The organism is Ruegeria sp. SAZD011 (assembly GCF_059612545.1).
Window position 1 is genome coordinate 108,653 of record NZ_JBXWQU010000014.1, and the last position, 57,671, is coordinate 166,323.

The window sequence follows — 57,671 nt, forward strand, 5'->3', positions numbered from 1 at the left end:
CGCTCAAGGGCTTCAACGAGGAAGAACTGCCGCGCATCACCGAATGGTGCGCCGAACGCGGCATGGACCTGACCTGGATCGAGGTCATGCCGATGGGCGATATCGGCAACGAGAACCGGCTGGGCCAGTTCTGGTCGCTCAAGGACGTGCGCGCGGAGTATGAAAACCACTACCGTGTCACCGACCTGTCCGAACGCACCGGTGGCCCGGCGCGCTATGTGCGGCTGGAGGAGACCGGGCAAAAGATCGGCTTCATCACCCCGCTCAGCCATAATTTCTGCGAAAGCTGCAACCGGGTGCGCCTGACCTGCACCGGCGAGCTGTATATGTGCCTCGGCCAAGAGGACATGGCCGACCTGCGCAAGCCCCTTCGCGACCATCCGGGCAGCGAGGAACCGCTGGAACAGGCGATCCGTGCCGCTATCGGGCTGAAACCCAAGGGCCATGATTTCGACTATTCCCGCCAGCAGGTCGACGGCAGGATGACCCGGCACATGAGCCACACGGGCGGCTGACCGTGTCCGGCCCAGGCCTGTCGCCGACCCCGCTCTATCACCTGTATCGCGCGGCCTCGTCGGTGCTGGTTCCGTTTGCGTGGCGCGCGGTCCGCAAGAAACTGAGCCGCGCCGAAGTGCCCTTGGAGCGTCAACACGAGCGGCTGGGCCATGCCAGCCTGCCAAGCCCCCCAGGTCGGCTCGTTTGGTTCCATGCCGCCAGCGTCGGCGAGAGCCTGTCGGTGTTGCGCCTGATCACCCGCATGGGCGAGCGGCTGCCGAACCTCGAGTTCCTGATCACCTCGGGTACGCCCACCTCGGCGGATCTGATCGCGCGGCGGATGCCGCCGCGCTGCCGCCACCAATTCGCGCCACTCGACGGGCCCGGCCCGGTGGCGCGCTTCTATCGCCACTGGCGCCCCGACGCGGCGGTGTTTGTCGAAAGCGAGCTTTGGCCGCGCATAATCGTCGAGGGCGCCCGCGCCGGAGTGCCGCTGGCCCTCTTGAATGCCCGCCTGTCCGAGAAATCGGTGCGCGGCTGGCAACGGTTCCCGTCGACTGCGCGCTTTCTCCTCGATCGCTTTCGCCTGTTCCTGACCCAGAACCGGCAGACCGCCGACAACCTGATCGCCATGGGCGCCGACCCGGCGCGGGTCACGCCCGGCTCCAACCTCAAGGCTATGGCCGGACCGCTGCCGGTCGATGCCGCCCTGCTGGCAGAGATGCGTGCAGCCATCGGCCCCCGCCCGATCTGGGTCGCCAGTTCCACCCATCCGGGCGAAGAGGAGGTGGTTCTGGAAGCACATCGCCAATTGCTGGCCGACCACCCTGACCTGTTGCTCTTGCTGATCCCGCGCCACCCCGAGCGCGGCACTGAAGTGTCGACGCTGGTCACGGCTGCCGGACTCACCTCCGCCCGCCGCAGCATCGGCGAGAGCATCACCCCCGGCACGCAGGTCTATCTGGCCGACACGCTGGGCGAGACCGGCACCTGGTACGCGCTTTGCCCGCTGGTCTTCCTCGGCGGCTCGCTGCGCGAGATCGGCGGCCACAACCCGTTCGAACCGGCCCAGGCGGGCGCGGCGGTGATTACCGGGCCGGGCTATTTCAACTTTGCCGAAACCTTTCAGCCATTGATTGCGAGCGGTGGCGCCATGGAGGTGACGGGCGCCACGCCGCTGGCCCGCGCCGTCCGCCGCTGGCTGGACGATGCAGAGGCGTTTGACACCGCCCGCACTCAGGCCCGCGCATTGGTCGCCGCGCAGGAAACCGCGCTGGAGGGAGTCATCGACACGCTGATAACCCGGCTGGAGCTGGATTGATGCCAGATCTCTTCGTCACCAATTTCAACCGTAACTTCACCGGCGTCTCGGCCACGGCGGCAAATGTGATCCGCCAGCAGGTCCAAAGCCATGATTTGGCACTGGTGGGCCACGCCCTGCCCGGCTGCCCCACACCGATCAGCACCCGCGCCGCCCGCGCGCTGTCACGCACACCACCGCCGGGCAAGCCCTTTGCCATCTGGCATGTGCGTCGCAACCTCGAGATGCAGACCGCGATCTGGGCGCGCGATGTGCTGCGCCTGCCGATCCGCATCGTCTTTACCTCGGCCGCGATCCGGCGGCATTCGGCCTTTCCGCGCTGGCTGATCAGCCGGATGGACGCGGTGGTGGCCACATCCGACGCGGCGGCGGGCTTTGTCCCGCATGTGCGCGCCGTGGTGCCCCATGGCGTCGATACCGACCGCTTTACCCCTGCCCCCGACCGCCCCGCCGCCTGGGCGGCGCAGGGCTATGGCGGCAGCTTTGGTATTGCCACCATCGGCCGGGTGCGCCCGGAAAAGGGCACCGATCTCTTTGTCGAGGCGATGCTGCGCCTCTTGCCCGATTTGCCGGGCGCGCTGGCGCTGGTGGTGGGCCGCGCCACCAAGGAACACCAGAAATTCGCCCTGACCCTCAAGGACAAGGTGCAGCGCGCCGGCATGATCGACCGCATTCGTTTCATCGACGAGGTGCCGCCCGACCGCCTGCCGGACCTGATGCGCGCCCTGTCGCTGGTGGTGCAACTGCCCCGCTACGAGGGCTATGGCATGGTCCCGCTCGAGGCGATGGCCTCGGGCGTGCCCTTTGTCGGCTCGGACACCGGATTCTTTCGCGAATTCTCGGCCCAGGGCCGCACCGGGCGGGTGGTGCCGCTGGAAAATCCGAGCCAAGGGGCCGAGGTTGCCCGTGCGCTGCTGGTTGACGAGGATATCCACGGTGCCGCCGCCCTTGCCGCCCGTGAGATCGCGGTGGAGAGTTTCAGCGCCGCGCGCGAGGCCGCGGGGATCGAGGAAGTCTATCAACAGCTCTGGTCGCAGGCTGCCCCCAAGGCCTGACCCGGCCAAATGCGCAAAGCGGAGGCAGGACGGCCGAATTCAAGCCCCGTTTACACACGCGCCTGCGTGAAAAAATTGACTAATCGGTAAAATAATGCTCCGCTTCCTGAAAAAAGCAGGAGAGGATCATGAAGAATACATCAATCACGCGCAGGGTCATGCTTGCTGCGGCCGTCGCGGCCTCGGCCCTGATGACGGCGGGGGCTGCCGCCGCCGAGAAGGTCAAGGTCGCGGCCATCTACACATTGCCGGTCGAACAGCAATGGATCAGCCGCATTCACAAGGCCCTGAACACCGCCGCCGACCGCGGCGATATCGACTATACCTTCTCGGAGAATGTCGCAAATACCGATTATGAAAGGGTAATGCGCGAATATGCCGAACAGGGTGCACAACTGATCGTGGGCGAGGTGTTCGGTCTGGAACGCGCCGCACGCAAGGTGGCCAAGGACTATCCCGACACCGCCTTTCTGATGGGATCGTCCTTCGGGCCGGTGGCGCCGAATTTCTCGGTCTTCGACAACTGGATCCACGAACCCAGCTATCTGACCGGCATGGTGGCCGGTGCCGCCACCGAATCGAACGTGATCGGCATGGTCGGCGGTTATGCCATCCCCGAGGTGAACCGGCTGATGCATGCGTTCATGGACGGCGCGCGCTCGGTCAACCCCGATGTCAAGTTCATCGTCAATTTCATCGACAGCTGGTATGACCCGCCCAAGGCCAAGGAAAGCGCCTTTGCGATGATGGATGCGGGCGCGGACGTGATGTATGCTGAACGCTTTGGCGTCTCCGACGCCGCGGTCGAGCGCGGCGTCAAGGCGGTCGGCAACGTGATCGACACCTCGAGCGACTATCCCGGCACCATCGTCGCCTCGGCGCTGTGGCACATGGAGGCCACCATCGACAAGGCGATCGAGAATGTCGCGGGTGGCAGCTTCGAGGCCGCCGATTATGGCCAGTACAGTTTCATGGCCTATGGCGGCGGTTCGCTGGTGATGGACGAGACCCTGGTCGCACCGGAAACGGTCACGGCGGTCAAGGCCAAGGAAGCCGAGATTCTGGACGGTCTGTTCCGTGTCAACGTGAACGACGACCGCCCGGTCTCGGACAACTGATGAAAGCAGGGCTGGCGGGGTGACCGCCAGCCTGTTTCCCCATGACAGATAGAACGGTTCTCAGGCTGAACGGGCTCAGCAAGCGCTTTGGCCCGGTGGTGGCCAATGACGATGTCAGCCTGTCGCTGGCGCGCGGCGAGGTGCTGGCGCTGCTGGGCGAAAACGGCGCGGGCAAGACCACGCTGATGAACATGCTGTTCGGGCATTACCTGCCCGACGCGGGAACGGTCGAGGTGGCGGACGAGGCCGGGCATCTTGCGCCCCTGCCGCTGGGCCATCCGCAGGCGGCGCTGGCCGCCGGCGTGGGCATGGTGCACCAGCATTTCACCCTGGCCGAGAACCTGAATGCGCTGGACAATATCACGCTGGGCGCGGAACCGCTGCGCGCGATCCGCCGCGACCGGCGCGGCGCGCGGACACGGATCGAGGCGATCATGGCCCATAGCGGGCTCAAGGCGCCGCTGAACGTGCCGGTGGGCCGCCTTTCCGTGGGCGAGCGGCAGCGGGTCGAGATCCTCAAGGCGCTCTACCGCGACGCCCGCATCCTGGTGCTGGACGAACCCACCGCGGTGCTGACCCCGCAAGAGGCCGATACGCTGTTTGCCAGCATCAAGGCGATGACCGCCGAGGGGCTGTCGGTGATCTTCATCTCGCACAAGCTGCGCGAGGTGCTGGCCTTTTCCGACCGGATCGCGGTGCTGCGCCATGGGCGCAAGGTGGGCGAGATGGCCACATCCGAGGCCGACGAAGCGGCGATTGCCCGGATGATGGTAGGCGCCGACACGCCGCGCATCGCGCGCAGCGCGATGGCGCCGGGTGCCCCGGTTCTGCATTTGCAGGGGGTTTCGGTTGCGGGCCGGTCCCAGCGCGACAGCCTGAAACAGGCCGATCTGACGGTACATGCCCATGAGATCCTTGGCGTTGCGGGTATCTCGGGCAACGGGCAAAGCGCGCTGGCCAACGTGATCTCGGGCCTTTCCGTCCCCATCGCCGGGCATATCCGGGTGGATGGGAGCGAGATCCCCCGTCCCTCTCCCGCCAGGATGGTGCGCGCCGGTGTCGGGCGCATCCCCGAGGACCGCCATCACGAGGGCATCGTCGGCGCCATGAGCGTGGCCGAGAACATGGTGATCGAGAGGCTGGACGACCCGCAGGTGCAATCGCGCGGGCTGCTCCGTCGCGAGGCGATCGCGACCCATGCCGAGGAACTGGCCCGTGCCTATGACGTGCGTGGTCCGGGCGTGACGGCACCTGCGCGGCTGCTTTCGGGCGGCAATATCCAGAAACTGATCCTGGCGCGGGTGTTCGAACGCGCGCCCCGCCTGATCCTGGCCAACCAGCCGACACGCGGTCTGGACATGGGGGCGGCGGCCGAGGTCGGGCGGCGCCTGCTCGAGGCACGCGAACGCGGCGCCGGGATCGTGCTGATTTCCGAGGATCTGGACGAGATCCTGGGCCTGGCCGACCGGGTCGTGGTGATCCGCGACGGCCAGATTGTCGAGACCGGCAGCCATGACCGCGAGCGGATTGGATTGATGATGGCAGGAGAGGCGGCATGATCCGGATTGAACCGCGCCAACACAGGTCGCGCACCATGGACCTGGGCATTCCGGTGCTTTCAGCCGTGATCGCGCTGGCCTTTGCCGCCATTCCGCTGATGGCGGCGGGCGCCAACCCGATCACCGCCTATGGCGAGATGGTCAAGGGTGTCTTTGGCTCGGTCTTTGCCCTGTCCGAGATGCTGACCCGCGCGACACCGCTGATCTTTACCGGGCTGGCGGCCGCGCTGGCCTTTCGCGCCAAGCTCTGGAACATCGGGGCCGAGGGGCAGCTTTACCTTGGCGCCATGGCGGCGGTGGCGGTCGGCGCCGGCTGGCTCGACCTGCCGGGGCTGGTGCTGGTGCCGCTGATCGTGATCCTTGGTGCTGCGGCCGGGGCGGCGGGCATGGCGGTGCCGACCTACCTGAAATCGCGCTTTGGCGCCGACGAGGTGGTGACCACGCTTCTGTTGAACTTCATCATCCTGATTTTCCTGCAAATGATGCTCGAAGGACCGCTCAAGGATCCGATGGGGCTGGGCTGGCCGCAATCGGCACCGATCCTCGACCAGGGCATGCTGCCGCCACTGATGGACCGGATGCGGGTGCATTCCGGGCTGATCCTGGCGCTGGTTCTGGCCGCGGTGGCGCAATTCATGCTGGCGCGCTCGGTCTGGGGGTTCCGGCTGCGCGCGGTGGGCGAGAACGCCGCCGCCGCCCGCCATGCCGGGATCAACGTCAACCGTTCGCTGTTTGGCGTGGCGATCATCTCGGGCGGGCTGGCCGGGCTGGCGGGTGTCAGCGAGGTCGCGGGCCTCAAGGGCTACTTGACCGCCGACCTGTCGCCCGGTTTCGGCTATACCGGCATCGTGGTGGCCATGCTGGCGGGCCTGTCGCCGGTGGGGGTGGTCATCGCCGCGCTGTTCATCGCCTCGGTCTTTGTCGGAGCAGACAGCATGAGCCGGGCGATGGGAGTATCGTCCTTTCTGGCCGATCTGGTGGTGTCGATGTCGCTGCTCTGCGTTCTGGTGGGCGGCTTCATCGCCCGCTACCGGATCATCCGCTCGGGCACGGGAAGGGCCGCGTCATGATGGACATCTTGAACATCCTGCTCAGCGACAGCTTCTGGGCCGCAAGCCTGCGGATTGCGACCCCGCTGATATTCGGCGTGCTGGGCGCACTGATCTGCGAACGCGCGGGCGTGCTGAACCTTGGTATCGAGGGGATATTCGTGGTCGGCGCCATGTGCGGCTGGATGGCGGTCTGGCTGGGCGCGGGCCTGTGGGGGGGCGTGTTGGTGGCGGCGCTGGCCGGGGCCTTCTTTGGCCTGCTGCACGCGATCCTGACCGTGCCGCTGGGCCTGTCGCAACATGTCTCGGGCCTTGGCATCACCCTGTTTGCCACCTCGGTCAGCTATTTCACCTATCGCACCGCGCTGCCCAATGTCTCGTCGCCGCCCCGGATCGAGCCGTTTCAGCCGCTGGACCTGCCGGTGCTGTCCGATCTGCCCTTCCTCGGGCCGGTCCTGTTTCAGCAGACGGCGCTGACCTGGCTGGCACTGATGATGGTTGGGCTGGTCTGGTACGTGCTGAACCGCACCGCGCTGGGGGTGGCCATTCAGGCGGTGGGCGACAATCCCGACAGTGTCGATGCGCAGGGCCTGTCGGTCTATGGGCTGCGGATCGGTGCCATCGTGGCGGGGTCGGCGCTGATGGCGCTTGGCGGCGCCTTCCTCACGATGAGCGCGTTCGACGCCTTCTTTTTCGGCATGGTCAACGGGCGCGGCTGGGTCTGTATCGCGCTGGTGATCTTTGCCAGCTGGCGACCGGGCAAGGCGCTGTTCGGGGCGCTGTTGTTTGGCGCCTTCGATGCGCTTCAGGTCCGTTTGCAGACCGAGATGGGTGCGCTGGTGCCGGGACAGGTGTTCCTGATGGCGCCCTATATCCTGTCCATCATCGCCCTTGTCATCGCCGCGCGCTCTGCCGACTATCCGCGCGCATTGCTGCAACCCTGGTTCAAGGGCCAACGATAGGAGCCTGCCATGTTCGACCTGATCGTCAAGAACGCCAATCTGCCCGACGGGCAGAGCGGCGTCGATATCGCCTGTAAGGATGGCCTGATCGCCGCCGTCGAACCCGGCATCACCGCCGAGGCGGGCACGGTGATCGAGGCGGGCGGCAACCTGGTCTCGCCGCCCTTTGTCGATCCGCATTTCCACATGGACGCAACCCTGTCGCTGGGCACGCCGCGCATGAACGTCTCGGGCACGCTGCTGGAGGGGATCGCGCTGTGGGGCGAGCTGAAGCCGATCCAATCGATCGATGACATCATTGCCCGCGCGCTGCGCTATTGCAATCTGGCGGTGGCCAAGGGGATCGGCGCGATCCGCAGCCATGTGGACACCTGCGACGACGAATTGAAAGGCGTGCAGGCCCTTCTGGAGGTGCGCGAGCGGGTCAAGGACCGGCTCGACCTGCAACTGGTGGCCTTTCCCCAGGACGGGGTGCTGCGCGACCCGACCGCGATGGCCAACACCGTGCGGGCGCTGGACATGGGCGTCGATGTGGTGGGCGGCATCCCGCATTTCGAGCGCACCATGGCCGATGGCGCCGAAAGCGTGCGCCTCTTGTGCGAGATGGCAGCCGAGCGCGGGTTGATGGTCGACATGCATTGCGACGAGAGCGACGATCCCCTGAGCCGCCATATCGAGACGCTGGCCTATGAGACCCGGCGCCTGGGCCTTCAGGGCCGGGTGGCGGGTTCGCACCTGACCTCGATGCACTCGATGGACAACTACTATGTCTCGAAACTGATCCCGCTGATGGTCGAGGCCGGGGTTCATGCCATTCCCAATCCGCTGATCAACATCATGTTGCAGGGCCGGCACGACAGCTATCCCAAACGGCGCGGCCAGACGCGCGTGCGCGAGCTGCGCGATGCGGGCATCACCGTGGGCTTCGGCTCGGATTGCGTGATGGATCCGTGGTATTCGCTGGGCCGCGCCTGCATGCTCGACGTGGCCTTCATGGGACTGCATGTGGGTCAACTGTCCAGCCGCGCCGACATGGACTGGTGCTTTGACGCTGTCACCGAGAATTCGGCCCGGATCATGGGGCTCGACGGTTATGGTCTGGCCAAGGGCTGCGCCGCGAATTTCGTGCTGTTGCAGGCGCGCGACCGAATCGAGGCGATCCGCCTGCGCGCCCATCGCCTGGCCACCATCCGCAAGGGCGCGGTGATCTGCCGCTCGGCTCCGGTAATCCACGAACTGGCTGGCGCGGATGGCTGGTCGGAACTGGACGAGACAGCATTCGCGCCACCACAGACCGGGTAACGATCTGGGTGACACGCGCCTTGCGAGGCTATGGGAGAGGCGGCGCCTCTCCCTGTTTCTTGCTCAGGCAGCAGGCATCCGCTGTTCGACGATCTCGGCCCACCAGCTGCATCCTGCCGGAATGGCCTCGTCGTTGAAGTTGTATTCGGGGTGATGCACCATCGCGGTGTCGCCATTGCCGACCAGGATATAGGCGCCGGGGCGTTCCTCCAGCATATAGGCGAAATCCTCGCCCCCCATGACCAGCGCCGCCTCGTCACAGCCGCCCGAGACATCGCGGGCCACCTTGGCGGCGAACTCGGTCTGCTCGTCCGAGTTCACCATCACCGGATAGCCCCGGATATAGCGGATATCGGCGGTACCGCCGAATGTGGCCGCGATGCCCGAACAGATTTCGTTGATGCGCTTTTCGGCCAGATCGCGCATCTCCCTGGACATGGTGCGCACGGTGCCCTTGATCTGCACCCGCTGCGGGATGACGTTGAACGCCTTGGACGAGGTCTCGAACGAGGTGACCGAAACCACCACCTGATCGATCGGGTCGGCGTTGCGGCTGGCGATGGTTTGCAGCGCCAGCACCGCCTGTGCGGTCATCACCGTGGTGTCGATCGTGTCATGCGGCTTGGCCGCATGGCCGCCGCGTCCCTCGAAGGTGATGTCGAACTGGTCGGTGGCGGCAAAGAAGGCACCGGGCCGGATCGCGAAACTGCCCACGGGCGCGCCGGGCCAGTTGTGCATGCCGTAAACCTCCTGAATGTTCCAGCGGTCCATCATGCCATCCTCGCACATCTCGCGGCCGCCACCGCCGCCCTCTTCGGCGGGCTGGAAGATCACCACCACGGTACCGTCGAAATTGCGGGTCTCGGCCAGGTATTTGGCCGCGCCCAACAGCATCGCGGTATGGCCGTCATGGCCGCAGGCATGCATGGCGTTGGGCGTCTTCGAGGCATAGTCGAGCCCGGTCTGTTCGTGGATCGGCAGCGCGTCCATGTCGGCGCGCAGTCCGATCACCTTGCCCTTGCTGTCGCTCTTGCCCTTGATGACACCGACAACGCCGGTGCGGCCGATGCCGGTGACCACCTCGTCACAGCCGAACTCTTGCAGTTTTTCGGCCACCAGCGCGCTGGTCCGGTGGGTTTCGAACAGGATTTCCGGGTTTTCATGGATATCCCGGCGCCATTCGGTGATCTCGGATTGCAATTCTGCAAAGCGGTTCTTGACGGGCATAGTGTGTTTCCTCTTGCGTCATATCAGGGATTAAGCGGCATTCGCTGCTCGGCCAGCGTGGCGAACCAGCTGCATCCGGCGGGGATGGCCGCGTCGTTGAAATCATAGGCGGGGTGGTGAAGATCGGCGCTGTCGCCATTGCCCAGAAAGATGAAGGCGCCGGGGCGTTCGGCCAGCATGTCGGCAAAATCCTCGCCCCCCATAACCGGGTCGATCTCCAGCGGCGCCTGGCCGGTCACAGCCCGGGCCGCCTCGGCGGCATGGGCCGCACCGGGGGCCGGATTGCTGGTGACCGGCACCAGCTGCATGTAGTTCAGCTCGGCCGTTGCGCCATGCGCCTCTGCTGTGGCACGGGCCACCTCGGCGATGCGTGCACGGATCAGCGCCTGCACCTCGGGGTGCAGGTGGCGCACCGTTCCCTTGATCAGAGCGCTGTCGGCGATGACGTTATGAGCGTCGCTGTCGGTGCGCAGCGAACAGACCGACAGCACCGCCGGTTTCAGCGGATCGACATTGCGCGCCACCACCTGTTGCAGGGCCACGGTCAGTTGCGCGGCGGCAAGCGTGGCATCGGCGGTCAGATGCGGCATGGCCCCGTGCCCGCCACGGCCCTGCACCCGGATTTCAAAGAAATCCGTGGCCGCCATCATCGGCCCTTCGCGTAAGCCGAACTGGCCCGCCGGCAGGCCGGGCCAGTTGTGCAGGCCATAAACCTCGGTCACGCCGTGGCGGTCCATCACGCCGTCGGCAAGCATCGCCTTGGCGCCGCCGCCGCCTTCTTCGGCGGGCTGGAACAACAGCACGACAGTGCCGTCGAAATTGCGGGTCTCGGCCAGGTATTGCGCCGCGCCCAGCAGCATCGCGGTATGGCCGTCATGACCGCAGGCATGCATCTTGCCCGGATGGGTCGAGGCATGCCGCAACCCGGTCGCCTCGGTGATCGGCAGCGCGTCCATATCGGCGCGGAACGCCAGCACCCGGCTCGAGCCGGTTTGGCGTCCGTGAATAACGCCGACAACGCCCGTCTGCCCGACCCCGGTTTCCACCATGTCGCAGCCAAAGGCGCGCAGCCGCTCGGCCACCAGCGCACTGGTACGGTGCTCTTCAAAGCGGGTCTCTGGATGGGCATGGATGTCACGTCGCCATTCGGCGATCTGATCCTGCAACTCGGCAAATCGGTTTCTGACCGGCATCGGCGGGGTCCTTCTCAGGCGGCGGGCATGCGGCGTTCGACCATTTCGGCGAACCAGCTGCATCCGGCCGGGATGATCTCGTCGTTGAAATCGTATTCGGGGTGATGCAGCCCGGCGCTGTCGCCATTGCCGATCATGATGAAGGCGCCGGGGCGCGCCTCTAGCATGAAGGAGAAATCCTCGCCCCCCATCACCATGCGCGCCTCGCCACAACCGCCCGAGACGGCCGTGGCCACCTCGGCGGCGAAACGGGTGGGTTCCTCGGCATTCACCGTCACCGGCACGCCGCGCTCGTAATTCACATCGGCCTTGCCGCCAAAGGTGGCGGCCACGCCCTGCACCACCTCGCCAAGACGCCGTTCAATCAGGTCGCGCATCTCGCCGGAATGGGTGCGCACGGTGCCCCGGATGGTGGCGGCCTGCGGGATCACGTTGAACGCCTTGGACGAGGTCTCGACCGAGGTGACCGACAGAACCGCCTGCAGGATCGGGTCGGTATTGCGCGACACCACGGTTTGCAGCGCCACGATCATCTGCGATAGCATCACCGTGGTATCGACTGTCTCATGCGGTTTGGCCGCATGGCCGCCGCGCCCTTCGAGATGGATTTCGAACGTGTCGGCAGCGGCCAGCAGCGGACCGGGGCGGATCTTGAACTGGCCGGCGGCCAGGCCCGGATTGTTGTGCATGGCATAGACCTCCTGCACGCCGAACCGGTCCATCATGCCATCCTTGACCATCGCCTCGGCGCCATTGCCGCCCTCTTCTGCGGGCTGGAAGATCACCACCACGGTGCCGTCGAAGTTGCGGGTCTCGGCCAGGTATTTGGCCGCGCCCAGCAGCATCGCGGTATGGCCATCATGGCCGCAGGCATGCATCGCGCCGGGAATGGTCGAGGCATGTGCCAGCCCGGTCTGCTCCTGCATCGGCAGCGCATCCAAATCGGCACGCAAACCCACCACGCGGCCCGCCGTATCCGCCTTGCCCCGGATCACCCCGACAACGCCGGTGCGGCCGATGCCGGTGACCACCTCGTCACACCCAAATGACCGCAGCTTGTCCGCCACCATGGCCGAAGTCCGGTGGGTTTCGTACAGGATCTCGGGGTGCTGGTGGATGTCCCGCCGCCAGCCGGCGATTTCGTCCTGCATTTCCGCCAGGCGGTTCTTGATCGGCATCTCGTTCTCTTCCCTGTCTTTCCTGACCGCTCAGCGGGCGGGCATACGGCGTTCGACCATCTCGGCATACCAACTGCTGCCCGCCGGGATCGCCTCGTCATCGAAATTATAGGCCGGGTGATGGCATTGCGCCGTATCCCCGTTGCCGAGGAAGATATAGGCGCCGGGCCGTTCTTCCAGCATATAGGCGAAATCTTCGCTGGGCATGATCGGATCGACGGCATCGTCCACCGCGCCTGAAACGGCAAGCGCGGCCTCGGCGGCATGGTGCGTTTCGGTCTCGCTGTTGATCGTGGCGGGATAGCCGGGGGTCCAGATCACCTGCGCCGTGGCACCATAGGCCGAGGCGATATCCTCGGCCACGCGGCGCACGCGCGCCTCGGCCAGGGCACGGTATTCGGGATCAAGCGTGCGCACCGTTCCGCACAGCCGCGCGGTATGGGCGATGATGTTCGAGGCGACGCTGTCCGTCTCGAACGTGCCGACGGTCAGCACCACCCGCTTGACCGGGTCCACGTTGCGCGAGACGATGGAATGCAGCGAGACCACGATCTGCGAGGCCACCAGCGTGGTGTCGATGGCATCATGCGGGGCGGCGGCATGGCCGCCCTTGCCGGTCACCACGATCTCGAACTCGTCGGACGAGGCCAGAAGCGCGCCGGGCCGGATGGCGAATTGCCCGACCGGCAGGCCCGGCGTGTTGTGCATGCCGTAAACCTCCTGGATGTTCCAGCGATCCATCATGCCATCGGCGCACATTTCGCGGCCACCGCCGCCGCCCTCTTCGGCGGGCTGAAAGATCAAAACCGCCGTGCCGTCGAAATTGCGGGTCTCGGCCAGGTATTTGGCAGCACCCAGCAACATGGCCGTATGCCCGTCATGACCGCAGGCATGCATCTTGCCCGGCACGGTCGAGGCATAGTCAAGCCCGGTCGCCTCGGTGATCGGCAACGCGTCCATATCGGCGCGCAGGCCGATCACCTTGCCCACCGTGTCGGTCTTGCCCTTGATGGTGGCGACAACCCCGGTGCGACCGATGCCGGTGGTGATGTCATCCACACCGAATTCACGCAGACGCTCGACCACAAACGCGGCGGTCTGATGCACATCGAACAACAGCTCGGGATGGGCATGCAGATGCCGGCGCCATCCGGTGATTTCTTCTTTCATGTCCGCAAGACGGTTCTTGATCGGCATTTATTGCTCTCCTTGCCGGATACATCCGGGCACCTGACACAAACGAAAACGCCGCGCCCCGGAGTTCCGGGGGCACGGCGCGTGAAAACGGGGCTTGGCGGCTGCGCCGGTGCGCCGACCTGTTGGGGTCCATCCTGTTGCGCCCGGTCGCACCTGCATCGCCGTTACTCCGACAATCGGTCGAGTAATCGCGCCATGAAGCCATGGCCCGCCTCGAACTGGGCGACGGTGATGAACTCGTTGGGCTGATGCGCCTGGGCGATGTCGCCGGGGCCGCAGATCACGGCGGAGTAACCCGCCTCCTGGAACTGTCCGGCCTCGGTGCCATAGCTGACGACATGACCCGCATTGTCACCGGTCAGGGCGCGCACCAGCATCTCGGCCTCGCCCTCCTGCTCGGGGACCAGCGGCGGCACGTGGAACTGTTCGGAGAGATCAATCCGCGCCTCGGGATGCACCGCCTGCATCTGCGCCTCGACCTCGCGCACCGCCTCGAAATAGGCGTCGCGCCACCGCTCCTTTGCCTCGCCGGGCACGATGCGAAAATCCATCGCAAAGCGGCAGTCCTTGGCGGTGATGTTATGCGCGGTTCCACCCGAGATCATGCCCACATGGCAGGTGGTCCAGGGCGGATCGAACATCGCCGCCAGCGCCGAGGGCGTGGCCGCGCGGTTTTCGGCATTGCGGTGATTGGCCCAGTCGATCAGCGGCGCGGCGGCCATGATCGCGTTGACCCCGGTATGCATGATCGAGCTGTGCACCTCGAAGCCGACAACATGGGTGTCATAGCCAAAACCGCCCTTGTGACCGGTCACCGCCTGCATCATCGACGGCTCGCCGACGATCACGGCGCTGCCTTTGGGCAGGTGGTTCTGCATCTCGACGATCATCGGCGGCGCGCCGGTACAGCCGACCTCCTCGTCAAAGCTGAGCGCCAGTTGCAAAGGGCGTTTCAGATCGCGATAGCGCCCCTCGACCAGCGCCCAGATCGCCAGCGCGTCGAATCCCTTCATGTCGCAGGTGCCGCGCCCGAAATACTTGCCGTCGCGCTCGACCACGGTAAACGGATCGCTGTCCCAGGGCTGGCCGTCGACCGGCACCACATCGGTATGGCCCGACAGCACCACGGCCCCCTCTTCCCAAGGGCCGACATGGGCAAAGAGCGCCGCCTTGTGCGGCTGGTCGGGATCGACCCAGCGCTGCGCGGTGATGCCGTGCCCGGCCAGATAGGTTTCGACCCAGTCCACCAGCGGCAGGTTGGTATCGCGGCTGACGGTCGGAAAGGCGACAAGCGCGCCCATGATCTCGACCGGCGACAGGCGTTCAGTCATGGGTCAGTGTCCGCCCTGCCCCGCGTGCGACAGAGCGGCCGCATTGATCGAGTCGCGGTCGACCGTATAGCCCGCCCATTCGCCATCCAGCACGTAATGGCCCGGCTCAACCTCGATATAGCGCGAGGGATCGGGGTCGTAGCCGATGGGATGGATCGGCGAGGGAATCGGTTTGAAGTTCAGGTCCTTCTCGGACTTGCGCCGGCGCGGGTCGGCGATCGGCACCGCCTTCATCAGAGCCTGGGTATAGGGGTGCTGCGGGTTTTCGAACACGCGCACGCGCGGCCCGAGTTCAACGATGCGACCCAGATACATGACACCCACATGGTGGCTGACCCGTTCGACGACGGCCATGTCATGGCTGATGAACAGATAGCTGAGCCCCAGATCGGCCTGCAATTCCATCATCAGGTTCAGCACCTGCGCCTGCACCGACACGTCCAGCGCCGAGACCGCCTCGTCGGCGACGATCAGCTTGGGGTTCAGCGCCAGCGCGCGCGCAATCGCGATTCGCTGCCGCTGACCGCCCGACATTTCATGCGGATAGCGGCGCATGAAGCTGCGCGGCAATTGCACCCGGTCAAACAGAGAGGCGACGCGGTCCACCAGTTCCGAGCCGCTGGCAACGTCATAGTTGCGCATGGGTTCGGCCACCTGCTCCAGCAACTGCATCTGCGGGTTCAGCGAGGCGAACGGATCCTGAAAGATCATCTGCATGTCGAGCCGCGCCTTGCGCAGCCCGGCCTGATCCAGCTGCATGATATCGACGCCGTCCAGATCGATCTCGCCCGCCATCGGCTCGACCAGACGCAGAATCGAACGACCCGCCGAGGATTTGCCGCAGCCCGATTCACCCACCAGGCTGAGGGTCTGCCCCTTGTTGAGGGTGAACGAGACATCCTCGACCGCATGCACATTGGCCACCGTGCGGCGGAAGAAACCACCCTTGACCGGGAACCGCGTGGTCAGCCCCTTGACGGTCAACAGCGGGGTTTCGGTGCCCATGATCGGCTCGATCTTCTGATCGGCGACCCCCATCAGCTTCATCGGTTCGGGCGCCACCTTGCCGCGCATTTCGCCCAGCTTGGGCACGGCAGCCAGCAGCGCCTTGGTGTAATCGTGCTGCGGGTTCTCGAAGATTTCCTCGACCGTACCCTCTTCGACCTTGTTGCCACGGAACATCACCACCACGCGGTCGGCCATCTGGGCCACCACCGCCATGTCATGGGTGATGAACATCACCGCTGTGCCGGTCTCGCGCTTCAAACGGTCCATCAGCGCCAGGATCTCGGCCTGAATGGTCACGTCCAGCGCGGTCGTGGGTTCATCGGCAATCAGCAGACGCGGTTCGCAGGCCATCGCCATGGCAATCACCACCCGCTGTCGCATGCCGCCACTGAGTTCGTGCGGATACTGCTTCAGCCGGCGCTCGGGTTCGGGAATGCGGACCTGCCGCAACAGCTCGAGCGCGCGCGCCTCGGCCTGAGACTGGCTCATGCCCTTGTGCACGCGCAAGCCTTCGGTCAGCTGGCGCCCGACGGTAAAGACCGGGTTCAGCGCCGTCATCGGCTCCTGAAAGATCATGCCGATCTCGTTGCCGCGAATGTGGCGCATATAGTCCTGGTCGGCCGTCGCCAGGTCCAGCTCGCCACCATCGCGGCGGTCGAACAAGAGTTGGCCACCGGCGATGTCACCGCCGCCGAACTCCACCAATCGCATCAGCGACAAGGAAGAAACAGACTTGCCAGAGCCTGATTCGCCGACAACACAGACCGTCTCGCCCGGATTGATCTCGAACGAGACATCCTCGACCCCGACAACAGGTCCGTCCTTTGTCTGGAACTCGACTCTGAGCTTCTTGATCTGTGCAATAGGCTGATCCAGCACGCGCGCGCTCCCCTTGGTCGCCCTTTTTGGTTGTTGGCAAACGCTAAGGCCCTCGCGGGGGGGGAGTCAAACCCATTGACCGTTTTCCCGACGGCAAGGCTTGCAATTTTCCAAAACTCTGTTTCGATACGACCCGTAACCGTTCCTGGGGGAGCCTGGTTCTTTCGCGTAGCGCGAATGGATTAGGATTTTTCTTTCAAGGATTTACCCAACGGGCGGCAACACCCAAGCCACGGTTAACCGTGGAAAAAATCACGACACATCCGTGTCCAACAAGGAGTGTAGTATGAAACTCAAGGCCCTTTTGATGGGTGCAATCGCCAGCACGGCCCTCGCCCCGGCAGCCTTTGCCGAGCGTGGTGCGGACGGCAATGTCAGCATCATCTACTGGCAGGCACCCTCGATCCTGAACCCGTTCCTGTCGGGCGGCACCAAGGACGTTGAATCCGCCTCGCTGATCATCGAACCGCTGGCCCGCTACGACGAAAACGGTGGCATGGTGCCCTTCCTGGCGGCCGAGATCCCGACCGTCGAGAATGGCGGCGTGAGCGAGGATCTGACCTCGATCACCTGGAAGATCGCACCCGGTATCAAGTGGTCGGATGGCAGCGCCTTTACCGCCCATGACGTGAAATTCACCGCCGATTACTGCATGCATCCCGAAGGCGGCTGCGCGCAGCTGACCAAGTTCGAAGGCGTGACCTCGGTCGAGGCGCTCGATGACATGACCGTCAAGGTCACCTTCGACAAGCCGACCCCGTTCCCCTATGGCCCCTTCGTGGGTGGCGAAAGCCCGATCATCCAGAAGGCCCAGTTCGAGAACTGCATGGGCGCCAAGGCCCCCGAATGCACCACCGAGAACTTTGGCCCGATCGGCACCGGCCCCTTTGTCGTCACCGAGTTCAAGCCGAACGACGTGATCACGATGAAGGCCAACGACAACTATCGTGACCCGAACAAGCCGGCCTTTGCCACGCTGACCTTCAAGGGCGGCGGCGATGCCACCGCGGCCGGTCGTGCCGTGATGGAAACCGGCGAGTTCGACTATGCCTGGAACCTGCAGCTGGCGCCCGAGGTGATCCAGCAGATGCAGGCCGGCGGCAAGGGTACCCCGGTCGCGGGCTTCGGCCCGCTGGTCGAGCGTATCATGCTGAACCAGACGAACCCCTCGCCCGACCTGCCCGAAGGCGAGCGTTCGACCGCCAAGCATCCGCATCCCTTCCTGAAGGATCCGGCTGTCTACAAGGCGATGTCGATGGCCATCGACCGGCCGCTGCTGGTTGAGATCGGCTATGGCCAGGCCGGCAAGGTCACCTGCAACTGGGTTCCGGCACCTGCCGCGGTGAACTCGGACACCTTCTCCTGTGACACCCAGGACATCGAAGGCGCCAAGAAGCTGCTGGATGATGCCGGCATCGTCGACACCAACGGCGACGGCGTGCGTGAAAAGGACGGCGTGCCGCTGAAAGTGGTCTACCAGACCTCGACCAACGCCGTGCGTCAGGACTTCCAGGCGCTGATCAAGGAGTGGTGGGCCGAGATCGGTATCGAGACCGAACTGCGCAACATCAACGCATCCGTGTTCTTCGGTGGTGACCCGGGCTCGCCCGACACCTTCCAGAAGTTCTATGCCGACGTTGAAATGTACGCCAACACCTTCAACGGCACCGACCCGCAGTCCTACTTGGGCAACGGCCTGTGCGACAAGGCCCCCAAGCCGGAAAGCCAGTGGCAGGGTGAGAACATCAGCCGCTTCTGCAACGAAGAGTTCGACGCGCTGCATGCGGAACTCACCAAAACGGCTGGTGCGGATGCGCGCGCGGAAATCGCCAAGCGTCTGAACGACATCATGGTTGAAAACGGCGGCATGATCCCGCTGGTGCACCGTGGTCGTCTGTCGGCCCATTCCAACACGCTGGGCGGCGTCGTCCTGAACGTGTGGGACAGCGAGCTGTGGAACGCAGCCGACTGGCACCGCATCAAGTAACGCCAACACCATTCAGCCGCGTCCCGATCCAACATCGGGGCGCGGCGCTCTGGCATCCGTCCCAACAAAAAGACTCGTAAACAAAGGCGCACCCGAATGCTGACCTTCACCATCCGTCGTCTGGTCCTGGCCGTCCCGACGCTTTTGTTCATCAGTCTTGTCATCTTCCTGCTGCTGGAACTCGCCCCTGGCGATCCGATGGCGCAGGTGCCGCTGACGGTGCCGCCCGAGGTCAAGGAAAAGATGCGCGAGGCGCTGGGCCTGGGCCAGCCGCTGCATATCCGGTTCTGGAAATGGATCGTGCAGTTCTTCTGGATCGAGCCGCAGGTGCTGATCGACCATTACTTTGGTACGGCCCTTTCCGAGGGCAAGCTGCGGGTGATCTCGTGGCAGACCCGTTCGCCCGTGATGGACATCGTGGTGCAGCGCATCCCCCAGACCCTGTGGGTGGTCGGCACAGCCTATGTGGTGGCCATCATCATCGCCCTGCCCATCGGCATCTATTCCGCCTATCGGCAATACAGCTGGTTCGACCAGCTCGGCACCTTTGTCTCGATGGTGGGCTTCTCGGTGCCCCCCTTCTTCTCGGGCGTGCTGGTGATCGTGATCTTCTCGGTCCAGCTTGGCTGGTTCCCGTCGATCTATGACACCACGCATGTGGTCAACAGTTGGGACAGTTTCGTCTATCAGCTCAAACAGATGATCATGCCGGTGATGGTGCTGGCGCTCCAGATCACCGCGCAGCTTTCCCGTTTCATGCGCGCCTCGATGCTGGACAACCTGAACCAGGACTACGTCCGCACCGCCCGCGCCAAGGGGCTCAGCGAATATGTCGTCGTGATGGTACACGTGCTGCGCAACTCGATGATCCCGGTGGTGACCGTGATCGCGCTGGGCATTCCCTCGATCTTTGGCGGCGCCATCATTACCGAGCAGGTGTTCAAGGTGAACGGCATCGGCCAGCTGCTGATCGGTGCGCTTCAGGCCAACGACCTGCCGATGGTGCAGACCCTGACCTTTATCTTTGCCGTGCTGATCGTCCTCTTCAACCTGATCGCCGACGTTCTTTACGGCATCCTTGACCCGCGGATCCGCTATGACTGAGTTGAGCCAACCCCAGCCCACCAAACCGCCGCGCAGCCAATGGTATGACGTGTGGGACCAGTTCCGTCAGCACAAGGGCGCGATGATGGGGGCGACCTTGTTCTTCCTGATCGTGGCCGCTGTCTATCTGGGTCCGTATCTTTGGGATCTCGACCCGACCAAGACGGCGATCCGGGAACGCAATCAAGGGCCCAGCCTGGCCCATCCCTTTGGCACCGATCAGCTGGGTCGCGACCTGTTGGCCCGGATGATGGCGGGCGGCGCCACTTCTGTCTCGGTGGGGATCACCGCGATGTTGCTGGCACTGTTCCTTGGCTCTTTCGTCGGCGTGCTGGCCGGGTTCTTTCGCAAGCTCGACGGGCCGCTGATGCGCCTGACCGACCTGTTCCTCGCCCTGCCCCTGCTGCCGCTGCTGCTGGTCATGATGCTGCTGTTCCGCGAGCCGCTGAACGCCGCCTTCGGGCTGGAGCGGGGGATATTCATCCTGATCGTGTCTGCCATCGGCATCACCTCGTGGATGCCCACGGCGCGGATCGTGCGCGGCGATGTGCTGGCCCTGAAAGAGCGGGAATTCGTGCTGGCCGCCCGCTCGATCGGGACCACGAACACGCGGCTGATCACCCGCCATATCCTGCCCAACGTGCTGTCGCCGATCATGGTCTCGGCAACGCTGGGCATCGCCACCGCGATCATCACCGAAAGCGCGCTCAGCTTCCTGGGCCTCGGCTTCCCGCCCGACTTCCCGACCTGGGGGCGGTTGCTGTTCGATGGCGTCGACTATCTGCAACAATTCCCCGAACGGGTGATCTGGCCCGGTATGGCGATCTCGCTGACGGTGCTGAGCGTCAACTATCTGGGCGACGGCCTGCGCGACGCGCTCGACCCGCGCATCCGGGGCCGCTGAGGCAAAAAAGAACGAAAGAAAGGCCGCTCCGATCCGGGGCGGCCTTTTGGTTTCCTGCAACCGGCAAGGCCGGAACAACATTTTCGAAGCCCCCTCATGGACGGGAGAATCTTCCACAAGAGAACGCCAGCACACATTCTGATGTGCTTGATTGTTGTGCATTTTGCCCGCATCTGGGAAAATATTCTCAATTCCCCGTGAGGCTGCCATGTTCGAGTCCCTTGGTTTCGAAGAGACCACCGCAAAAGAGATCAGCGTTCTTCTGGGCCTGATCCTGGGCGTTCTGTTTGGCCTTCTGGCCGAACGGACGCGGTTCTGTTTCCGCCGCGCCATGGTGGGTGCGGACGCGCGTCAGGCCGCCGGTGTCTGGTTCACCGCACTCGCCACCGCCATCCTGGGCACTCAGGCCGCCGTGGCGTCCGGGCTGATCGGCTTTGCCGATCACCGCCTTCTGACTTCGGACCTGCCGGTAATGGCGGTGGTGCTGGGCGGGCTGATGTTCGGCGCCGGCATGGTGCTGACACGCGGCTGTATCTCGCGGCTCACCGTGCTGGGCGGAACCGGCAACCTGCGGGCGCTGACGGTTCTTCTGGTCTTTGCCGTGGTGGCCCATGCGATGCTCAAGGGCGTGCTGGCACCGCTGCGCACCGGCCTTGGCGCGGTGACCGTCGATCTGGGCGAGACCGTCTCGCTGGCCGCCCTGCCCGGCGGCGCTGCGCTCTGGACCGCCGCGCTGGCGCTGGCCGCGCTGCTGGTCGCGGCACGCTCGGGCAATCGGGCGCTCCCCTTGCTGGGCGCGGCCCTGATCGGCCTGCTGGTGCCGCTGGGCTGGGTCGGTACCGGCTATGTCCTCTTCGACGAATTCGACCCCATCGCGATCGAGAGCCTCTCATTCACCGCCCCTGCCGCCGATACGCTGTTCTACACCATCGCCTCGACCTCGATCGCGCCCGGTTTCGGCACCGGGCTGGTGGGCGGCGTGCTGCTGGGCGCACTGGCAGCGGCGCTGCTCTTTGGCAGCTTCCGCTGGCAGAGCTTTGACAGCCCGCGCCAGACCGGCCGCTATCTGGCCGGGGCCGCGCTGATGGGCATGGGCGGCGTGCTGGCGGGTGGCTGCACCCTGGGTGCCGGTCTGGCCGGTATTCCCACGCTCAGCCTTGCCGCGCTGCTGGCGCTGGCCGCTATCGCGCTGGGTGCAAAACTGACCGATGCGGTGCTTAATGCAGCTTCTTCCGGATCCGCTGGATACCCAACCACACCAGGCCAACAACCGGCAGAGTGACCAGCGCGATCAACGTCTTCTTGTCGATCCCGTACCACTCTGACAGTGGCAGCAGAAAGGCCGACACAAGCGAGACCGCATAATAGCTGACCGCGACCACAGACAGGCCTTCGACCGTGTGTTGCAGGCGCAGGGCCAGGTCGGCGCGGCGGTCCATGCTCTCCAGCAGCGCCTGGTTCTGGGCGCTGCGTTCCACATCCACGCGGGTACGCAGCAGGTCGCCGGCCCGGATCGCCCGGTCCGACAAACGCTTCAACCGTTGTTCGGTGGATTTCACCGTCCGCATCGCGGGTTCATAGCGGCGCAGCATGAAATCGGCAAAGGTCTGGCGCCCGCCGAACCGCTCCTCTCGCAAGGAGCTGATGCGCTGCCCTACGATGGCCTCATAGGCACCGGTGGCGCCCAGACGGAATTCAGCCCGCGCGGCCATGGTCTCCAGTTCGGCAGATGTGGACAGCAATTGCGGCAGCAACTCCTCGGCCGGGTGGTCTCCATCTGTCATCTTGACCATCAGCGCGGTCAACGCGGCATCCAGTTCACCCAGCTTCGGCCCCAGCGCCTTGACCCGGGCAAAGCCCAGCATCGACATCGCCTTGTAGGTCTCGATCTCGCACAGGCGCTGGATGATGCGGCCAATCCGGCGCTCGCCGGTGTCCGGCGCCACAAAGACGGCAAAGCGCATGTGGCCCGCCGGGTCGATGCGGAAATCGCCCGCTGCCACCGCGGCCCGGTCCAGCACATGCGCGGCGGCCAGGCTTTCAGGCACGAACCAGTCGGCCAACGCGGCGATGATATCCGCCTCGGGCGGCTGTTCCTCGACCCTGAGAAGGGCCGAGGTCACCCGTTGGCCCGGCGCGGCGGCCAGCCAGTCAGGCGGGAAAACTTCAAAGTCGACCGGATCGAAGGGACGCGCGCTGACACCCGTGGCAAAGGCCGTATAGGTCACGAACTCGGTATGGCTCTCCCATTTCAGCCAGTGGCGCCCGATCTGGCCCGCATAGTGCGTGGCCCCCGGCTGTGGATGCGCCGCGCCATGCCGGTCGAGCAGGTCGATCAGATGCGCCCGGTCCGCCTCGCGGTCGCGCCCCACCGCCGCATCCGGCTGCTTCACTGCCAGATAGGCCACCGTGCAGGGCGCGCGCGAAATGGGAAAGGGGCGCGCGTGCAGCTCGTTGGCCAGCGCAAAGCGCAAGGGATGGTCCTGAATGGGCGTCATTGGGGGCTCTCCGGTATTCGCGCACTATACGCGAGCAAGGCGAGACAGCAAATATTTATTTATTTCAGGCAGTTACAGGATACATTGGCATACATCCCGCCTCTTGAGCAAGAACACCCACCGCACGGCCGACCCGGAAACGAAAAGGGGCGCCGCATGGACGCCCCTTTCCCCACCTGTTTCAGCCGGATCAGTCGATCATCGGCAGCAGCTTGTCCAGCGACTGTTTGGCGTCGCCATAGAACATGCGCGTGTTCTCCTTGTAGAACAGCGGGTTCTCGATGCCCGAATAGCCGGTGCCCTGCCCGCGCTTAGAGACAAACACCTGTTTCGCCTTCCAGCATTCCAGAACCGGCATGCCGGCGATGGGGCTGTTGGGGTCTTCCTGCGCGGCCGGGTTCACGATGTCGTTCGAGCCGATCACGATGGCCACATCGGTATCGGGGAAGTCCTCGTTGATCTCGTCCATTTCCAGCACGATGTCATAGGGCACCTTGGCCTCGGCCAAGAGCACGTTCATGTGCCCGGGCAGACGGCCCGCCACCGGGTGGATGGCGAAACGTACATTCTTGCCCTTGGCGCGCAGCTTGCGGGTCAGTTCGCTGACCGATTGCTGCGCCTGCGCCACCGCCATGCCGTAGCCGGGGATGATGATGACCGAGTCGGCATCGTTCAGCGCCGCGGCCACGCCCTCGGCGTCGATGGCGATCTGTTCGCCCTCGACCTCCATCGCCGGGCCCGAGGTGCCGCCAAAGCCGCCCAGGATCACCGAGATGAACGACCGGTTCATCGCCTTGCACATGATGTAGGACAGGATCGCACCGGACGAGCCGACCAGCGCGCCGACCACGATCAACAGGTCATTGCCGAGGCTGAAACCGATAGCCGCCGCCGCCCAGCCCGAATAGCTGTTCAGCATCGACACCACCACCGGCATGTCGGCACCGCCGATGCCCATGATCAGGTGATAGCCGATGAAAAGCGCCGCGATTGTCAGGATCAGAAGCGGGAAGAACCCACCCGAGTTCAGATACCAGATCAGGCAGATCAGCGACAGGATTGCCGCGCCAGCGTTCAGCGCGTGACCACCCGGCAGTTTGGTCGCCGCCGAGGTCACCTTGCCCGAGAGCTTGCCATAGGCAATCACGGAACCGGTAAAGGTCACCGCCCCGATCCAGATGCCCAGCGCCGCCTCGACCCGCAGGATGTTGATTTCGACGGCGTCCTTCTTGGCAAGAAGCGCCGCAAAACCTTCCAGTGCCTTCTTTGCACTGTCATCCATGAGCAGAACGCGGCCCAGCTCGAAATGCGCATTGAAGCCCACGAACACGGCCGCCAGACCGACCAGGGCGTGCATACCGGCTACAAGTTCCGGCATCTGGGTCATCTCGACCTTTGACGCCAGCTGAAAGCCGATCATGCCACCAAGCGCGACCAGGATGATCGACAGCCACCACAGGCCCGCACCGGGCCCGATGAGGGTGGCGAACACCGCCAGTCCCATACCGACGATGCCGTACCAGACAGCGCGCTTGGCGCTTTCCTGGCCCGACAGGCCACCCAGCGAAAGGATGAAGAGAACGGCCGCCACGACGTAGGCGGCAGTGGTAAATCCAAAGTCCATAGCCCTCTACTCCTTTAGGATTTCTGGAACATGGCGAGCATGCGCCGCGTCACGAGGAAGCCGCCGAAGATGTTGATCCCGGCCATGAAGACCGACAGGCCGGCCAGCAGGATCACCAGAAACGACCCAGACCCGATCTGCATCAGCGCGCCCAGGATGATGATCGACGAGATGGCGTTGGTCACGGCCATCAGCGGCGTGTGCAGCGAATGCGAGACGTTCCAGATCACCTGGAAGCCCACGAACACCGCCAGCACAAAGACGATGAAATGCTGCATGAAGCTGGCCGGGGCCACCAGACCCACCAGCAGCAGCAACAGACCACCCACGGTCAGCAGCGTCACCTGGTTCTTGGTCTGCGCCTTGAAGGCCGCAGCCTCTTGCGCGCGCTTCTCCTCGGGGGTCAGCTCTTTCGGCTTTTCCTTGGACTTGGCCGCAATCGCCTGAACCTTGGGCGGCGGCGGCGGGAAGGTGATGTCCCCCTCGAACGTCACCGTGGCGCCCCGGATCACGTCGTCTTCCATGTTGTGGTTGATCTGGCCGTCCTTTTCGGGCGTCAGATCGGTCATCATGTGACGGATGTTGGTGGCGTAAAGCGTCGAGGCCTGCGCCGCCATGCGGCTGGGGAAATCGGTGTAACCGATGATGGTTACGCCGTTTTCGGTAACGATCTTCTCGTCCTTGACGGTCAGCTTGCAGTTGCCGCCCTTTTCCGCCGCAAGGTCCACGATGACCGAGCCGGGCTTCATCGCCGCGACCATGTCCTCGGTCCACAGCTCCGGCGCCTCGCGGTTGGGGATCAGCGCGGTGGTGATGACGATGTCCATCTCGGGCGCCAGTTCGCGGAACTTGGCCAGCTGCGCGGCGGCGAATTCCGGGGACGAGACCGAGGCATACCCGCCGGTGGCCGCGCCATCCTGCTGTTCTTCCTCGAAATCGAGATAGACGAACTCGGCGCCCATCGACTCGACCTGTTCGGCCACTTCGGGCCGCACGTCAAAGGCATAGGTGATCGCGCCCAGGCTGGTCGACGTCCCGATGGCGGCCAGACCGGCCACACCGGCGCCCACGATCAGCACCTTGGCAGGGGGCACCTTGCCCGCCGCCGTCACCTGACCGGTGAAGAAACGACCAAAGTTGTTGCCCGCCTCGATCACCGCGCGGTAGCCCGCGATATTGGCCATCGAGGACAGCGCGTCCATCTTCTGGGCGCGGCTGATACGCGGCACCATTTCCATGGCGATCACATTGGCGCCCTTGGACTTGGCCGCTTCCATCCCCTCTTCGTTCCCGGCCGGGTTGAAGAAAGAGATCAGCGTCTTGCCCTTGCTCAGCCGCTTCAGCTCGGTCGCATCGGGCTGGCGCACCTTGGCGACGATATCGACCTCTTTCCACAGCGCCGCCGCGGTCTTGACGATCTGAACGCCAGCCGCCTCGTACAGCGCGTCCGAGAAGCCCGCGGCCGCACCGGCCCCGCTCTCGATCGCGCAGTCATAGCCCAGTTTCTGCAACTGCACAGCGGAATCCGGTGTCATCGCGACGCGGTTCTCGCCCTCGAAAATTTCCTTTGGTGTGCCTATTTTCACCAGTCAGGTCCCCCTATTCGGCCCGGAGATCGGACGCGCCACAGTTAGGTTTGCAAAGCAAAGATGTATCTTGCGCAATTTTATTTCGCAAGCGCAGCATGCGCGACGTTGGGTCCGAACCTGTCATGTCCTATATCCAACGCCGCGTTTTCTGTGCGTATCGGGCAAAATCCGCCCGGAATTGCCGTCGGAGGCGGTTCTCCTCGGGCACGATGAAGCGTTTTTCCAGCAGCCAGGCAAAGACCGGCACCAGAACCAGCGACAGAACCGCGTCAAGATGCAGAATCACGCCGGCCAGAACCAGAACGTCACCCAGATAGATCGGGTTGCGGCTGCGTTTGTAGATGCCGCTCTGTACCATGGCGGATGGCGCGCGATGGGGGATGATGGTGGTCCGGTGGCGACGGAACTCGACCGCTGCCATCAGCATCAACAGCACCCCGCCCCCGATCAACAGCCCGGCGATCAGGTCGGCAAGTCCGCTGTCCAGCGAGAGGCCAAGAGAGAAATAGCGCTGTTGGAACCAGGCCACGACAATGAAGGCCGCCAGCCATATCGGCGGCAGGTCAATGCGGTGCATGGCCGTTCCTTTCCGGGCACTCGCCCGAATATCCCCAAGCGTTCATGGCGCACCTCTACCCGGTTGCGACGGGATTTGCAAAAAAACCGACCCGCCTGCGACAATTAGGGAGGCAGCGGCGGCAGCCGTGCCACAACCAGGGCAGATATTCCCGAATTTAGGTCGGATCGGAACGATTGTTCCGCCGCTTACTCCCATTCCATCTCGGCAAAGACACGGCCCGCGTTCTTGGTGGCCAGTTCCTCGAACGTGTCCAGGTTGCGCCAGCGCTCCTGATCCACGTAATAGGCGCTGGCCAGGTCACCGCCCTCTTCGATATGGGCGCCGATCTTTTCGCGCAGGTCGGTCAGATAGTCATAGGTATAGCGCCGCACCTGATCCAGATTGGTCGGATGCCCATGGCCGGGGATCACATAGGTGGGGGCCAGCGGCTCCATCCTGGTCTCCCAGGTTTCCAGCCAGCAACTGGTGCAGGTATGTTCAAAGATCGGCAGCATCCGCTCGTGAAAGGCGATGTCGCCCGCGATCAGGATCTTCCATTCGGGGATCCAGACCTGGATATCGCCCGGATCATGCGCCGGGCCCATATGCATCACCTCGATCGCCACGCCGCCCAGCGTCAGGTCATAGCGATCCTCGAAGGTCAGGTTGGCGTGCTCCACCCGCGTGCCCTCGGCCCGGTCGCGGTTGTAGTTCTCCATTCCCATCAGGATGAAATCGCCGTTCTGGGTGGTTTCCTCGACCGCGTCCACATGGGCCAGGACATCGACCCCAAGGTCGCGCCAATAGCTGTTGCCCAGCATGGCATGGCCCTGCCCATTCTCGTTGATGACCAGAACCACGGGCTGGTCGGTGACTTGCTTGATCTCGTCATGCAGCGCGGCGGCCAGTCGGGCCGAGGCCCCGGCATTGATCACCACCACCCCCTCATCCGTCACGATGAAGGAGAGGTTGTTGTTATGTCCGGCATTTTCATAGGTCGGCGGCGCGGTGGCGCCGATGGCCGAGAAGACATGCGGAATGACCTCGACCGGTTTGGAGTAAAGCTCGGACTGCGGATACTGGTCGGCGATATCCTCGCTGGCCGCCGCCGCGGTGGCGGCAAAAATCAGCGTCGTGGCCAGAAATCGTGTCATGTCACTCTCCTCCCAATGAATCATTCATATGTTTGCATAGGACGGAACGGAACGATACGGAACCCCTTGTCACAGGGTGGCGCGCCGATAGGCTGATCCGGCGAACAGGGAGGACCCGCAATGCATCTGAACGGCAAACATGCGCTGGTGACCGGTGGCGGCACCGGCATCGGTCTGGCGATTGCGCAGGCACTGGCCGCCGAAGGCGCCCAGGTCACCATCACCGGACGGCGGGCCGAGGTGCTGGAGCAGGTGGCGACCGAGGGGCTGCATCCGCTGGCAATGGACGTACGCCACGAAGAGGAGGTCGTCACCGGCATTGCCCGCGCGGTCGAGGCACGCGGCCCTGTGCAGATCTGCGTCGCCAATGCCGGCATCGCCGTGGGCAAGACCCTGCAAAAGACCGACATGGCGTTCTGGCGCGATATCATGGCGACCAATCTCGATGGCGCGTTCCTGACCATCCGCGAAAGCCTGCGCTCGATGCTGGAAACCGACTGGGGCCGGGTGATCACGGTCGCCTCGATTGCCGGGCTGCGCGGCGCCCCCGGCGCGGGCGCCTACGCGGCCTCCAAACACGGCATGATCGGGCTGACCCGGACCTACTCGGAAGAGTTCATGGGAACGCCCTACACATTCAACGCGCTTTGCCCCGGATATGTCGACACGCCGATCGTCGAGCGCAATACCGCCTCGATTTCGCAACGCACCGGCATGGGAGCGGATGACGCCCTGCAACTGATGGTGAACCAGAACCGGCACAAGCGGCTGATCGCCCCCGAAGAGGTGGCCGCCGCCGCCCTATGGCTGGTGCGTCCCGGCTCGCAGAGCATCAACGGCCAGTGCATCGAGATCGCCGGCGGTCAGACCTGAGCCGGTATCGCATTTTGGCGCGGGCGGTTACGAAATCGGAATACCGTCCGCCCCACATCACATAAGACATTGTTATTTAAACATACCTTTGGCGCGGCACGGCAAATGCCCGCGCGCGGCGCCCCTTGCACAGTCGCGCTCGGATCAACAAAAGCTGGACAGAACAAGCGGTGGCGCGTATCTCTGCGCAGAATGCTTTATGCTTAAAATATCTGTGCGAGGACTCATGACCGACTTTGCCGCCACCAAGGCCATGTTCGACCTGCCCCAGGGGGTGCTCTATCTCGACGGCAATTCGCTGGGACCGCTGCCGCGGGCCGCGGCGGCGCGGGTACAGCAGGCGGTGACCGACGAATGGGGCCAGATGCTGATCACCGGTTGGAACAAGGCCGGATGGATGGCGCAGCCCAGCGAGCTGGGCGACCGCATCGGTCGGCTGATCGGGGCCGAGCCGGGCCATGTTGTCACCGGCGATACCCTGTCGATCAAGGTCTATCAGGCGGTTGCCTCGGCGCTGGAGCTGAACCCAGGCCGCAAGGTGGTGCTGTCGGATAACGGCAACTTCCCCACCGACCTTTACATGGTCGAGGGGCTGCTGCGCTCGATGGGTCCGGGATACGAGCTGCGCGTGGTCGCCCCCGAAGCGGTTGAGGCGGCGATCACCGACGAGATCGCAGTGCTGATGCTGACCGAGGTCGATTACCGCACCGGGCGCAAGCATGACATGGTGGCGCTGACCGCGCGCGCCCATGCGGCGGGCGCGTTTACGGTCTGGGATCTGGCCCATTCCGCCGGGGCGCTGCCGGTCGATCTGGCCGGATGCGGCGCCGATTTCGCGGTGGGTTGCACTTATAAATACCTCAACGGCGGCCCCGGCGCGCCCGCCTTCATCTATGTCGCCCCCCGCCATGCGGAACAGGTGCGCCCGGCGCTGTCGGGCTGGCTGGGTCATCAGGCGCCCTTTGCCTTTGATCTCGATTATCGCCCCGGCGCCGGGATCGAGCGGATGCGGGTCGGCACCCCGCCGGTGATCCAGATGGCGGCGCTGTCGGCGGCGCTCGATGTCTGGGACATGGCCGATATGTCCGACGTGCGCGCCAAATCCATCGAACTGACCGAGATCTTCATCGCCGGGGTCGAAACCACCTGCCCCGATCTGGAACTGGCCAGCCCACGCGACCCCGCCCAGCGCGGCAGTCAGGTCTCGTTCCGCTTTGCCGATGGGTATGCCGCCATGCAGGCGCTGATCGCGCGCGGTGTGATCGGCGATTTCCGGGCGCCCGATATCATGCGGTTCGGCTTTACCCCGCTGTTCATCGACGCAGGCGATGTAAAGGCCGCCGTGGCGATCATCGCCGATGTGATGCAGAACCGGCTGTGGGACAAACCGGAATACAAGACCCGCGCCCGTGTGACCTGAGCGCGGATTACCCGCGCATCAGCCCGGCGCCGAGGATCTGCGCCAGTTGCGCGATGCGGGTCTGATAGGTCGCAAAATCGGGGGTCGTCATCTTGACCCCTTTCAGCGCGGCGGCGATGGTCGCCGCCACCTCGGGCGCCGGCCCCGACAGCATGACCCGCCCGGCGGTCGCCTCGCGCGTCAGCCAGTCGGCATAAAGCGCGCAAAGCCCGGCCTCGCCCGCCTCGACGATATCGGGCGCGGTCGAGCTGCCGGCATCCAGCAACTCCACCCCATGCGGGGAGTCGAGCAAGGCCATCACCGTTTGCCCATGGGCGGCAAAGGCGCGTTCCAGCACCTCGGGCACAGCGCCGCCCGCGCCCAGCGCGGCGGCCACCGCCTCGGCGGTCAGGTCATAGCAATACTGGACCACGGCGCGAAAAATCGCCTCTTTGTTCTTGAAATACAGATAGACCGCTGGCCGCGACATGCGGGCGCCACGGGCTATGTCGTCCATCGAGGTCTTGCGGAACCCATAGGCGGCAAAGACCTGCCAGGCAGAGTCGAGGATCGCTTGTTTCTTGGGGTCGATAACGTCGTCTTTCATGTCCGACCTCTGACAGTTTTTCGCGATTTTGTCAATTGACACTCTGACAAAGAGTACTAATTTTGTCATAAGCTCATCTGCCAGCCATCAGCACAGCAAAGCGAGGACCGCCATGGCCACTTCCCTGACCGTCAACGGAGAAACCCATCGGATCGACCTGCCCGACGATGTCCCGCTCTTGTGGGTGCTGCGCGACGAGATCGGGCTGACCGGTACCAAGTTCGGCTGCGGCGTTGCCGCCTGTGGCGCCTGTACCGTGCATATCGACGGCGAAGCGGTGCGCAGTTGCCAGGTATCGCTGGGCGATGTCTGGGGCCAGGCCACCACGATCGAAGGCACCGGCACGCCCGAGGCGCTGTCGATCCTGCAGCAATCCTGGGTCGAGCATCAGGTGGCGCAATGCGGCTATTGCCAGTCGGGCCAGATCATGCAGGCCGCCGCGCTGCTGGCAGAAAACCCCGCCCCCAGCGACGCCGAGATCGACGACGCGATGCAGGGTAATCTGTGCCGCTGCGGCACCTATCCCCGTATCCGCGCCGCCATCCACGGCGCCGCGACCAAGCTGAAGGAGGTCTGATCCATGGCCCGTCTTGGCAAGATCGTCCGCCGCACCTTTCTGATCGGCTCCGCCGCCATTGTCGGCGGTGTGGCCTTTGGCGCCTATTACGTCTCGCGCCCCGCCCCCAACCCGCTGAAACCCGGCCCGGGCGAGGCCGCGCTCAACCCCTTTGTGCTGATCGACCAGCAGGGCGTGACCCTGTTTGCCCCGCGCGCCGAGATGGGTCAGGGCGTGATGACCACCTGGGCCGCGCTGATCGCCGAGGAACTGGACGTGATCCCCGATCAGGTGCGCGTGCTGCACGGCCCGGCGGCGGCGGCCTATTACAACAGCGCCCTGATGGGCGACGCCCTGCCCGGCAAGGGTTATGACACCTCGAATTTCCAGCACAGCCTTGGCGAGGCGCTGGGAGTGATCGGCAAGGTGCTGAGCCTTCAGGTCACCGGCGGTTCGACCTCGATGAAAGACGGGTTCGTGCGGATGCGCGAGGCCGGCGCCAGCGCCCGCGAGACCCTGAAACAGGCCGCTGCCAACCGGCTGGGAGTGGCGCGCGATACCCTGCGGACCGAGGCGGGCGCGGTGATCGCCCCCGATGGCAGTCGCATCCCCTATCCCGAGCTGGCAGCGGACGCGGCCAAGCTGGACCCGGTCGAGGCGCCCCTGCGCGACCCGTCGGAATGGCGCTATCTGGGCCGCAGTCTGCCCCGGCTCGACATGGTGGCCAAATCCACCGGCACCGCCGAATTCGGGGTCGATGTGCGACTGCCGGGAATGAAATTCGCCAGCGTGCGGATGAACCCCAATCTGGGCGGCGGCATGAAAGGTTTTGACGACAGCGCCGCCCGCGCCATGCCCGGGGTGGAACAGGTGGTCGATCTGGGCAACGGTGTGGCGGTCATTGCGTCCAACACCTGGCTGGCGATGCAGGCGGTCGAGGCGATCGCGGTCGAGTGGGAAGCGGCGCCCTATCCGCCCGAAACCGACGCCATCTTTGCTCAGATTGCCCGCGCCTTTGACGACAGCCCCAACTCGACCATGCGCGACGACGGCGATGTCACCACCCTGCCCGAGGGCGCGACGGTGATCGAGGCCGAGTACAGCGCCCCCTATCTGGCCCATGCCACGATGGAGCCGATGAACGGCACCGCGCTTTACACCGGCGACCGGGTGGAATTCTGGGGCGGCAACCAGGCGCCGACGATCATCCAGAGCAAGATCGCCGAGACCGCGGGCCTCGACACCGAGGCGGTCGAGGTGCACACTACCTATCTGGGCGGCGGTTTTGGCCGCCGGGCCGAGTTCGATTTCGGCGTGATCGCCACCCGTGTGGCGATGGCCCTGCCCGGCGTGCCGGTACAGACCACCTGGAGCCGCGAAGAGGACATGCGCCACGATTTCTACCGCCCCGGCGCGCTGGCCCGGATGCGCGGCGCCATCAAGGACGGCAAGGCGGTGATGATCGACGGGCGGCTGGCCACACAGTCGCCCTCGCGCCAGGCGATGGAACGGGTCACAGGCATGCCCGGCGCCGGCCCCGACAAGGTGCTGGTCGAGGGGTTCTTCAACCAGCCCTATGCGGTGCCCAATTACCGGATCAGCGGCCATATCGCCGATCTGGCCATTCCGGTGGGTTTCTGGCGCTCGGTCGGGAACAGCCATAACGGGTTCTTCCACGAGACCTTTGTCGACGAGATGGCCCATGCCGCCGGGCGCGACCCGCTGGAGTTCCGGCTGGAACTGATGCGCGCCGAACACGCGCCCTCGGCCGGGTGCCTAGAGGCGGTGCGCGAGATGTCGGGCTGGACCGGCAAGACACCCGAGGGTGTCGGACGCGGCGTGGCCTTTACCTATAGTTTCGGCACCTCGGTCGCGCAGGTGATCGAAGTGGTCGACGAAGACGGCACCATCCGCATCGCGCGCGCCTGGATCGCCTGCGATATCGGTCTGGCACTCGACCCCGAAACGGTCAAGGCGCAGATGTTCGGCGGCATGGTCTATGGCCTGTCGGCGGCGGCCCATGGCAAGATCACCTTTGCCGGTGGCGCGGTGGAACAGGGCAATTTCCCCGATTACGACGCCCTGCGCATGCACAACACGCCGCAGGTCGAGGTTCGCGTTCTGGAAACAAACCGCCATATGGGGGGCGCGGGCGAACCCGGCACGCCCCCCGCGATGCCCGCCCTGGGCAATGCCTTGTTCGATCTGACCGGCAAACGTGTGCGCAGCATGCCCTTTGCCGAGCATTTCAACCTGCTGGTCTGACCCTGCACCTCGCCCGTATCCGGTCGGATACGGGCGAAACTCACCACAATTTTACCCAAATTTGTTTCCAGATCGGACAAAATCCGACCCCGGATTTGCCACGCCCCCTCTCTATTCCTGACCATGACGGCAAAGGTTTCGACCCAGCCGCAGCATGAACAAGGAACAGGCGGTCCCAGGCCGCGATAGAGGTGAACCCATGCCCAGCGGCTATCTCGTCACGCTCGGAGCCGATCAGGACCTGTCGCTTGCCGCCAGCATCGGCGGCGCGCTGGTCAATTTCACCACCGCCCAACTGATCGGCACCGGCGAATGGGCCTGGACGGGATCAGTCGGCAGCACCTCGTACAACAACGAACTGGAAACCGGCCAGTATTACCTGGCCACGGACGGGAACCTGTACTTTGTGCCCGACCTGGGGCCGGTCGGCACATTGTCCGGCGCCGAGGCAGTGGCAGCACCCTATTTCTCGCCCTTCAACAAGGTTCAGGGCACGACCAACGACGACCTGATCGACGATACTTATGTCGACAACAACGGCAACTCGGTCGACAGCGGTGAGGGTACCGGCCCTGACGGCAATGGCGATCAGGTCTTTGCCTCCAAGGGTAACGACACCGTCGATGCGGGCCTCGGGAACGATATCGTCTATGGTGGCAGCGGCGATGATGACATCCAGGGCGGCGACGGCGATGACCTGCTGTATGGTGACGGTCAGGGTGGCAGCACCGAATCCCTGAACTGGTTCGCCGAAGGCACCGACGGCACCGACCTTTCGGCCGGTTTCACGCAGGCAACCGGACGTATGAACGTGTCGGTCAGTTTTACCGATGATGGTAATAACAGCCCGGCTTTCGAGGTCGATACCGGTGAGGAAAGCTATGTCCGCAGCGGCGAGACGCAGTCCGAGTTCTCTTCTCTCTATCTTGCCGGACAAGGCCGCGGAGCAACCTCGACGACCCGGATAGAGTTTGCAGCCCGTACCGATTTCGATGTCGAAAACGAAGTCGAGAACGTGATGTTCCGCATCAACGATATTGACTGGGCCAACCGCAATCACCGCGATATTCTCGAGGTCAATGCATATGACGCCAACGGCAATCCGGTTGCCGTCACCCTTACCCCTACCGGCGCGGGCACCAGCCCCGACACTGTCTCGGGCAATACGATTACTGCCGGGAGCCAGTCCGACAGCGCCCTGGACGAATCCGGGTCCGTCCTCGTCGAGATTGCCGGACCGGTTCAAGCGATCGAGATCGTCTACTCAAACACACTCAACGGAACTCAGGCCGTTTGGGTCAGTGACGTCTACTTCGACACGCGCGTCCCACAGGACGGCAACGACACGATCGACGGCGGCAGCGGCGATGACACACTTTCGGGCCAGGGCGGTGACGATCTTCTGCTTGGCAATACCGGTTCCGATCAGGTGTTCGGCGGCGATGGCAACGATACCATCGAAGCCGCACAAGGAGACGCAGCCCAAGGCGGTGCGGGCGATGACCTTTTCATCCTCACCGAGCTTGGCGAAGCGGGCAGCGGCACCATCTCGATCATCGGGAACGAGGAAGACGAGATCAATGGCGACACGCTCGACCTGAACGGCATCGCCGACCGCAACACGCTGAACCTGACCAGCAACGTGCCCGGCGAACTGGCCGGTACGGTCGAACTGACCGACGGCACCCTGGTCACCTTCTCGAACATCGAGAATATCATCTGCTTTACTCCCGGTACGCTGATCGCCACCGCCCATGGCCCGCGCGCGATCGAAACGCTGCGTCCGGGTGACCTGATCGTCACCCGCGACAACGGCCTGCAACCGCTGCGCTGGGTCGGCAGCCGCACCGTGGCCGCCAAGGGCAAACACGCCCCGATCCAACTGGACCCGATCCTGTTGCAGAGTGCCAGCGCCCCCCTGCTGGTGTCGCCCCAGCACCGGATGCTGTGGACGGGATCGCGGGCCCAGATGTATTTCGGCGAGAGCGAGGTTCTGGTGGCCGCAACCCATCTGCTGGGCAGCCCGGCAGCACGCCGGATCGAGGGCGGCAACGTCACCTATATGCATCTGATGCTGGATCGGCACGAGGTGATCTATGCCAACGATGCCGCGACCGAGAGCTTCTTTCCCGGCGACGAGGGTCTGGGCGCGCTCAGCGATCGGTCCCGGCAGGAAGTGTTCGACCTGTTCCCCGAACTGCGCAGCCACGCCGGTGCCTTTGGCGATACCGCGCGGCTCTGCCTCAAGGCGCATGAGGCGCGCATTCTGGCGGCGTAAGCGGTCATACACCCCTGACGGAACAGACAAGCACCCGCGCGGCTGTCAAAGGCAGCGTGCAACACTTGAGTCTTGTGAACGGCCCAGAGCTGCCGTTCAAGATCGTTCAACCGCGAATGTATGAATGGTAGTTAAGCAAGAACCGAAGTCAAGCCGGTCAATTATCCAACTTCTAAAATACCTTTGCGATCTTCTTCACTAGTTTTACCATCTCCGGAATTTCCGTGCTCGACAAAGAACAGTTCCTAAATTTCTCTAAAGCAGCCTTCTTTAAGTTACTTTTTGCTGATTTTCTTGCATCGCTGTTAGCTGATCCAAGAGCCATTACATCATCAACGCGTTCCGCGTATATTTCAGACATAATGGTTTCTGGCAGCAAACCTTCGATGCACTCTCGGCCAGGCTTTCCAACTCCTATAGCACAAAAATCCTTTTCAGCCGTAAGTCCGATAGACTCCAGCTTTCGGACAACTTCACTTTTACCGTCCAGATCAAAAGTGATAAAAACCCTTTCGAGGCGAGAAAGCATGAATTGCAGAACTTGCGTGTTCTTCAATGCGTCCTTACCGCCATACCCGACGACCTGGACATCATCCGGTAGATCGTAAATTTCAGGAAACTTCGTCCGAAGAATATCAAAGTACTCAACATCAATTACACCTTCAACCAAGACAACTTTTGAGTTTGCTGAGCCAACAATCTTTTTCCATGGTATGAACTCATCCGAAAGAACTCCGAGGTTATCGGCGAACGGTAACATCCAGTCGTCTCCAGACGTATTCACTCTCTCCGTTTCCTTTAACTTTTTGTGCGACACCTTTCTCTGCAAGAGAAGGTTCGCCTCCGGATTTGTCTGGTTAAGCATATAGGGACTATGGGTGGTCGCGAGAATCTGAATTCCGAAGTCTTCTGCCAAGTTGTTCAGAACTTTTCCAAATTCGGCTTGTGCTGAAGGATGCAGAAAGCTCTCAGGTTCTTCGACTATAACAACGGGTGCTGATCTGTTTTCTGCAGATTGTGACTTTTTAATACGATCGGCTTCCAAAACAGATATCAATACCCTCGTTCGGTTTTGAGTGCCTGAACCCCATCCACTCAAATTAACATCGACGCTTTTGTCGTTTAGCTTCACATTCAAGGGGAAACGCGAGGAGCCCCCTCTGTCGAGAGTGGTTAGTTCAACGTCATAGTTTTCGCCAAGCCGGCCTAGGAGTTGACTCAGTTCTTCTTTGTGCTTTTTCGCCGCGCTCTTTACTTTGTTCGAGAGGTTTCGCTCAGCGTCAGAAATTTTCTTACGATCTTCTTGCGAAAAATGGGATTCTAGAACCTCTGTCATTTCGCCAGAGAAGTAATAAAAATTGCTAATCGGGGCCGTAGAATTATGGACCACCAAGTTTGCAGCGGACTTCAGCTTCTTGGCGATTTCACTCGAATTTTGGCTGTCTAGATCGATACCATTGACGCGGCAGGCAAGATTTCTCTCCCCAGAGGCATTGAACTTTTCAGTTAGTCTGACACGCGCGACATCCCCTTCAATTGGCAATGACGTATATTTGTTTACCACAAAGAAGACCTCCGCATCATCATGGCGATGCAGTTCCAGCCGGACGGATATTTCCATCTCTTCTGTTGAAGACCACTGTGTATGATCCCGAGCGAACGACAAGGAATTCTCAGCATAGAAATAGGGCCGATCCCCGTCGTCAAGAAAATGGCGGATTATGGCGACAATCGCTGTTTTCCCGGCGTTGTTTCGCCCACTCAAAGTGCAATAATCGTCTTTGAACTCAACAGTCAAATCTTCAAGTGTACGAAAACTCTTCGCGCCAACTTCTCGCAATTTCATCGAGGATTCCACATTCGTTGCAATCAGATGGTACCACTATAGCGAGAACCGTTCTCGCCGAAAAGCAGACTTGAGACCGCTTCTGCAGCGAAAGCCCGCTCCCCGCCCGTATGACAGTTCAAAAGAGCCGTTGCGGGCAAACAGCCCTCATCGGAGGCCCTCGTACCAACCAAGCGGGCCACATGCCCGAAACATGACTTCCAATTGGGTGGATTGTGCCAGTTGAGGAACTCTAGCCCGTTTTTTGCAAAACGGGCCCGGTTCCGCGCGCGGCCCAGGCGCGCACGGCGTCGCCGAAGGCGGTGAACAGCGGCCGCGAGACCGGATCGCTGGCCGCGTCCCATTCCGGATGCCATTGCACCGACAGGGTAAAGCCCGGCGCGTCGCGCACATAGATAGCCTCGGGGGTGCCGTCAGGGGCATGGCCGTCGATCTCGATCCGGGCACCTGCGGTCTTGATCCCCTGCCCGTGCAGCGTGTTGGTCATCACCTCGCAGGCGCCGAATATGCGGTGAAACACGCCGCCCTCGCTCACGCTGACGATATGGCGCAGCGCGAACTTCTCTTCCAGCGTGCCATCCGGTGGCATCCTGTGGTTCATCCGGCCCGGCAGGTCGCGGATCTCGGGGTAGAGCGTGCCGCCCATTGCCACGTTCACCTCTTGAAAGCCGCGGCAGATGCCCAGAAAGGGTTGGCCCCGCTCGACACAGGCGCGCACCAGCGGCAGGGTGATGGCATCGCGGGCACGGTCGAAATCGCCATGCGCGGCGGTCTCGCTCTCGCCATATTCCTCGGGATGGACATTGGGGCGACCGCCGGTCAGCAGGAACCCGTCGCAGACATCAAGCAGCTCGGCCACCGAGACATAGCGCGGGTCGGCCGGGATCAGCAGCGGCAGGCAACCCGAGACATTGGCCACCGCGTCCGAATTCATCGTCCCGCCCGCATGGGTCGGATACTGATCGTTCAGCAGATACGAGTTGCCGATGATCCCTACGACTGGCCGCGTCATCCCGTCCCCTTGCGCTTGCCCCTTTCGACGCAGCCTAGCCGCGCCTCACAAGCGCTGCAACAGCGGCCGCATCGCAGCAAGCGCGCAGGCGCGTGTTCACCTGCGCACACAGGGGCGTGACCGGCTTGGCGGGATCAGACGCCAAGGCTGGCTTTCAGTTCCAACCGCCGCGCGTGCAGAACCGGCTCGGTATAGCCCGAAGGCTGCACCCGCCCCTTGAACACCAGATCGCAGGCCGCCTGGAAGGCGATGCCGTCGAACCCCGGCGCCATCGGGCGATAGGCCAGGTCGTCCGCGTTCTGATCATCGACCACCGCCGCCATCTTGCGCATGGCCGCCATCACCTCCTGCGCATCCACCACGCCATGATGCAGCCAGTTGGCGATATGCTGCGCCGAGATACGGCAGGTGGCGCGGTCCTCCATCAGGCCCACGTTGTTGATATCCGGCACCTTGGAGCAACCAACGCCCTGATCGACCCAGCGCACCACGTAACCCAGGATGCCCTGCGCGTTGTTCTCGACCTCGCGACGGATCTGATCGGACGACCATTTGCGGAAGCTGGCCAGAGGGATTTCCAGGATCCCGTCCACATGCGCCCGCCGTCCGCCAGCGCGCAGCGCAGCCTGCACCGCGAACACGTCGACCTTGTGATAATGCAGCGCATGCAGGGTGGCAGCCGTCGGGCTGGGCACCCAGGCGCAATTGGCGCCCGCCTTGGGATGCTCGATCTTGGTCTCGATCATGGCCGCCATCCGGTCCGGCATCGCCCACATGCCCTTGCCGATCTGCGCCTTGCCCGAGAGGCCGCATTCCAGACCGATATCGACATTCAGGTTCTCATAGGCAGTGATCCAGGATTTGCGCTTGATGAAATCCTTGCGGCTGAACGGCCCCGCCTCCATCGAGGTATGGATCTCGTCGCCGGTCCGGTCGAGGAACCCGGTATTGATGAAACAGACCCGCGATTTGGCGGCACGGATACATTCCTTGAGGTTGACGCTGGTGCGCCGCTCCTCGTCCATGATGCCGATCTTGACCGTGTTGCGCGGCAGGCCAAGAATATCCTCGACCATGTCAAAGGTCCGGACGGCAAAAGCCACCTCTTCCGGCCCGTGCATCTTGGGCTTGACCACATAGACCGAGCCGGTAAGCGAATTGCCGCCCGCCCGGTTCAGGTCATGCATCGCGATGGCGACGGTGACCAGCGCGTCCATCAACCCTTCGAAGATTTCCGCCCCATCCGCATCCAGCACCGCCGGGTTGGTCATCAGGTGACCGACATTGCGCACCAGCATCAGCGCCCGGCCCTTGACGCTCATCGGGCTGCCATCGGGGGCGAGATAGTCCAGATCACCGGCCAGCGCGCGGGTGAAGGTGGCACCTCCCTTGGTCACCTCCTCGCTCAGGTCACCACGCATCAGGCCCAGCCAGTTGCCATAGGCCAACACCTTGTCCTCGGCATCGACACAGGCCACGGAATCCTCGCAATCCATGATCGCCGAGACCGCGCTTTCCAGCCGCACATCGGCCAGACCCGCCTGATCGTGACAGCCCACCGGATGGGTGCGGTCAAAGACCAGCTCCACATGCAACCCGTTGTTGCACAAAAGCACCGCGTCTGGCGCCTTGGGGTGACCGCGATAGCCTGCGAATTTCGCCGGGTCGATCAGCGGCTGACCATCGACCAGCAACGCGCCTTCACGGATGTGATAGCGGCGGGCATCGGCATGGCTGACGCCCTGCACCGGAAACGCCTCGTCCAGAAAGACGCGCGCACGCGCCACCACACGGGCGCCACGACCCCGGTCGTAGCCGCCCGCCGGTATCGGCCCGGCCATGGCGTCGGTGCCATAAAGCGCATCATACAGGCTGCCCCAACGGGCATTGGCGGCGTTGAGCGCGTAGCGGGCATTGGTGATCGGCACCACCAGCTGCGGCCCCGGCACCGATGCGATCTCGGGGTCGGTCCCTTCGGTCTCGATCTCGAACGCCGCGCCTTCGGGCAGCAGATAACCGATCTGGGCCAGAAACGCCTTGTACGCTTCGTGATCATGCGGCCGGTCGCGATGGGCGACATGCCAGGCGTCGATCTGCTCCTGAAGCGCCTCGCGCCGCGCCAGCAATGCGCGGTTCACCGGTGCCAGTTCGGCCACCATCCGTGCCATCCCGGCCCAGAAATCGGCGGGTTCCACCCCGGTACCGGGCAAGGCGCGCGTCTCGATGAAATCCGCCAGTTCCCCGGCGACTTTCAGCCCGTTCCGTTCCACTCTGCCGCTCATCATCGCGCCTCCGCCTTGCCGCCTGTGTACAATCGCATACTCCAGTTATCGCGAATGCAGCGGTCAAACAACAAAATGGCACGCCGGATTTACCAATGAAGCCGAAGGCAGTTTCCACCATTCCCGAACAGCGCAGACCATGAACGGCAAAGGAGCGCCGCTTGCACCCTCGGCGTGTTCTACCTAACGTCTCGCCAAACCGACAGCAGCCGAGGTTCCCATGCGCGACGCCGCCCCCAAAACCATCCACCTCAAGGATTACACCCCGTTCGGCTATCTGGTGGACGAGGTGCGCCTGACCTTTGACCTGGCGCCCGACGCAACCCGCGTCACCTCGCGCATCGCCTTTCGCCCCAATCCCGAGACGACCGACCGCCGGTTCTTTCTGCATGGCGAGGAACTGCGCCTGCTGCGCGCCGCCATCGACGGTGCCGAGATCGCGCCCGAGATCACCGACGAGGGTCTGACCTGCACCGTTCCCGATGCGCCCTTTGTCTGGGAAGCCGAGGTCCAGATCGCCCCTGCCGCCAATACCGCGCTCGAAGGGCTTTATCTCTCGAACGGGATGTACTGTACCCAATGCGAGGCCGAAGGCTTTCGCAAGATCACCTATTACCCCGACCGCCCCGATGTCATGAGCACCTTTACCGTGCGTATCAACGGCACGCATCCGGTGCTCTTGTCCAATGGCAACCCGGTGGATAGCGGCGAGGGCTTTGCAGAATGGCATGACCCATGGCCAAAACCGGCCTATCTCTTTGCACTGGTGGCGGGGGACCTGGTGGCTCATTCCGACACGTTCACCACCGTTTCGGGCCGCGAAGTGGATCTGAACCTCTGGGTCCGTCCCGGAGACGAGGGCAAATGCGCCTTTGGCATGGAGGCGCTGAAGAAATCCATGCGCTGGGATGAAGAGGTCTATGGCCGTGAATACGATCTGGACGTGTTCAACATCGTCGCGGTCGACGATTTCAACATGGGCGCGATGGAGAACAAGGGGCTGAACATCTTCAATTCGGCCGCCGTGCTGGCCAGCCCCGAGACCTCGACCGACGACAATTTCGAACGGATCGAGGCGATCATCGCGCATGAGTATTTCCACAACTGGACCGGCAACCGCATCACCTGCCGCGACTGGTTCCAGCTCTGCCTCAAGGAAGGGCTGACCGTGTTCCGCGACGCCCAGTTCACCTCGGACCTGCGCAGCGCGCCCGTCAAGCGCATCCGCGACGTGATCGACCTGCGCGCCCGCCAGTTCCCCGAGGATCAGGGCCCGCTCAGCCATCCGGTGCGGCCCGAGAGCTTTCAGGAGATCAACAACTTCTACACCGCCACCGTCTATGAAAAGGGTGCCGAGGTGATCGGCATGCTGAAACGGCTGGTGGGCGATGCCGCCTATGCCGAGGCGCTGGACCTCTATTTCGCCCGCCATGACGGGCAGGCCTGCACCATCGAGGACTGGCTCAAGGTGTTCGAGGATGTCACGGGGCACGACCTGTCGCAGTTCAAGCGCTGGTACAGCCAGGCCGGCACCCCGCGCCTGACGGTCGAGGAGGCGTGGCAGGACGGCACCTTTACCCTGACCCTGTCGCAAGAGACCCCCGCCACGCCCGGCCAGCCCGACAAGCTGCCACAGGTGATCCCGGTTGCCGTCGGACTGCTCAACCCCAATGGCGACGAGGTGCGCGCCACCGAGGTGCTGGAACTGACGCAGGCGCGGCAGAGCTTCTCGTTTGACGGGCTGGCGGCACGTCCAGTGGCCTCGGTGCTGCGCGATTTCTCGGCGCCGGTGGTTCTGGACCATGACCTCTCGCCCGAGCAGCGCGCCTTTCTGCTGGCCCATGACACCGATCCCTTCAACCGTTGGGAAGCGGGCCGTGCGCTGGCCGGGCAATGCCTGCTCGACATGATCACCGAGGACGCCGCGCCCGATACCGCCTATCTGGACGGGTTGACGGCGGTGCTGCGCGACGATGGGCTGGACCCGGCCTATCGCGCGCTGATGCTGGGCCTGCCCAGCCAGTCGGAACTGGCCGCCACCCTGCATCAGCGCGGCCTGATCCCCGATCCGCAGGCGATCTGGGATGCAACCGAGACCCTGCGCCAGGCCACCGCCCAGCATATGCAGGATCTGCTGCCACGGCTCAGGGCCGAGGCACAGATCGAGGCACCGTTCCGGCCCGATGCAGACCAGGCCGGCAAGCGCGCATTGGGCAGCGCCGCGCTGGCACTGCTGTCGCGGCTCGATAGCGGTACGCAGGCGGCGGCGGATTATGCCTGCGCCGACAACATGACGCTGCAACTTTCGGCGCTGTCCTGTCTGCTCAAGGCGGGCAAGGGCGAAGTCGAACTGGCCGCCTTTTATGACCAGTGGCGCGGCGATCGGCTGGTGATCGACAAATGGTTCGGGCTTCAGGTGGCACTGGCGGCGCCCGAACAGGCGGCGGAAACCGCCCGGCGCCTGAGCGCGCATGCCGAGTTCAACTGGCGCAATCCGAACCGGTTCCGTGCCGTCTTCGGCGCGCTGGCCATGCATCACGCCGGCTTCCATCATGCCTCGGGCGCGGCATATCAGCTGTTGGCGGACTGGCTGATCCGGCTCGATCCGGTAAACCCGCAGACCACCGCGCGGATGTGCTCGGCCTATCAGACCTGGCGACGGTATGACGACGACCGGCAGCTGCTGATCGGCGCCCAGCTGGATCGCATTCTGGCCCAGCCAAACCTCAGCCGCGACACCACCGAGATGCTGACCCGCATCCGGGGCAGCTGAGCCATGCGCCGGACCCTGCTCATCACCGGGGCCAGCGCCGGGATCGGCGCCGCCATCGCCCGCCTTGCCGCCACGCGCGGCTATGACCTCGCGCTCAACTACCGGCGGGACCGGGCCGGGGCCGAGTCGGTGGCCGAGGCCGCCCGCCATGCGGGCGCTACTGTGATCCTGTGCCCCGGCGACGTGGCCGACCCCGAAGACATCCGGCGCATCTATGCGCGGGTGGATGAGGGCTTTGACCGCCTCGACGGGCTGGTCAACAACGCTGGCATCGTCGACCGCGCCGCCCGTGTCACCGACCTGACCCATGCGCGGCTGAGGCGTATGTTCGATGTCAACGTGATCGGCGCCATTCTGGTCGCCAAAGAGGCCGTGCTGCGGATGCAGGCCCAGGGTCGGGGCGGCGCCATCGTCAATCTTTCCTCTGCCGCTGCGCGTCTGGGCTCGGCCAACCAATATGTCGATTACGCCGCCACCAAGGCCGCCATCGACACATTTACCAAGGGGTTGGCCGACGAGGTCGCGCCCGAGGGCATCCGCGTCAACGCCCTCCGCCCCGGTCTGATCGAGACCGGTATCCATGCCAAGGGTGGCGACCCGGAACGGACGAAACGGTTGGTGCCGGGGGTCCCAATGCAGCGGACCGGTACAGTGACCGAGGTGGCCGAGGCGGCGCTGTTCCTGCTCTCGGACGCGGCCTCTTACATCACCGGCACCACGCTGGACGTCAGCGGTGGGCGGTAATGCCCGAGCATACCGAACCGCTCCGTTATGTCCGCCACGCCCGCAGCCCGCGCAATGTCGTGCTGCTGCTGGCGGTCTGGACGGGGCTTGCGACAGTGATGCTTCTGTTTCAAGCCGCCTGGTGGCTGATCGCGCTGTGCGCGCTGCCGACGCTGCCGCTGTTGTCCGAGATCATCACCGACCGCCGCGCGGGTCTCGATCTGGACGCCGTTCGGCTCAGCTGGTTCTCGGGGCGCCTGGACGGGTCTGTCGCGCTGAGCGAGATCGCGCAGGTACGGCTGGATACGCGCTGGGATTTCAGCGTCCGCGCCACGCTGTGCCTGCATTCAGGCAACGAGATACGGCTGCCACAAGAGTCGCTGCCGCCGCATCGTGAGTTCGAAGAGATCCTGACCGCGCGTGGACTGGCCGTGGTTCGGCATCATTTCGCCGGTCGTTAGCGGATTGATGCCAGTCCGGGCGCAATCCCCCGAGCCCGCCGCAAAACCTGTCCCGAAACACCCCGCTCCGGCCTTTTTTGTGCCGCAAATCAGCGTCAGCCTGAAGCCAATACGACACCACACAGGCCAAGCGTTAATCAGTATGCTGAAAAGATCCCGCACCGTTCTGAGTTCCTTGCCTGACCTGACCGCGCGGCTGTTCGGTCGCGCGGTCGACTTCTCGGCTCAGACAGAACCGCGCCCTCCGATCCGGCTCGAAGATTTCCTGTCGATCCCGATCGCCGAGCACGGACAGGACGAAGACATCCGCGCCAGGCTGCGCGCTCATGGCCAGTTCCTGGCCCGGCAAGAGCGCTGGCAGGACCTGTCGGATGAAATCCGCGCCGCCGATGCCACTCGCGAAACCACGCCGGGCGGGACCCCGGTTGCCGACCTGCTGGCCTTTGGTGCCCGGTCCGACGTGGTGCTGGCCGTCGAAGAGGCGCTGATGGACAGCCATCGCACCGATCAGGCCCCGTTGATCGACGGGATCCGGGCGCTGGAATTCATGCGTCAGGATCATGCCGACGATCCCTATATCGCGCTGATCGTGGCGCTGACCCATATCGACCTGGCCTGGGCCTGGCGCGGCACCGGATGGGACACGATCGTGCCCCGACTCCACCGCGAGAAATGCGCCGCGCATTTCGACCGCGCCATCGAGATCCTGTCACCCTGGTGCGGCGTCAGGATGGACAGCCCGGTCCTGCAATCGGCCTGCTGCGCCTTGCTGGCCGGTCGCCGGACGCCACAACGCAGGGTGGCGGATTGCTACGAGGCACTGATCGATCTCGACCCGTACAATCCCCGCCACATGCGCGCGCTGGGCAACCACCTGTTGCCGCGCTGGTTCGGCTCCTACGCGGAATTGGAACTGGAGGCCCGCCGGACCGCCGCGCGGACACAGGATATCTGGGGCGCCGGCGGTTATACCTGGGTCAGCCTGGACGCCATCGCCCAGGATGAAGAGGCCTGTGCCCGCGTCGATGTCGACTTCTTTGTCGACGGGTTGCGGGACATCGTGCGCGCCCGCCCCGAGCAAGAGACCATCAACCTGCTGGCATCCTATTGCGCGGTGACCCTGCGCGGCAATCTTGGCCTGCATGAAGAAGCGGATCTGAACCGCATCCGTATCTGCAACGCGGCCGATTGGCTGATCCGCGACCACCTGACCGAAGTGCATCCGATGATCTGGGCGCATGCCGCCGATGGCTTCGACAACAACATGCGCGTCAGTTCACCCAGCCGGTTCGCCGCGCGCGGTCGGGCCGATGCCCTGCAGGTCATCGCCAATCTGTTCCGCGACGAGATCCGCGACGGCAACCGGGTCGTTTTCACGCCCGAGGGGCCTCAGCTGCACGGCGCCTGAGGTTCCCCGCTTCGGGTGACATCGTCGAACCGGGGACGCCAGCCCAGCGCGGTCAGGCGCGGTGCAGCCAGCCTTTGATCCAGCATCGGCCCCAAGGCGCTGTCGCCATAACGCACCAAGGCCTCGGTCCGGTCCAGCACCCTGACGGACGCATCGGGCCCGGCGACGGCGCGCGCGATCTCGCCCACCGGGCGGCCCGGTTCGGCGGTGGCGAGGAAATCTCCGCCCTGCCCCGGCAGCCCCGCCAGCAGCAGATAGGCTTGTGCCAGGTCATCGGCATGCACCAGTGGCCAGCGGATCGCCGGGTCGCCCAGGATCTCGACCTCGGACGCGTGAAACCGTTCCAGCATGCCACCCGCGTTGCTATCATAGACCGCACCCGGATGCAGCACTGCCAGATCGGTGGCATCGCTGGCCTTGAGCATCGCCACGGTATCAAGCATCCAGCCCCAGGGCGTGGCAGGGTCAAAGGGCGCGGTTTCATCCCTGACCTGCCCGCCGGTATCGCCGTAAAGCCATATGCCGCCTGTATAAATCAGGCGCGGACGGCGCCCGGCCCGGCACGCTGCCGTTATCAATGCCTCCATCGCGGCGCGGTCGACGTCGCCCATATCCGGGCCGAATGAGGCCGCGGCATGGATGATGGCATCCGCCGCCACCGCCTCTGCCGCCCAGACCTCGGGTTGACGCAGATCGCCGCGACAGACCTGCCCTCCGTCACCCTCGACCTGCGCGGCCGTGTGGCCGGACCGGGCCAGCCCGGTCACCTGGTGCCCTGCCGCGACGCCAGCGCGCAGAACCGCCCCCCCGACCAATCCGCTGGCCCCTGTCACAAACAGCCTCATTTCCGTGCCTCCCTTCTGGATTCGCTCCAACCTGCCGCCTCAACCATGGTTGAGATCAAGCCCCTTTCCCCTTGCCCCCTTGCCCAACGCCGCGCACGCGCCTAGAAGGCGGTTTGTACCAAGCGGACAAGAGGCACACCCATGCTGGACCTGACCTTCGAGACCCCCAAACCCAAGACCATCGCCGGTGCCAAGCACGACTGGGAACTGGTGATCGGCATGGAGGTGCATGCTCAGGTCGCGTCGCAGGCGAAACTGTTCTCGGGCGCCTCGACCGCTTTTGGCGCCGAGCCCAATTCCAACGTCTCTTTCGTGGATGCAGCGATGCCGGGCATGCTGCCTGTCATCAACGAGTTCTGCGTCGAACAGGCGGTGCGCACCGGGCTGGGGCTGAAGGCCGAGATCAACCTGAAATCGGCCTTTGACCGCAAGAACTATTTCTATCCTGACCTGCCACAGGGATACCAGATCTCCCAGCTTTATCATCCTATTGTGGGCGAAGGCGAAGTGCTGGTCGAGATGGGAGACGGCACCGCGCGCCGGGTCCGGATCGAACGTATCCACATGGAACAGGACGCGGGCAAGTCGATCCATGACATGGATCCGAACATGTCCTTTGTCGACCTCAACCGCACCGGTGTCTGCCTGATGGAGATCGTCAGCCGCCCCGATATCCGTGGCCCCGAAGAGGCCGCCGCCTATATCGCCAAGCTGCGCCAGATCCTGCGCTATCTGGGCACCTGCGACGGCAACATGCAGAACGGCAACCTGCGGGCCGATGTGAACGTGTCGATCTGCCGCCCGGGCGCCTATGAGAAGTATCAGGAAACACAGGACTTTTCGCACCTCGGCACGCGTTGCGAGATCAAGAACATGAACTCGATGCGGTTCATCCAGGCGGCCATCGAATACGAGGCGCGGCGCCAGATCGCCATTGTCGAGGCGGGTGGCAAGGTGGATCAGGAAACCCGGCTCTATGACCCCGACAAGAACGAGACCCGCTCGATGCGGTCGAAGGAAGAGGCGCATGATTACCGCTACTTCCCCGACCCCGACCTGTTGCCGCTGGAGATCGAGCAGGCCTGGGTCGATGACATCGCGGCCAGCCTGCCGGAACTGCCGGACGACAAGAAGACGCGCTTTATCAAGGATTTCGGCCTGACCGATTATGACGCTTCGGTGCTGACCGCCGAAGTGGAATCGGCCGCTTATTTCGAGGACGTGGCCAAGGGCCGCAACGGCAAGCTGGCGGCCAACTGGGTCATCAACGAGCTGTTCGGACGGCTGAAGAAAGAAGACCACGACATCACCGACAGCCCGGTCAGCCCGGCGCAGTTGGGCGGCATCATCGACCTGATCGCGTCGGATGCGATTTCGGGCAAGATCGCCAAGGACCTGTTCGAGATCGTCTATACCGAAGGCGGTGACCCGGCCGAGATCGTCGAGGCCCGCGGCATGAAACAGGTCACCGACACCGGTGCCATCGAGGCCGCGCTGGACGAGATCATCGCCGCCAACCCGGCACAGGTGGCAAAGGCCAAGGTGAACCCGAAACTGGCGGGCTGGTTCGTCGGTCAGGTGATGAAGGCCACCGGCGGCAAGGCCAACCCCAAGGCGGTCAACGATCTGGTCAGCAAGAAACTGTCTGACTGACACATCTGAACGAAGAGGCGGCCGGGGCGCGGAGCGAACCGCGTACCGGCGACACCGGCGACGGAACACGAAGCCCGGGGAAACAGGACAGAGCGCGTTGAACACCGCCTTTGGTCCTCCCGGATGGGGGGCCGGCGGGACATCGCTCTGCCTGCCGCCACCTCTGGCCTTTTTGCTTCCGCTTGGAGTAGTCTGCGCCCGATCTAAAGAGGCTCTGAGCATGATCCGCTACGAATACAAGGTTGTCCCCGCCCCGGAGAAGGGCATCAAGGCCAAGGGCGTCAAGACCGCGCCGGCGCGGTTCGCACTGTCGGTAGAACAGGCGCTGAACCAGATGGCCGCCGAGGGCTGGGAATATCAGCGGGCCGAGTTGCTGCCCAGCGAGGAACGTTCGGGCCTGACCGGTTCGACCACCAATTGGCGCAACGTGCTGGTGTTCCGCCGCCCCCTGCCCGCAGGTCCCGAAGTATTGCCCGAGGCCGAGGTCGCGGCAGAGCCCGTGGCCGAGGCGACCGCGCCCCTGAGTGCCGACAGCCCGCCGCTGGCCCGGCCCGTACCCGGCCCGTCCGAGGCGGATCGCCGCGCGCCCGCGCCCATCGCGGCGCCGGTCAACGATCCGCCGATGCATGGTGCCAAGACCACGGACGCCGCCAGCACAGAGCCCGAGGCCAAGGCCGAGGCCGAGAAGGACTAGGTGCCGATATCCAGTGCCAGCGCATGGATGCGCGGCACGATATCGCCCAGCGCCTGATGCACCGCGCGGTGCCGCGCCACCCGGCTTTGCCCGGCAAAGACGGCGGCACGGATGCGGATGTTGAAATGGCTCTGACCGCCCTCGCGAAATCCGGCGTGGCCGCGATGGCTTTCGCTGTCGTCCACCACCTCCAGCTCGGTTGGCGCGAATGCCGCCTGCAACCGCGTGCGCATTTCCTCTGCGATTGTCATGCCCGTCTGCCCTCACATTCCCGCGCAATCTGCGCTCTTTTCCGCGCGGCCGCGATTTTCTTGCCGCCGCCCTCTTCTATCTGGCGTCACTTAGACTAAACTCCTGCCTCCGAGTCGAGAAGCCGCAACCGAAAGGGCCCGTCATGAGCAAATCAGATCCGTTCGGATTCGATATGTCCGTCTCTTCCGCCAAGAAAAAGAACCCGCGCGGGCGCCGGGGCATGTCGGGCGCGTCCGAAACCTCGGTCCGGGTCTGCGAGCACGAGGGTTGCACCGAGGCGGGCAAGTTCCGCGCGCCCAAGGCCCCCGATGTGCTGGACGACTATTTCTGGTTCTGCCAGCAGCATGTGCGCGAATATAACCAGAAATGGAACTTCTTCGACGGCACCACCGAGGCCGAGATGAACGCGCAAATGTCCAAGGACAAGGTGTGGGAACGCAAGACGCGGCCGATGACCGACCCCGAGGCGCGGGCCTGGGCACGGCTGGGCATCGAGGACCCGCATCAGGTTCTGGGGGCCAACGCCACCCAGAATCCGGGCCGCGTCAATACCGGCCGCCGCCTGCCGCCGACCGAGCGCCGCGCCATCGAGATTCTCGAAGCCAAGGACAGCTGGACCAAGGCCGAAGTGCGCGCGGCCTACAAGAAGCTCATCAAGGTGCTGCACCCGGACATGAACGGCGGCGACCGCAGCCAGGAAGAGCAGTTGCAAGAGGTGGTCTGGGCCTGGGACCAGATCAAGGACAGCCGGAACTTCAAATAGGCGCCGGCTCCGGCGCCGACCGGCCCCATCAGCGCCTGTCCGCGCGTTGGGGGCGTGATACGGCCGTGACAATCCGTCGATAGGGCTCATTCGGATGCGCGCGGCACTGCTCGACTGATGCCCCCGATATCGTGACGGCAAAAAGCGCCCACCCGGCGCTTTTCGCCTTTTCCTTGCGGCTGGGGGCGATATGGTGCACCCCGACAAGATTGGCCCGCCCCGACGAGGCGCGGCAAGGCGATAAGGACGATTGGTATGGCTGACGGAACGATCCCGATGAACGCAAAACCCACCGAGGAGATTTCCGTCCGCGAAGTCTTTGGCATCGACACGCCGATGGTGGTCAAGGGCTTTGCCGAGCGCAGCGACCGGGTGCCCGAGATCGATCAGACCTACAAGTTCGATCCCGATACCACGCTGGCCATTCTGGCGGGCTTCAGCCACAACCGCCGCGTCATGGTGCAGGGCTATCACGGCACCGGCAAATCGACCCATATCGAACAGGTCGCCGCGCGGCTGAACTGGCCCTGCGTGCGCGTCAACCTCGACAGCCATATCAGCCGGATCGACCTGATCGGCAAGGACGCGATCAAGCTGCGCGACGGCAAGCAGGTGACCGAGTTCCACGAAGGCATCCTGCCTTGGGCGCTGCGCAACCCGGTGGCCATCGTCTTCGACGAATATGACGCGGGCCGCGCCGACGTGATGTTCGTGATCCAGCGGGTGCTGGAACATGACGGCAAGCTGACCCTGCTGGACCAGAACGAGATCATCACGCCGAACCCCTGTTTCCGCCTGTTCGCCACCGCCAACACGGTGGGTCTGGGCGACACCACCGGCCTCTATCACGGCACCCAGCAGATCAACCAGGCCCAGATGGACCGCTGGTCGCTGGTAGCGACGCTGAACTATCTCAGCCATGACGCCGAAACGATGATCGTGCTCAGCAAGGCGCCGCATTACAACACCGAGAAGGGCCGCAAGCAGGTCAGCCAGATGGTGACTGTGGCCGACCTGACCCGGACCGCCTTCATGAACGGCGATCTGTCGACGGTGATGTCGCCCCGGACCGTGATCAACTGGGCGCAGAATGCCGAGATCTTCCGCGATGTGGGCTATGCCTTCCGGCTGACCTTCCTCAACAAATGCGACGAGCTGGAGCGCCAGACGGTGGCCGAGTTCTATCAGCGCTGTTTCGACGAGGAACTGCCCGAAAGCGCGGCAAGCACGAGCCTGGGGTGATCCGGGCGGCCGCCATATCCGCCTTGCGGCCCACCATGGGCCGCGACCGCCTGTTTGCAGGACCGAAGTGACATGAGCAAACCGACCGACAACCCCGCCGATCCGTTCAAGAAGGCGCTGGCCGAGGCGACCAAGGTGATGGCCGACGACCCGGATCTGTCGGTCAGCTATACGGTCGATCCCTCGGGTGTCAGCGGCGACGCGATGCGCCTGCCGCAGGTCAGCCGCCGGATGACCCGCGACGAGGTGTTGCTGGCGCGCGGCACGGCGGATGCGCTGGCGCTCTATCGCCGCTATCACGACGACGCCACCCACAGCCGCTATGCCCCGCCGGGCGACATGGCGCGCGACCTCTACGAAGCGATGGAGACCGCCCGTTGCGAGGCGATGGGCGCCCGCGACATGCCCGGCACCGCGTCCAACATCGACGTGAAGATCACGCATGAGGCGCTGCGGCGCGGCTATGACCAGTGCAAGCAGCCCTCCGAGGCACCGCTGCCGGTGGCGGCGGGCTATCTGGTGCGGCATCTGGCCACCGGGCGCGACCTGCCCCCGGCTGCGGCCAATGTGATGAACCTGTGGCGCGGCTTTATCGAGGAACAGGCCGGCGGCACGCTGGAAAACCTGAGCGATATCCTCTCAGATCAGGCCGAATTCGCCAAATTCGCCCGCCAGGTGATCAAGGACCTCGGCTATGGCGACCAGCTGGGCGATGACCCGGACGAAATGGACGAGGATCAGGAGGATCAGGCCGAGGACGACGCCGACGAGCAGCCCGATCCCGACAGCACCGGCCAGGACGATCAGGACGATCAGGACGCCGACGCCGATCCCGAGCAGAGCCAGGAACAGCAGCAGGACGAAAGCCAGGCCCAGGTCTCGATGGACGAGCTGGCCGACGAGGAGCTGGCCGAAGAGACCGAGATGCCCGATGGCGAGGCCCCGCTGGAGCCGCCCCCGCCGCCGCCCGCCTCGGAGGCCGATCCGAACTACAAGGTCTATCTGGATACCCATGACGAGGAGATCGCCGCCGAAGAGCTGGCTGAACCGGCCGAGCTGGAACGGCTGCGCGCCTATCTCGACCAGCAGCTGGAGCCGCTGAAAGGCGCGGTGTCGCGCCTTGCCAACAAGCTGCAGCGCCGCCTTCAGGCACAGCAGAACCGCAGCTGGGAGTTCGACCGTGAGGAGGGTATCCTGGATGCCGGCCGACTGGCGCGGGTTGTGGCCAACCCGACCACGCCGCTGTCGTTCAAAGTGGAGAAGGATACCGAGTTCCGCGATACGGTGGTGACGCTGCTGCTGGATAACTCGGGCTCGATGCGGGGACGCCCGATCTCGATCGCGGCGATCTGCGCCGATGTGCTGGCGCGCACGCTGGAACGCTGCAACGTCAAGGTCGAGATCCTAGGCTTTACCACCCGCGCCTGGAAGGGCGGGCTGGCGCGCGAGGCCTGGCTGAACGAAGGCCGCCCGCAGCAGCCCGGTCGCCTCAATGACCTGCGCCACATCATATACAAGGCCGCCGACGCGCCGATGCGGCGTACACGGCAGAACCTGGGCCTGATGATGAAAGAGGGCCTCTTGAAGGAAAACATCGACGGCGAGGCGCTGGAATGGGCGCATCGCCGGATGCTGGGCCGCCGCGAGCAGCGCAAGATCCTGATGGTGATCTCGGACGGGGCGCCGGTGGACGATTCCACCCTGAGTGTGAACCCGGCCAACTACCTCGAAAAACACCTGCGCGACGTGATCGCCATGGTGGAAAAGCGCAAGCAGGTCGAACTGCTGGCCATCGGTATCGGCCATGACGTGACCCGCTATTACCAGCGCGCGGTGACGATCACCGATGTCGAGCAGCTGGCCGGCGCGATGACCGAGCAGCTGGCGGCGCTGTTTGACAGCGACCCGCGCGCGCGCGCGCGGGTGATGGGCATGAAACGCGCCAGCTGACCCGGATCGGTGGCGCCTGCCTTGCTTTCGGGCGCCTCCGGCGGGAGTATTTGCGACCAGAAAGAAGCACAGGGTCCGTCTCCCCCCTCAGCCCGTCAAGACAGGCTGACAAGACGCCGTAAGGCGAACAGTCGGGCGATCCGTCCTGCCCGCCAAGCTTTCGCAGTCCGGCGCGGTGTCACGTATCGGGCGGCCGTCCTTTCTTCCTCACTCGGCAGTTGCAGATGGACAGGGCGGTGGCTGAGAAGCGCGGTATCGGTATGCAGGATCATGTCAGGTCTCCTTGTTGTGTTCCCAGCATGGCAGCGTCGGGCGCGCGGCGCTTTCAGACAGCCTTGGGAAACCCCTGCCTGAATCCTTATTTTTTGCTTGGGGCTTGCCGAAACACCGAAAGCGGGGTGTTAATTCACCATGCGCTATGTGTTTCGCGATTGCGTTCTGGATACCGGGCGGCATGTCTTGATGCGGGGCGATGCGCCGGTTGCCGTCGAGCCGCAGGTATTCGACCTGCTGCACCTGCTGGCACGCAATGCCGGGCAGCTGGTCACCCGTGACGAAATCCTGGCCGAGGTCTGGAACGGGCGCATCGTCTCGGAAAGCGCCATCAGCGCCCGCATCGCCGCCGCGCGCAAAGCCGTGGGCGACGACGGCAAGGCACAGCGGGTCATCCGTACAATCGCCCGGCGGGGGTTGCAGATGGTGACCGAGGTCACGGAACGAACCGACGACACCGCCCCCGTGGCGACCGGGGACAGGACAGACGAGCCACGCATTCGTTACATCATCCTGCCCACCGGGCATTCCATGGCCTATTCGGTTTCGGGTGCCGGCCCTCCTGTGATCCTGCTCGGCCAAACACGTTCGGATATTGCAGCGGAGTGGCGGCTGCCTTTCGAACGTCACCGCTTCGAAGCCTTGTCACGCCAGAACGCGCTGATCCGGTTCGACGCCATTGGTTCGGGGCAATCCGACCCCCGGTCCGATCGGTCCACGATTGATGAGCAGGCCGAAGATGTCCTGTGCCTTGCCGACGCGCTGGGGCTCGACCGGTTCGCGCTCTATTCCCAATCCGGTGGTTGTGCTCAGGGCCTTTACATCGCAGCGCATCACCCTGAACGCGTAACCCGTCTGGCCATGATGGGCGCCTATGCCGAAGGGCGCGCGGTGCGCGACAATGCGGATGGCAAGGAGGCCGAACCCTTGCAAGCCATGTTGCAAACCGCGCGGTCGCGGTCGGATAGCACCTTTTTCGAAGCCTTCCTGCTGGCATATCAGCCCGAAGGGCCACTGGACTCCGTCCGGGCCTATGCCCGGATGATGCTGGATTCGGCGACCAGGGAACATGACCTGCGCCACCGCCACGTGATCAATCATCATTCGAGCCTGGACTTCCTGCCACGGATCACTTGCCCGACGCTGATCCTGCATTCCCGCCACGATGCGGTTCATCCACTGTCCGAGGCCCGCAAGCTGGCCGCTGGCATCGCGGATGCGGAAATGGTGGTGCTCGAATGCGCCAATCACATTCCCTGGCAGGGCAATGCAGCCTATGACACCTACCTGGAAACGCTGACCCGGTTCCTTGCGGCGGGGGTGGGCTAGACCGCCATGCGCTATGCTTTCGCCAATTGCGTGCTGGATACCGACGAGTTGACGCTGGTTCGGGACGCCGAGGAGATTGCCGTCGAGCCGCAGGTATTCGATCTGTTACACCTGCTGGCGCGCAATCCCGGACGGCTGGTGACCCGAGATGAAATCCTGGCCGAGGTCTGGAACGGGCGCATCGTTTCGGAAAGCGCGATCAGCGCCCGCATCGCGGCGGCACGCAAGGCGGTGGGTGACGATGGCAAGGCGCAACGGATCATCCGTACCATCGCCCGGCGGGGGCTGAAATTCGTGGCCGAGGTGACGGCGGACACGCCGCCTGCCCTGCCCCGGCCTGCCCCCATGGTGCAGCGCATCCGGTACACACGCACGGCGGAGGGGAAGTCGCTGGCCTATGCCGTCATCGGAGCCGGCCCACCGGTGGTGCGCGGCGGCTACAACACCACCGATCTGGAAGCAGAGTGGAACACGCCCTCGGAACGGGCGATGTTCGATGCAATCTCGGAACACCACAGCCTGCTGCGCTTCGATCCGATCGGGTTCGGCCGGTCGGACCGGGCGCTGGAGGAATTCTCGTTCGATACCCTGGCCGAGAACCTGAAGCTGGCAGCGGATGCGGCGGGGTTCGAGCGGTTCGCGCTCTACAGCGAATCCGGCGGAGTTCTGTCGGCGCTGCGCTTTGCGGTGAAGTACCCCGAGCGGGTCAGCCGGCTGGCGATTGTCGGCGGCTATGCCGAGGGGCGCGGGCGGCGAAATCCCGAACTGAAGTCCGACGTGATGCAATCGCTGGTCACCGAGGGCTGGACCGCGCAGGAGATCAGCTTTGTCTCGGCGATGATGCTGAGCTATTTTCCCGAAGGTCCGCTGGACGCGATTCACGACATGGCGCGCAACATGATCAATGCTTCGTCGCGCGAAACCATGCTGAAGGTTCGGGCGGCGATCCACGATGTCTCGCTGTTGCCGCTGTTGCCCCAGGTGCGATGCCCGACCCTGATCATCCATGCCCGGCATGACAATGTGCATCCGCTGTCCGAGGCACAGAAACTGGCGGCCGGCATTCCAGGGGCCGAACTGATGGTGCTGGAAACCGCCAACCACATCCCGATACCGGGCAATGCGGTCTGGAACGAATACCAAACGACCTTGTTGGGTTTCCTTGGGGAACGGGAACGGTCGCCCGCCCAGGGGGTCACTCGCCCAGCATTTCCCTGAAGGGTTTGTAATCGGCCCCATAACAGTGGGACAACAGGCCGGTAACGTTCCGGGTCCTCAATACGGTCTCGCCATCCGCGCTGAGCGTGACCTCCCAATAGTCGCGACCGATATAGGTACCTCGGGCATTGCGGGCATCCGACGTGGCGCAAAGCTTGATCGTCTCGCCTTGCTTGACAAGCCGCGAGACCCGCGCCTGTCCGGGATTTGCCGGGTTTGCAAGCTTCTTGCCGATGGCATCGGCCGCATTGCGGCGGGCGATCTCGGGTGTTGGCCGCTTTTCCTCCTGCGCGGCAAGCGGCAGGGCAAGGCTGGCAAGGACAATCAGGGCAGGCAAACGGATCATGCCGGCATGATAGGCCAAGTCGCGCGCATCACAAGAGCGTCGCGGAGGTGCTGGACATTTCCGGTTCCACGCCGCACCTTTCGCGGCAACAGCAACACGGAGGCGCAGCATGTACCAGAGCTTCGAGGTGACCGCCCGCCCGGAACAGGGGCCACCGCGGCTGGAGCGCCTGCGCGCCGAAATCGAGGCCGAGGGGCTGAGCGGGTTCCTGGTGCCGCGCGCGGATGCGCATCAGGGCGAATATGTCGCCGCCCATGACGAGCGTCTGGCCTGGCTCACCGGCTTTACCGGCTCGGCCGGGTTCTGCGCCGCGCTCAAGGATGCGGCGGG

At 64.1% G+C, this 57,671-nt stretch carries 47 protein-coding genes (2 of these 47 running past the window's edge); 29 read left to right on the top strand and 18 right to left on the bottom strand.

The window, feature by feature from the left end:
- The 8 genes from moaA to AC2FLM_RS03790 all read left to right on the top strand — a co-directional run.
- Positions 1 to 515, top strand: partial view of a GTP 3',8-cyclase MoaA gene (moaA, locus tag AC2FLM_RS03755; RefSeq protein WP_496855874.1) — the 3' portion only. Its footprint begins 493 nt before the window's first position; the window shows 515 of its 1,008 coding nt (coding positions 494–1,008); the start codon falls outside the window, past its left edge; it ends in the stop codon at positions 513 to 515.
- A gap of 2 nt (positions 516 to 517) precedes the next feature.
- Positions 518 to 1,816, top strand: coding sequence for a 3-deoxy-D-manno-octulosonic acid transferase (locus AC2FLM_RS03760; protein WP_496855876.1), 1,299 nt, complete (start codon positions 518 to 520; stop codon positions 1,814 to 1,816).
- Positions 1,816 to 2,871 carry a glycosyltransferase family 4 protein gene (locus AC2FLM_RS03765; RefSeq protein ID WP_496855878.1) on the top strand — a complete coding sequence of 352 codons (1,056 nt, stop codon included), beginning with the start codon at positions 1,816 to 1,818 and terminating at the stop codon, positions 2,869 to 2,871. The genes AC2FLM_RS03760 and AC2FLM_RS03765 overlap by 1 nt, the downstream gene beginning before the upstream one ends.
- Positions 2,872 to 2,999: 128 nt before the next feature.
- Complete coding sequence (locus AC2FLM_RS03770) at positions 3,000 to 3,989, top strand: BMP family protein (protein WP_496855880.1); 990 nt, start codon at positions 3,000 to 3,002, stop codon at positions 3,987 to 3,989.
- A 41-nt stretch (positions 3,990 to 4,030) separates the two neighbouring features.
- A complete protein-coding gene (locus AC2FLM_RS03775) occupies positions 4,031 to 5,548 on the top strand; it encodes an ABC transporter ATP-binding protein (protein WP_496855882.1) in 1,518 nt (505 codons plus the stop codon).
- A complete protein-coding gene (locus tag AC2FLM_RS03780; RefSeq protein WP_430539560.1) occupies positions 5,548 to 6,618 on the top strand; it encodes an ABC transporter permease in 1,071 nt (356 codons plus the stop codon). Before AC2FLM_RS03775 ends, AC2FLM_RS03780 begins: the two co-directional genes overlap by 1 nt.
- Positions 6,618 to 7,559, top strand: a complete 942-nt coding sequence (locus AC2FLM_RS03785; RefSeq protein WP_496856319.1) for an ABC transporter permease — start codon at positions 6,618 to 6,620, stop codon at positions 7,557 to 7,559. Before AC2FLM_RS03780 ends, AC2FLM_RS03785 begins: the two co-directional genes overlap by 1 nt.
- A gap of 9 nt (positions 7,560 to 7,568) precedes the next feature.
- Positions 7,569 to 8,861, top strand: coding sequence for an amidohydrolase family protein (locus tag AC2FLM_RS03790; RefSeq protein ID WP_496855884.1), 1,293 nt, complete (start codon positions 7,569 to 7,571; stop codon positions 8,859 to 8,861).
- A gap of 63 nt (positions 8,862 to 8,924) precedes the next feature.
- On the opposite strand, the gene AC2FLM_RS03795 is transcribed toward AC2FLM_RS03790, so the two are convergent.
- The 6 genes from AC2FLM_RS03795 to AC2FLM_RS03820 all read right to left on the bottom strand — a co-directional run bounded on the left by AC2FLM_RS03795 (position 8,925) and on the right by AC2FLM_RS03820 (position 16,874).
- The gene (locus AC2FLM_RS03795; protein WP_234219417.1) at positions 8,925 to 10,088 is read right to left on the bottom strand and encodes a M20 aminoacylase family protein; all 1,164 of its coding nucleotides are present in this window, start codon (positions 10,086 to 10,088) and stop codon (positions 8,925 to 8,927) included.
- Between the two features lie 23 nt (positions 10,089 to 10,111).
- Positions 10,112 to 11,281: an amidohydrolase gene (locus AC2FLM_RS03800; protein WP_496855887.1), complete on the bottom strand. Its 1,170-nt coding sequence runs from the start codon at positions 11,279 to 11,281 to the stop codon at positions 10,112 to 10,114.
- A 14-nt stretch (positions 11,282 to 11,295) separates the two neighbouring features.
- Entirely contained in the window at positions 11,296 to 12,459 is a 1,164-nt protein-coding gene (locus AC2FLM_RS03805; RefSeq protein ID WP_496855889.1) for a M20 aminoacylase family protein, read from the bottom strand.
- A gap of 30 nt (positions 12,460 to 12,489) precedes the next feature.
- Complete coding sequence (locus tag AC2FLM_RS03810) at positions 12,490 to 13,656, bottom strand: M20 aminoacylase family protein (RefSeq protein WP_496855891.1); 1,167 nt, start codon at positions 13,654 to 13,656, stop codon at positions 12,490 to 12,492.
- A gap of 164 nt (positions 13,657 to 13,820) precedes the next feature.
- The gene (argE, locus tag AC2FLM_RS03815; RefSeq protein ID WP_496855893.1) at positions 13,821 to 14,987 is read right to left on the bottom strand and encodes an acetylornithine deacetylase; all 1,167 of its coding nucleotides are present in this window, start codon (positions 14,985 to 14,987) and stop codon (positions 13,821 to 13,823) included.
- A 3-nt stretch (positions 14,988 to 14,990) separates the two neighbouring features.
- Positions 14,991 to 16,874: an ABC transporter ATP-binding protein gene (locus AC2FLM_RS03820; RefSeq protein ID WP_496855895.1), complete on the bottom strand. Its 1,884-nt coding sequence runs from the start codon at positions 16,872 to 16,874 to the stop codon at positions 14,991 to 14,993.
- 286 nt (positions 16,875 to 17,160) lie between these two features.
- Between AC2FLM_RS03820 and AC2FLM_RS03825 the strand changes: the two genes are divergently transcribed.
- From AC2FLM_RS03825 to AC2FLM_RS03840, 4 genes are all read left to right on the top strand, one after another.
- Positions 17,161 to 18,861 (top strand): peptide ABC transporter substrate-binding protein, encoded by a 1,701-nt coding sequence (locus AC2FLM_RS03825; protein WP_234177361.1) that lies wholly within the window; start codon positions 17,161 to 17,163, stop codon positions 18,859 to 18,861.
- Positions 18,862 to 18,957: 96 nt separating this feature from the next.
- A complete protein-coding gene (locus AC2FLM_RS03830; protein WP_234138938.1) occupies positions 18,958 to 19,965 on the top strand; it encodes an ABC transporter permease in 1,008 nt (335 codons plus the stop codon).
- Entirely contained in the window at positions 19,958 to 20,869 is a 912-nt protein-coding gene (locus AC2FLM_RS03835) for an ABC transporter permease (protein WP_234138937.1), read from the top strand. Before AC2FLM_RS03830 ends, AC2FLM_RS03835 begins: the two co-directional genes overlap by 8 nt.
- 208 nt (positions 20,870 to 21,077) lie before the next feature.
- Positions 21,078 to 22,151, top strand: coding sequence for a YeeE/YedE family protein (locus AC2FLM_RS03840; RefSeq protein ID WP_496855898.1), 1,074 nt, complete (start codon positions 21,078 to 21,080; stop codon positions 22,149 to 22,151).
- Here the strand turns inward: AC2FLM_RS03840 and AC2FLM_RS03845 are convergent.
- The 5 genes from AC2FLM_RS03845 to AC2FLM_RS03865 form a co-directional block, all read right to left on the bottom strand.
- A complete protein-coding gene (locus tag AC2FLM_RS03845; protein ID WP_234138935.1) occupies positions 22,087 to 23,367 on the bottom strand; it encodes a DUF3422 family protein in 1,281 nt (426 codons plus the stop codon). The two genes, AC2FLM_RS03840 and AC2FLM_RS03845, sit on opposite strands and share 65 nt — an antisense overlap.
- Positions 23,368 to 23,557: 190 nt before the next feature.
- On the bottom strand, positions 23,558 to 24,991 hold the full coding sequence (locus tag AC2FLM_RS03850; RefSeq protein ID WP_234138934.1) for an NAD(P)(+) transhydrogenase (Re/Si-specific) subunit beta: 1,434 nt from the start codon (positions 24,989 to 24,991) through the stop codon (positions 23,558 to 23,560).
- Positions 24,992 to 25,005: 14 nt separating this feature from the next.
- On the bottom strand, positions 25,006 to 26,577 hold the full coding sequence (locus AC2FLM_RS03855; RefSeq protein WP_496855900.1) for a Re/Si-specific NAD(P)(+) transhydrogenase subunit alpha: 1,572 nt from the start codon (positions 26,575 to 26,577) through the stop codon (positions 25,006 to 25,008).
- A 130-nt stretch (positions 26,578 to 26,707) separates the two neighbouring features.
- Positions 26,708 to 27,157, bottom strand: coding sequence for a methyltransferase family protein (locus AC2FLM_RS03860; protein ID WP_496855902.1), 450 nt, complete (start codon positions 27,155 to 27,157; stop codon positions 26,708 to 26,710).
- 188 nt (positions 27,158 to 27,345) lie between these two features.
- Complete coding sequence (locus AC2FLM_RS03865) at positions 27,346 to 28,293, bottom strand: MBL fold metallo-hydrolase (protein ID WP_496855904.1); 948 nt, start codon at positions 28,291 to 28,293, stop codon at positions 27,346 to 27,348.
- Between the two features lie 120 nt (positions 28,294 to 28,413).
- Between AC2FLM_RS03865 and AC2FLM_RS03870 the strand changes: the two genes are divergently transcribed.
- Both AC2FLM_RS03870 and kynU read left to right on the top strand, forming a co-directional pair.
- Entirely contained in the window at positions 28,414 to 29,166 is a 753-nt protein-coding gene (locus tag AC2FLM_RS03870) for an SDR family NAD(P)-dependent oxidoreductase (RefSeq protein WP_496855907.1), read from the top strand.
- Positions 29,167 to 29,392: 226 nt separating this feature from the next.
- The gene (gene kynU / locus AC2FLM_RS03875) at positions 29,393 to 30,586 is read left to right on the top strand and encodes a kynureninase (protein ID WP_496855909.1); all 1,194 of its coding nucleotides are present in this window, start codon (positions 29,393 to 29,395) and stop codon (positions 30,584 to 30,586) included.
- A 7-nt stretch (positions 30,587 to 30,593) separates the two neighbouring features.
- Here the strand turns inward: kynU and AC2FLM_RS03880 are convergent, their stop codons facing one another.
- Complete coding sequence (locus tag AC2FLM_RS03880) at positions 30,594 to 31,172, bottom strand: TetR/AcrR family transcriptional regulator (RefSeq protein ID WP_496855911.1); 579 nt, start codon at positions 31,170 to 31,172, stop codon at positions 30,594 to 30,596.
- Between the two features lie 112 nt (positions 31,173 to 31,284).
- Here AC2FLM_RS03880 and AC2FLM_RS03885 point away from each other — a divergent pair, with 112 nt between their 5' ends.
- The 3 genes from AC2FLM_RS03885 (at position 31,285) to AC2FLM_RS03895 (ending at position 36,271) form a co-directional block, all read left to right on the top strand.
- Entirely contained in the window at positions 31,285 to 31,749 is a 465-nt protein-coding gene (locus AC2FLM_RS03885) for a (2Fe-2S)-binding protein (RefSeq protein ID WP_496855913.1), read from the top strand.
- 3 nt (positions 31,750 to 31,752) lie between these two features.
- Positions 31,753 to 33,993, top strand: a complete 2,241-nt coding sequence (locus tag AC2FLM_RS03890; protein WP_496855915.1) for a xanthine dehydrogenase family protein molybdopterin-binding subunit — start codon at positions 31,753 to 31,755, stop codon at positions 33,991 to 33,993.
- Positions 33,994 to 34,192: 199 nt separating this feature from the next.
- Positions 34,193 to 36,271, top strand: coding sequence for a Hint domain-containing protein (locus AC2FLM_RS03895; protein WP_496855917.1), 2,079 nt, complete (start codon positions 34,193 to 34,195; stop codon positions 36,269 to 36,271).
- Between the two features lie 172 nt (positions 36,272 to 36,443).
- On the opposite strand, the gene AC2FLM_RS03900 is transcribed toward AC2FLM_RS03895, so the two are convergent.
- The 3 genes from AC2FLM_RS03900 to AC2FLM_RS03910 all read right to left on the bottom strand — a co-directional run bounded on the left by AC2FLM_RS03900 (position 36,444) and on the right by AC2FLM_RS03910 (position 41,411).
- Positions 36,444 to 38,117: an ATP-dependent nuclease gene (locus tag AC2FLM_RS03900; protein ID WP_496855919.1), complete on the bottom strand. Its 1,674-nt coding sequence runs from the start codon at positions 38,115 to 38,117 to the stop codon at positions 36,444 to 36,446.
- Positions 38,118 to 38,349: 232 nt separating this feature from the next.
- Entirely contained in the window at positions 38,350 to 39,129 is a 780-nt protein-coding gene (locus AC2FLM_RS03905; protein ID WP_496855921.1) for a gamma-glutamyl-gamma-aminobutyrate hydrolase family protein, read from the bottom strand.
- Positions 39,130 to 39,263: 134 nt separating this feature from the next.
- Positions 39,264 to 41,411 carry a malate synthase G gene (locus AC2FLM_RS03910; protein WP_496855923.1) on the bottom strand — a complete coding sequence of 716 codons (2,148 nt, stop codon included), beginning with the start codon at positions 41,409 to 41,411 and terminating at the stop codon, positions 39,264 to 39,266.
- A gap of 220 nt (positions 41,412 to 41,631) precedes the next feature.
- On the opposite strand from AC2FLM_RS03910, the gene pepN reads away from it, so the two are divergent.
- From pepN to AC2FLM_RS03930, 4 genes are all read left to right on the top strand, one after another.
- Positions 41,632 to 44,184, top strand: coding sequence for an aminopeptidase N (gene pepN / locus AC2FLM_RS03915; RefSeq protein ID WP_496855925.1), 2,553 nt, complete (start codon positions 41,632 to 41,634; stop codon positions 44,182 to 44,184).
- A gap of 3 nt (positions 44,185 to 44,187) precedes the next feature.
- The gene (locus tag AC2FLM_RS03920) at positions 44,188 to 44,928 is read left to right on the top strand and encodes an SDR family oxidoreductase (protein ID WP_496855927.1); all 741 of its coding nucleotides are present in this window, start codon (positions 44,188 to 44,190) and stop codon (positions 44,926 to 44,928) included.
- Positions 44,928 to 45,368 carry a hypothetical protein gene (locus AC2FLM_RS03925; RefSeq protein WP_496855929.1) on the top strand — a complete coding sequence of 147 codons (441 nt, stop codon included), beginning with the start codon at positions 44,928 to 44,930 and terminating at the stop codon, positions 45,366 to 45,368. The genes AC2FLM_RS03920 and AC2FLM_RS03925 overlap by 1 nt, the downstream gene beginning before the upstream one ends.
- 142 nt (positions 45,369 to 45,510) lie before the next feature.
- Positions 45,511 to 46,776, top strand: a complete 1,266-nt coding sequence (locus tag AC2FLM_RS03930) for a hypothetical protein (RefSeq protein WP_496855931.1) — start codon at positions 45,511 to 45,513, stop codon at positions 46,774 to 46,776.
- Here AC2FLM_RS03930 and AC2FLM_RS03935 read toward each other — a convergent pair.
- Positions 46,758 to 47,621, bottom strand: a complete 864-nt coding sequence (locus AC2FLM_RS03935; RefSeq protein WP_496855933.1) for an NAD-dependent epimerase/dehydratase family protein — start codon at positions 47,619 to 47,621, stop codon at positions 46,758 to 46,760. The genes AC2FLM_RS03930 and AC2FLM_RS03935 overlap by 19 nt on opposite strands.
- Positions 47,622 to 47,762: 141 nt before the next feature.
- Between AC2FLM_RS03935 and gatB the strand changes: the two genes are divergently transcribed.
- Both gatB and AC2FLM_RS03945 read left to right on the top strand, forming a co-directional pair.
- On the top strand, positions 47,763 to 49,274 hold the full coding sequence (gatB, locus tag AC2FLM_RS03940; RefSeq protein WP_496855935.1) for an Asp-tRNA(Asn)/Glu-tRNA(Gln) amidotransferase subunit GatB: 1,512 nt from the start codon (positions 47,763 to 47,765) through the stop codon (positions 49,272 to 49,274).
- A 220-nt stretch (positions 49,275 to 49,494) separates the two neighbouring features.
- Positions 49,495 to 49,968 carry a DUF4177 domain-containing protein gene (locus AC2FLM_RS03945; RefSeq protein ID WP_496855937.1) on the top strand — a complete coding sequence of 158 codons (474 nt, stop codon included), beginning with the start codon at positions 49,495 to 49,497 and terminating at the stop codon, positions 49,966 to 49,968.
- On the opposite strand, the gene AC2FLM_RS03950 is transcribed toward AC2FLM_RS03945, so the two are convergent.
- Positions 49,965 to 50,219: a BolA family protein gene (locus AC2FLM_RS03950; protein WP_234219375.1), complete on the bottom strand. Its 255-nt coding sequence runs from the start codon at positions 50,217 to 50,219 to the stop codon at positions 49,965 to 49,967. The two genes, AC2FLM_RS03945 and AC2FLM_RS03950, sit on opposite strands and share 4 nt — an antisense overlap.
- 143 nt (positions 50,220 to 50,362) lie before the next feature.
- Here AC2FLM_RS03950 and AC2FLM_RS03955 point away from each other — a divergent pair, with 143 nt between their 5' ends.
- The 5 genes from AC2FLM_RS03955 (at position 50,363) to AC2FLM_RS03975 (ending at position 56,995) form a co-directional block, all read left to right on the top strand.
- Entirely contained in the window at positions 50,363 to 50,983 is a 621-nt protein-coding gene (locus tag AC2FLM_RS03955; RefSeq protein WP_234138905.1) for a J domain-containing protein, read from the top strand.
- 255 nt (positions 50,984 to 51,238) lie between these two features.
- Positions 51,239 to 52,225 (top strand): cobaltochelatase subunit CobS, encoded by a 987-nt coding sequence (gene cobS, locus AC2FLM_RS03960; protein ID WP_234138904.1) that lies wholly within the window; start codon positions 51,239 to 51,241, stop codon positions 52,223 to 52,225.
- 72 nt (positions 52,226 to 52,297) lie between these two features.
- Positions 52,298 to 54,175, top strand: a complete 1,878-nt coding sequence (gene cobT / locus AC2FLM_RS03965) for a cobaltochelatase subunit CobT (protein ID WP_234219374.1) — start codon at positions 52,298 to 52,300, stop codon at positions 54,173 to 54,175.
- Positions 54,176 to 54,586: 411 nt separating this feature from the next.
- The gene (locus AC2FLM_RS03970; RefSeq protein ID WP_496855940.1) at positions 54,587 to 55,777 is read left to right on the top strand and encodes an alpha/beta hydrolase; all 1,191 of its coding nucleotides are present in this window, start codon (positions 54,587 to 54,589) and stop codon (positions 55,775 to 55,777) included.
- A 6-nt stretch (positions 55,778 to 55,783) separates the two neighbouring features.
- A complete protein-coding gene (locus AC2FLM_RS03975) occupies positions 55,784 to 56,995 on the top strand; it encodes an alpha/beta hydrolase (protein ID WP_496855942.1) in 1,212 nt (403 codons plus the stop codon).
- Here AC2FLM_RS03975 and AC2FLM_RS03980 read toward each other — a convergent pair.
- The gene (locus AC2FLM_RS03980; RefSeq protein ID WP_234219368.1) at positions 56,973 to 57,341 is read right to left on the bottom strand and encodes a hypothetical protein; all 369 of its coding nucleotides are present in this window, start codon (positions 57,339 to 57,341) and stop codon (positions 56,973 to 56,975) included. The genes AC2FLM_RS03975 and AC2FLM_RS03980 overlap by 23 nt on opposite strands.
- Positions 57,342 to 57,450: 109 nt before the next feature.
- Here AC2FLM_RS03980 and AC2FLM_RS03985 point away from each other — a divergent pair, with 109 nt between their 5' ends.
- Positions 57,451 to 57,671 carry the 5' end (the start) of an aminopeptidase P family protein gene (locus AC2FLM_RS03985; protein WP_496855945.1) on the top strand. The gene runs 1,570 nt beyond the window's last position, so 221 of the gene's 1,791 nt are visible here — the first part of the coding sequence; its start codon is at positions 57,451 to 57,453; the stop codon falls past the right edge of the window.

Bases quoted from the DNA above. Each gene is read 5' to 3' on its own strand.
- AC2FLM_RS03765 (WP_496855878.1), top strand. From the start codon at position 1,816: ATGCCAGATCTCTTCGTCACCAATTTCAACCGTAACTTCACCGGCGTC.
- AC2FLM_RS03770 (WP_496855880.1), top strand. From the start codon at position 3,000: ATGAAGAATACATCAATCACGCGCAGGGTCATGCTTGCTGCGGCCGTC.
- AC2FLM_RS03775 (WP_496855882.1), top strand. From the start codon at position 4,031: ATGACAGATAGAACGGTTCTCAGGCTGAACGGGCTCAGCAAGCGCTTT.
- AC2FLM_RS03785 (WP_496856319.1), top strand. From the start codon at position 6,618: ATGGACATCTTGAACATCCTGCTCAGCGACAGCTTCTGGGCCGCAAGC.
- AC2FLM_RS03790 (WP_496855884.1), top strand. From the start codon at position 7,569: ATGTTCGACCTGATCGTCAAGAACGCCAATCTGCCCGACGGGCAGAGC.
- AC2FLM_RS03795 (WP_234219417.1), bottom strand. From the start codon at position 10,088: ATGCCCGTCAAGAACCGCTTTGCAGAATTGCAATCCGAGATCACCGAA.
- AC2FLM_RS03800 (WP_496855887.1), bottom strand. From the start codon at position 11,281: ATGCCGGTCAGAAACCGATTTGCCGAGTTGCAGGATCAGATCGCCGAA.
- AC2FLM_RS03805 (WP_496855889.1), bottom strand. From the start codon at position 12,459: ATGCCGATCAAGAACCGCCTGGCGGAAATGCAGGACGAAATCGCCGGC.
- AC2FLM_RS03810 (WP_496855891.1), bottom strand. From the start codon at position 13,656: ATGCCGATCAAGAACCGTCTTGCGGACATGAAAGAAGAAATCACCGGA.
- argE (WP_496855893.1), bottom strand. From the start codon at position 14,987: ATGACTGAACGCCTGTCGCCGGTCGAGATCATGGGCGCGCTTGTCGCC.
- AC2FLM_RS03825 (WP_234177361.1), top strand. From the start codon at position 17,161: ATGAAACTCAAGGCCCTTTTGATGGGTGCAATCGCCAGCACGGCCCTC.
- AC2FLM_RS03830 (WP_234138938.1), top strand. From the start codon at position 18,958: ATGCTGACCTTCACCATCCGTCGTCTGGTCCTGGCCGTCCCGACGCTT.
- AC2FLM_RS03835 (WP_234138937.1), top strand. From the start codon at position 19,958: ATGACTGAGTTGAGCCAACCCCAGCCCACCAAACCGCCGCGCAGCCAA.
- AC2FLM_RS03840 (WP_496855898.1), top strand. From the start codon at position 21,078: ATGTTCGAGTCCCTTGGTTTCGAAGAGACCACCGCAAAAGAGATCAGC.
- AC2FLM_RS03845 (WP_234138935.1), bottom strand. From the start codon at position 23,367: ATGACGCCCATTCAGGACCATCCCTTGCGCTTTGCGCTGGCCAACGAG.
- AC2FLM_RS03850 (WP_234138934.1), bottom strand. From the start codon at position 24,991: ATGGACTTTGGATTTACCACTGCCGCCTACGTCGTGGCGGCCGTTCTC.
- AC2FLM_RS03860 (WP_496855902.1), bottom strand. From the start codon at position 27,157: ATGCACCGCATTGACCTGCCGCCGATATGGCTGGCGGCCTTCATTGTC.
- AC2FLM_RS03865 (WP_496855904.1), bottom strand. From the start codon at position 28,293: ATGACACGATTTCTGGCCACGACGCTGATTTTTGCCGCCACCGCGGCG.
- AC2FLM_RS03870 (WP_496855907.1), top strand. From the start codon at position 28,414: ATGCATCTGAACGGCAAACATGCGCTGGTGACCGGTGGCGGCACCGGC.
- kynU (WP_496855909.1), top strand. From the start codon at position 29,393: ATGACCGACTTTGCCGCCACCAAGGCCATGTTCGACCTGCCCCAGGGG.
- AC2FLM_RS03880 (WP_496855911.1), bottom strand. From the start codon at position 31,172: ATGAAAGACGACGTTATCGACCCCAAGAAACAAGCGATCCTCGACTCT.
- AC2FLM_RS03885 (WP_496855913.1), top strand. From the start codon at position 31,285: ATGGCCACTTCCCTGACCGTCAACGGAGAAACCCATCGGATCGACCTG.
- AC2FLM_RS03890 (WP_496855915.1), top strand. From the start codon at position 31,753: ATGGCCCGTCTTGGCAAGATCGTCCGCCGCACCTTTCTGATCGGCTCC.
- AC2FLM_RS03895 (WP_496855917.1), top strand. From the start codon at position 34,193: ATGCCCAGCGGCTATCTCGTCACGCTCGGAGCCGATCAGGACCTGTCG.
- AC2FLM_RS03900 (WP_496855919.1), bottom strand. From the start codon at position 38,117: ATGAAATTGCGAGAAGTTGGCGCGAAGAGTTTTCGTACACTTGAAGAT.
- AC2FLM_RS03905 (WP_496855921.1), bottom strand. From the start codon at position 39,129: ATGACGCGGCCAGTCGTAGGGATCATCGGCAACTCGTATCTGCTGAAC.
- AC2FLM_RS03910 (WP_496855923.1), bottom strand. From the start codon at position 41,411: ATGAGCGGCAGAGTGGAACGGAACGGGCTGAAAGTCGCCGGGGAACTG.
- pepN (WP_496855925.1), top strand. From the start codon at position 41,632: ATGCGCGACGCCGCCCCCAAAACCATCCACCTCAAGGATTACACCCCG.
- AC2FLM_RS03920 (WP_496855927.1), top strand. From the start codon at position 44,188: ATGCGCCGGACCCTGCTCATCACCGGGGCCAGCGCCGGGATCGGCGCC.
- AC2FLM_RS03925 (WP_496855929.1), top strand. From the start codon at position 44,928: ATGCCCGAGCATACCGAACCGCTCCGTTATGTCCGCCACGCCCGCAGC.
- AC2FLM_RS03930 (WP_496855931.1), top strand. From the start codon at position 45,511: ATGCTGAAAAGATCCCGCACCGTTCTGAGTTCCTTGCCTGACCTGACC.
- AC2FLM_RS03935 (WP_496855933.1), bottom strand. From the start codon at position 47,621: ATGAGGCTGTTTGTGACAGGGGCCAGCGGATTGGTCGGGGGGGCGGTT.
- gatB (WP_496855935.1), top strand. From the start codon at position 47,763: ATGCTGGACCTGACCTTCGAGACCCCCAAACCCAAGACCATCGCCGGT.
- AC2FLM_RS03945 (WP_496855937.1), top strand. From the start codon at position 49,495: ATGATCCGCTACGAATACAAGGTTGTCCCCGCCCCGGAGAAGGGCATC.
- AC2FLM_RS03950 (WP_234219375.1), bottom strand. From the start codon at position 50,219: ATGACAATCGCAGAGGAAATGCGCACGCGGTTGCAGGCGGCATTCGCG.
- AC2FLM_RS03955 (WP_234138905.1), top strand. From the start codon at position 50,363: ATGAGCAAATCAGATCCGTTCGGATTCGATATGTCCGTCTCTTCCGCC.
- cobS (WP_234138904.1), top strand. From the start codon at position 51,239: ATGGCTGACGGAACGATCCCGATGAACGCAAAACCCACCGAGGAGATT.
- cobT (WP_234219374.1), top strand. From the start codon at position 52,298: ATGAGCAAACCGACCGACAACCCCGCCGATCCGTTCAAGAAGGCGCTG.
- AC2FLM_RS03970 (WP_496855940.1), top strand. From the start codon at position 54,587: ATGCGCTATGTGTTTCGCGATTGCGTTCTGGATACCGGGCGGCATGTC.
- AC2FLM_RS03975 (WP_496855942.1), top strand. From the start codon at position 55,784: ATGCGCTATGCTTTCGCCAATTGCGTGCTGGATACCGACGAGTTGACG.
- AC2FLM_RS03980 (WP_234219368.1), bottom strand. From the start codon at position 57,341: ATGATCCGTTTGCCTGCCCTGATTGTCCTTGCCAGCCTTGCCCTGCCG.